Source organism: Streptomyces sp. ATexAB-D23, assembly GCF_000373645.1.
In the GTDB taxonomy this organism is placed as follows: domain Bacteria; phylum Actinomycetota; class Actinomycetes; order Streptomycetales; family Streptomycetaceae; genus Streptomyces; species Streptomyces castrisilvae.
Map to the genome: position 1 here is coordinate 1 of NZ_KB892025.1, position 57233 is coordinate 57233.

The following is a 57233-nucleotide window of genomic DNA, read 5'->3' on the forward strand; positions in this document are numbered from 1 at the left end:
CGCGTACCGCGCCGCGTACCGCGCCGCGTACCGCGCCGCGTACCGCGCCGCGTACCGCGCCGCGTACCGCGCCGCGTACCGCGCCGCGTACCGCGTCCCGGTCCCGCGCGCCCGGCCGGCGGCTCCCTGCCGGCGCCTCCCGGGCCGTGCCGCCCGGTGGCCGCCCCGCCTACGCCGACTCCCGCACCACCAGCGACGGCTCGAAGATCACGGACGTCGCCGCCCCCTCCGGCTTCGACAGCCGCTCGATCAGGAGCCGGGCCATCTCGGCGGCCATCGCCTCCACCGGCTGGCGGACCGTGGTCAGCGGCGGGCGGCAGGCGGAGGCGGCGCTGCTGTCGTCGAAGCCGATCACCGCGACGTCCTCCGGCACCCGCTTGCCGCGCTCCCGCAGGACATGGCAGGCGCCCGTCGCCATCAGGTCGTTGGCCGCGAAGACGCCGTCCAGGTCCGGGTGCTCGGTCAGCAGCCGCTCCATCGCGGCCTCACCGCTCTCCTGGGTGAACCGCCCCTCGGCGATCGCGATGTACGGGTGGCCGTTGCGCGCCATCGTGTCGCGGAAGCCGGCCAGCCGCTCCTGCACCGCGGGTACGTCGAGCGGGCCGGTGATGGTCGCGATACGGCGGCAGCCCCGGGCGAGCAGATGCTCGGCGGCGAGCCTCGCCCCGTCCTGGTGGGCGACGTCGACATAGCTGATCCGGGCGGCGCGGGCGGGGCGGGCGTAGAGCACGGCCGGCAGCCCCGCGTCCGTGAGCATCCCCGGCAGCGGGTCCTCCGCGTGCGTCGAGACGACCAGGGCGCCGTCCGCGCTGCCCTGCCGCAGGAACGACACCACGTCCTCCCGGGCCCGTGACGTCTCGGCGAACATCAGTACCGGGTGCATACCGCGCGGACGCAGGTAGTTGACGACCCCGGTCACCACCCGGCCGAAGAAGGGGTCGGCGAAGACCTGTCCCGTGAAGGACGCCCCGCTGCCCGCCTCGGCCCCGTCCGCATCGGCCGGTGGCGCGGTCTCCTCCGCTTCCGGTTCCGGTTCCGGTTCGACGCCCGCGCCCGAGACCACCAGCGCGATGGCGTCGGTGCGCCGGGTCACCAGGGAGCGGGCCGCGCGGTTGGGGGCGTAGCCGGTGAGGGCGACGGCCCGGCGCACCGCCTCCTGGATCACCGGGTCGACATTCCGTACGCCGTTGATCACCCGGGAGACGGTGGCGCGGGACACGCCGGCCGCCTTCGCCACGTCCTCAAGGGTGGGTGTTCCGGCCGGTCGCAGATCATCCGTCATGAGCGCATTTATAGCATCAGCGGAGAGCGCTCTCCATTGTGCTCCGAACCGTTATCGGATCCTTTCCCGGCCGAGTCCGGACCCGCCTGTGCCGTGAGCCCGGCGGTGAGCGGCAGATCGCCCGCCGAACCCCCGCCGAGCAGCGTGAACCCGCCCGGCTCCGTCTCCCAGCCGCCCCGCCGGGGCGCCCAGTGGGCCAGCGCGCGCCCGCTCACCCGGACCACCGCGACCGCGCTCTGCCCGGGGTCCGCCTCGACCGCCGCGTACCCGATGAGCCGGCGCACCGGCCGTTCGACCGCCGAGTCGGTGCGGGCCAGATAGATCTGAACCACCTCCCGGCCGCGCCGCCGCCCGGAGTTGCGCACCCGCACCCGCACGTCGAAGGGTTCCCCGGCCCGCACCGACGCGGGGGCCGTCAGCTCCTCGTACGTCCAGCCGGTGTACCCGAGACCGTGGCCGAACCAGTACGCCGGCTCCGCCCCGGACCGCAGCCAGGCGCGGTAGCCGATGTGCGGGCCCTCCTCGTAGCGCAGCCGCCCGTCGGCGCCGGGCGCGGTTCCGAGCACCGGTACGTCGTGCTGGGCGGCGGCCCAGGTCGTCGGCAGTCGGCCGCCCGGCTCGGTCCGGCCGAACAGGACGTCCGCCAGCCCGTCCCCGGCCTCCTGGCCCGGGAACCAGGCGAGCAGCAGCGCGGGCACCCGGCTGTGCCAGGGCAGGGCGACCGGGCCGCCCGTGTTGACCACGACGACGGTGCGCGGGTTGGCCCGCGCCACCGCCCGCACCAGCGCGTCCTGACCCTCCGGCAGGTCCAGGCTCTCGCGGTCGTGCCCCTCCGACTCGCTCTGTTCCGTCGTGCCCACGACCACCACCGCGACGTCGGCCGCCCGCGCGGCGGACACCGCGTCGGCGAGCGCGGCGGCCGCGTCACCGGCGGGCGGGGCGGCCGCGAGGACCGTCGCGACACCCGACCCCGGGATGAGCGAGCGCCGCGCCACCACCTCCACCTCCCGCCCGGCGGTCAGCTCGGCCCGGCCGGTGTGCAGGGGCGGGGCGACGTGCACCCGGGTCGGGTCGTCGCTGTCCAGCGGGTATGTGCCGGACAGCACCTCCACGCCGTCCACGGACAGCGCGATGTTCCCCCAGCCGCCCACCGCCCAGGTCCACACCCCGCTCTCGGCCGGCCGGAACAGGGCCCGGATCTCGACCAGCGCCGCGTCACCCGCCGGCACCGAGGGCTCCACGATCCGCCCGGACAGCCGGTGCTCGGCGTGCAGCTCGGCCCCCTGCCCGTCGAGCAGCCGCACGAGCACCCCCGGTTCGCCGCTGCGCGGGTCGCGCGTCCGGTCGCGGCCGAGCGGCTCCGGCCGGTCCGACGGCGGCAGACCCGGCCGGTAGGTCACATCGGCCACCCCGTCCAGCGCCCTTTCGATTCCGGCGAGCGGGCTCACCACCTGCTCCGGGAACACCTCCGCGCTGCCCCCGCCCTGGATGCGTACCGCCGTGGCGTGCGGCCCGATGACGGCGACCGAGCCCAGCCCCGCCGGATCCAGCGGCAGCACCCCGCCCTCGTTGCGCAGCAGCACCGCACCGGCCGAAACGGCGCGTCGCAGCAGCGCCCGCCGCGCGTCCTGCGCCAGCACGGGCCGCCGCACCGGCCGGGCCGGGCCCAGCGCACCCACCCGCCCCGCCAGCCTCAGCAGCCTTCGCACCTTGTCGTCGACCGCGTCGGCGGACACCAGGCCCTGGTCCAGCGCGGCGAGCAGACCGGCCGCCCAGGGGCTGTCCGGGCCCGGCATCGCCAGGTCCTGGCCGGAGCGCGCGGCGTCCAAGAGGGTGCGCACGCCTCCCCAGTCGGAGACCACGAGCCCGTCGAACCCCCAGTCGTCCTTGAGGGGGTGCTCCAGGAGCGGGGAGGCGGACATCGTGACGCCGCCTACCTTGTTGTACGCGGACATGACCGCCCAGACCCCGGCCGCGACCGCCTCCTCGAATGGGGCGAGGTAGACCTCGTGCAGCGTCCGCTCGTCCATGTGGACGTCGACGTGCAGGCGGTCCGTCTCGGCGTCGTTGCCGACGAAGTGCTTGGCGGTGGCCGCGACCCCGCCCGACTGGATGCCCCTGATGAGGGCCGCACCGGTCCGCCCGGTGAGCAGCGGGTCCTCGGAGAAGCACTCGAAGTGCCGGCCGCCCAGCGGTGAGCGGTGCAGATTCAGGGTGGGGGCCAGGAGCACGTCGACGCCCTTGCGTCTCGCCTCCGAGGCGAGCAGGGCGCCGAGATCGGTCAGCAGCCGCTCGTCCCAGGAGGCGGCGAGCGCGGTGGGGGAGGGGAGGACGAGCGAGGTCTCCCGTTCGTCCCAGGCCTCGCCGCGCACACCGGCCGGCCCGTCCGAGAGGGTGAGCGGCCGCAGCCCGACAGCCCCTTCGCCGTACGTACGCCAGGTGCTCGCCCCCGTCAGCAGACGGACCTTCTGGGCCGCGTCGAGCTTGTCGAGCAGCGGATCGGTCTCTTCGTCCGTCATGGCGGCCATGCTCCTTCGTGCACAGCGCCCCCATATGCTGGAGAGCGCTCTCCCGGGCTGTGGTGCCCAGCGTTGCTGGCCGACGCCGACCGTGTCAATGGGGGCAGGGGCGGGCCGCGGCGGACTCCGGGGCACGCGCCGCCGCGACCACGGCCCCGCGCGCCCAGTGGTACGGCGGCGGCTGTCGGAAGGAGGTGTCCGCCTCTCACACGGCTTTCAGCTCGCCGAGACGCCGACCGTGCCGCGCGGTGTGCAGCCCGCGGACTCCTCCCGGAGTTCAGGCTCGGATGCGCGGGGAGCGGGCAACTCGACGGCGACGCGCGCCTGCTCGCGGTCACCGCCCGGGTCACTGGGAAGGCCGTCGGCGCTTCCGAACGCTCCCTGGGCATCGCCTCGCCGCTCACCTTCGCCGTGCGCTGACCGAGCGCGCCCCGCACGCCCCGCGCACGCCCTCCGGGGCGGTGGCCGGAACGTACGGTGGCCTTGTCATCACCCGCTGTTTGCACATAAGTTGACCGCTTGCGACATGTCCTACAGCCAGTGGGGGAGCCAAGTCATGGCCGTGAACGGACGGCACCGCAGATATCAGCCGAGCCGCATCAACCGCGTTTCGCTCACGGTCACGGCAGGAGGTGCGGGGCTCGCGCTCCCGCTCATCGCGGCCGCGTCGGCCGGCGCGGCGTCGGCGGACGTGTGGGACAAGGTCGCCGCGTGCGAGTCCACGGGCAACTGGCACATAAATTCCGGCAACGGCTACTTCGGCGGGCTCCAGTTCACCCGCTCCACCTGGGCGGCGTACGGCGGAACGGTCTACGCGGCACGCGCCGACCTGGCCACCCGGGAACAGCAGATCGCCATCGCGGAGAAGGTCCTGGAGGGCCAGGGGCCGGGGGCCTGGCCGGTCTGCTCCGGGAAGGCCGGTCTGACCCAGGGCGGCGACTCGCCCGACGTCAGCCCGCAGAGCGAGCGCACGGCGCGGGTCACGACGCCGAAGAAGCCGGACAGCGCCTCCTCGCCCCCGCGCAAGGCGCAGACGAAGCCGGCCGCGGCGACGCCGACGCACGTGCCGGGCAAGCGGGACTCGTACACCGTGACGCCGGGCGACTCGCTCTCCGGGATCGCCGTCGAACGGCACCTCGAAGGCGGCTGGCAGCGCCTCTACGCGGCGAACCGCAAGGTCGTCGGTGACAACCCGGACCTGATCTTCCCGGGCCAGCGCCTGAGCCTGGACCTGGCCGGGACCCCGAGGACGGCCACGAAGGCAGAGCCGAGGACGGCCACGAAGGCCGAACCCGAGGCCGCGGCGAGGACAACCCCGAAGGCCGCCCCGAAGACGGCCCCGAAATCAGCCCCGACGACGGCCCCGAAGCCGCAGCAGAAGACGCAGCAGGCCAGGCCGCAGCCGAAGAAGACCGAGACGCCGAAGACCCAGGCGCACAAGACCGAGACCCACAAGACCCAGGCGCGGAAGCACACCTCGCTCACCGCTCCGGTCGCGGCCCGCACCGGCACGCCGTACCACCAGGCCGGTTCCTGGTCCAGCGGCTACCACACAGGGGTCGACTTCCCCGTGCCCACCGGCACCTCGGTGAAGTCGGTGGCGGCCGGCACCGTCGTGTCGGCGGGCTGGGCGGGGCCGTACGGCTACCAGGTCGTCATCCGCCACAGCGACGGCAAGTACAGCCAGTACGCGCACCTGTCCTCGTTACTGGTGCGCGGCGGGCAGCACGTCGGCGGTGGCCAGCGGATCGCCCGCTCCGGCGCCACCGGCAACGTCACCGGACCGCACCTGCACTTCGAGGTCCGTACCGGCCCCGACTACGGCTCCGACATCGACCCGCTGGCCTACCTCAGGGCGGGCGGCGTCAAGGTCTGAACGCCCTTGCGGTCACCGGCCTCCGGGCCGGCGGCCCCTGCGGGCGGCCCGGTCCTGTGCCCGCCGCCGGCAGGCGGGGCGAACTCCACCCGGCTGCCCAGCCGGTCCAGCGGCATCCGCACGGGCAGCGGAAGCGCCGGGGGAGCCGTCACCGGCCGCGGACCCGCGGGTTCGGGAAGGGAGGCGGCGGCCGGCACCGGCAGGGTGCCCGCCGGAGCCGCTGAACCGGCGGCGGGCCCGTCGAAATCCCCGGCCTCCCCACTCACGGCCGAAGGCACGCCGACGGCGGGCGCGGTGGCGGCCGAGAGCCCTCCCGGGCCCTGCGGCGCCGGCTCCAGGCGCTCCACGCCCATGCGCTCCCTGGTCAGCATGATCAGCCCGCCGGCCGCGACCACCCCGCAGGCCAGGGCGAGCACCGTGCCCGTGGCGCCGTGCCGGAACTGCTCGCCGAACAGCGTGATGCCGACCGCCGCGGCCACCACCGGGTTCACCACGGTCACCGTGGCCAGCGGAGCCGTGAGCCCCGCACCCCGGTAGGCCGCCTGGCACAGCAGCAGACCGGCGCCGGCGAGCGCCGCGATCACCAGCAGGGTCGGCAGCCCCGACCCCACGGAACCGGCCGTCCACTCCATGGCCACCGTCTTCGTGTACACCGACGCGATACCGAACGCGACGCCCGCCGCCCCCGCCAGCACCACACTGCGCATCACCGGCCGGCGCATCGCCCGGGAGAGCAGAACGAGCGCCGCCACCGCGCCGAAGGTCACGACGGCCAGCATCAACTGCTGCGGACGGCCCAGGGAGTGCGCGTCGGAACTGCCGGTCAGCGCGAGCAGTCCGGCGAGCCCCACCGTCGCCATGACCGCGCCGCGCCAGGCAGTGGCCCCGGCCCTGCGCCCCACGAACAGGGCCGCCATCGGCAGCGCGAAGACGATCGTCAACGCTCCCAGCGGCTGGACGAGGCTGAGCGGGCCGTACGCCAGCGCCACCACGTGCAGGACCGCGCCCACGCCGTTCAGCGTGACCGCCACCCACCAGACACGGTCGCGCAGCGGTGCGAGAGAACGGCCGTCGGAGGCGGTGGCCACGCGCTCCTGGACGATCGCCCCGGCCGCGTAGGCGACCGCGGAGACCAGTGACAGCAGCACGGACAGCGCGAGGGAACTCATGTACACCACGATCCCCTTTTTCAGCCGCCGCGTCGTCGTCCCTGAGGCGGCGATCCGGCGTACTGCTTTGGTAGTACGGGAACAGTCAGGGTGTCCTCCTCTTGACGGTAGTCCTCCTCGCGGCGCACGTCAGAACGATCAACCCGGCTCCACCCGTGGTGGCACGCGCGGTCGCGCACCGTACCTTCACGTCATCGGCCGGAAGGGGACGGTCGGACCCCTTGACGCGGATCACGGCGGACTCGAAGAATGAGCGCGCTCTGACAACGTTGTCCTAAGGAGTAACCCCATGCATCGGACCCCACGGCCGAGACTGCGCGGCCCGGCGGCCGCACTCGCCGCCGCCGCACTCCTGGGCGGTGTCCTCCTCCCCGGGGCCACGGCCGAGGCCGCCCCGAGGAGCGACGGCCGGCTGACCGACCTGGTCAACCCGTTCATCGGCACCCAGAACGAGGGCAACACCTATCCCGGCGCCTCCGTGCCCTTCGGCATGGTGCAGCTCTCCCCGGACACCGGCCACAACACCGGCTACGACTACGGGGAGGACCACATCCGCGGCTTCTCCTCCGTCCACCTCTCCGGCGTCGGCTGCGGGCTGGGCGGCGACCTGCCGACGCTGCCCACCACCGGGGACGTCACCGAGACCGACTACGCGAAGTACGCGGCGGAGTTCAGCCACGACGACGAGAAGGCGAGCCCCGGCTACTACAAGGTCGGGCTGGGCACCGGCATCGAGGCCGAGCTGACCGCCACCCCGCGCACCGGGGTGCAGCGCTACACCTTCCCGGCCACCGACAAGGCCAACGTGCTGCTCAACGCGGGCCAGTCGCTGCACCGGACGGTCTCCTCCGAGGTGGAGATCCTGGACAGCCGTACCGTGCGGACCGCCATCACCGGCAGCGGCTTCTGCCAGGACACCAAGCAGTACACCCTCTACACGGTCACCCGCTTCGACCGGCCGTTCACCACCTCCGGCACCTGGAACGGCGGCACCGTCACCGAGGGCTCGAAGAAGTCCACGGCCGCCGACGCCCGCAACGGCGCCTGGCTGCGGTTCGACACCACCGAGGACCGCACGGTCGAGGCCACCACCGCCCTGAGCTACGTCGACGCCAAGGGCGCCGCGCTCAACCTCCGTGCCGAGGGCGGCCGCAGCTTCGACCGCGTCCAGCGGGCCGCGCAGCGCACCTGGGAGGACCGGCTCGAAGGTGTGAAGGCCAAGGGCGGCAGCGACGAACTGCGCCGCACCTTCTACTCCTCCCTCTACCGGTCCTTCCTCGCGCCCAACGTGGGCAGCGACGTGGACGGCCGCTACACCGGCTGGGACCAGGAGAAGCACCGGGCGAAGGGCTTCACCTACTACCAGAACTGGTCGCTCTGGGACACCTACCGCACCCAGGCCCAACTGCTCTCGCTACTCGCCCCGCGCGAGTCCCGCGACATGGCGATATCCGTCCTGCGCATCGACGCGGAGAGCGGCTGGCTGCCGAAGTGGGGCTACGGCACGGTCGAGACGAACATCATGACGGGTGACCCGGTCACCCCCTTCCTCACCAACGCCTACCAGCAGGGACTGCTGAAGGGGTACGAGGAGGAGGCGTACCGGGCGCTGAAGAAGAACGCGGACGGGGTGCCGCCCGCCGACTCCGCGCCGGTCGGCCGGGAGGCCAACGTCCAGTACCTGGCGGACGGCTTCGCTCCGTACATCAAGGACCGTGAGCACGCCAAGCCGGGCGACTCGGACTTCGACCACGGCGCCTCCGCCACCCTGGAATACGCCCTGGCCGACGGCATGCTCGCCGAGATGGCGCGCGACCTCGGCCACGACGCCGACGCCGCGCGCTACGAGGCCCGCGCCCAGAACTACCGGAAGATCTTCGACCCCTCGACGGGCTTCTTCCGCGCCCGCGACACCTCCGGCGCGTTCACCGGCCCCGCCGACCCGGCCGAGAGCGAGGGCTTCCACGAGGGCACGTCCTGGCAGTACCAGTGGATGGTCCCGCAGGACATCCCCGGCATGGTCGGCCTGATCGGCGGGAAGGGCGCCGCGAACGAGCGGCTCGACTCGTTCTTCGCGTACGACCGGCTCCTCGCCGATCCGGCGAAGACGGCCCGAGAGGTATGGGTGAACGGCCCGTACGCGTACTACAACGCCGACAAGTACAACCCGCAGAACGAGCCCGACCTCATCGCCCCGTACACCTACCTGTCCACCGGTCAGCCGTGGAAGACGACCGATGTGGTGCACGCGGCCCTGACGCTCTTCACCAACGGCCCGACGGGCATGACGGGCAACGACGACCTGGGCACGATGTCGGCCTGGATGGTGCTGTCGTCCATCGGGGTCTTCCCGGTCCAGCCCGGCACCGACACCTGGGGCCTGTCCACGCCCGCGTTCGAGCGCGTCGACATCAGGCTCGACCGCCGCTTCTACCCGCGCGGCGCGCTGACCGTCAGCGCCCCCGGTACCTCCGGCACCGACCGCTACATCCAGTCCGCCCGGCTCGACGGCGCACCCCGGGCGCGTACGTACCTGACCACGGACGACATCCGCTCGGCCCGCTTGCTCTCCTTCACGGTGGGCGCCGAGCCGTCGGCGTGGGGAACCTCACCCGAGGACGCCCCGCCCGCCCTGGGCTGAGCCGGCGGCGGCACGGCCGAGCGCCCTTCCTCCCGTCCGGACGGGAAGAAGGGCGTTCGGTATTCGTGGTTCGGACAGCCCTCAGCCGGGAAGGCCCGGGTCGATCGCCTCGGCGACGCTCGGGAAGACCGGGAGCGCGGAGTCGAGTCCCAGTACGCCGATCAGCCGCTCCATGAAGACGGAGGGCGCGGCCAGTCGCAGCCTGGGGCCGAGCGCGGTCTGCCCCTGAAGGAGCACGTTCACCGTGGTGGAGTCGGCGAAACTCACATCCGAGAGGTCGACGACGACCGGCCCGGTGCCCTCCAGCGACGCGTTCTCCAGCGCCGCGCCGAGAGGCGCGACGTTGTCGATGTCGAGGTCGCCGGTTACCGCGAGCACCAGCGCCCCCCGTTCGTGACGTGGGACGATCTGCATGGTGCGGCCGGCGCTGGGGGGTGGAAGCACGTTCACCTCGTGATGCACTGGACGGTGGGGAAACACCGGATCAGGCGGACGGTCCGATTCTGCCCCGTGCCTGCTCGCGGCGGGAATGCTCAACGATAAAAGTAACAGTTGCCATTTGACAACATTCTTCATCGGACAACAATCTGTACCGAACGATCAACGAGTCGCCCGTCCCGGGAGCGCCTCAGAAACGCGGAAGCAGGGCTGCATGAAGCTAGGCGCTGTCCGCGACGTCGTCGCGAAGCCGCGCGGCCGGACTCCGGTCGCCGGTGAGCCGCTGCGATGCCGCCGAGCGGAATGCGGTGAGCCCCACGGCCAGAGCCGCCACCTCGGAGGGCTGCATTCTTTCCAGTACGGCGGTGAGCTCCCGGGTACGGATCGCCCGGTACTCCTCCAAGAGCTCCCGGCCCCTGCGGGTCAGGCGCAGCTCGACCTCCCGGCGGCTCGTCGGGCTCGGGTCCCGCTGGACCAGGCCCATGGCCTCCATCCGGTCGCAGAGCCGGCTCACCGAGGGTGCCCGCGAGCCCAGCGCCTCACCGAGCGAGCGGAGGTTGCTCCCCTCCTGCTGCTCGATGACGAGCAGCGCGCGAAGCTGGGAGGGGGAGACGACGCCGAGCGCGGCAGCCTCCTGGCCCCGGCCCCACAACACCTCCAGAAGCTCGGACGCGGCACAGACGTCCTCGGACACCTGTTCAGGGCGGTGAGGAAGTCCGGTGCGGTGGGGCATTCTTCCACTCTGTCACCCGTAACGTGCTCCTGTCAGCCTGGCTCCGTCCCCGCCACCCACCGAAGAATGGGCGAAACAGCGTGAATGCCCACACGGAGATCGAACGAGCGCTACGCGCGGCGGCACCGTACGCCCTGGTCGGGACGGTGCGCGACTTCCTCGCGGACAAATACGGCGCACGCTCGGTGCAGCTGCTGCTGGCGGACTACGGAATGACCGTGCTCAACCCGGTCGACCCCTCGGACGGCCTCGGCCAGCCGCTCTCGGTGCACAACAGCCCCCAGGGCCGCGCCTTCGGCAGCCAGCGCCCGCACGAGGGACGGACCGGGCCCGACGACGCGGCCGACCACTACTTTCCGGTCACCGTCCGGGGTGAGCGCCTCGGCATCCTCACCGTCCGGCTGCCGTCCGCCCGCTCCACCCCGCACGTCATGGACGATCTCACGCATGTGGCCGAACTTCTGGGGCACGAGCTGGTCGTCGCCGAGCGGGAGACCGACCACTATCAGCGGGCCCGCCGCACCACGCGCCTGACCCTCGCCGCCGAAATGCAGTGGCAGCTGCTTCCCGCCCGGTCGTTCACCGCCCCGGAGTACGCCATAGGGGCCCAGCTCGAACCCGCCTACGCCATCCACGGCGACAACTTCGACTGGGCGGCGGAGGGCGACCAGCTCAGCGTGGCCGTGACCAACGGCCTGGGCGAGGGCATCCGCGCCTCCCTGCTCACCAACCTCGCCGTGAACGCGCTGCGCAACGCCAGGAGAGCCGGGATCGGCATCGCGGACCAGGCGGCCCTCGCCGACCAGGCCATCTACGACCAGCACCGCGGCGCCGCCCACGTGTCCACCCTGCTGCTCCGCTTCGACCTGGCCACCGGGGCGGTCGACGCCGTGGACGCGGGCTCCCCGCAGCTGTGGCGGCTGCGCGGCCGCACGGTGACGCGGGTGGCCCTGGACGCCCAGCTGCCGCTGGGGATGTTCGAGGAGTCGCAGTACGTCGTCCAGCACCTCCAGGCCCGCCCCGGGGACCGGCTGCTGCTCGTCAGCGACGGGGTCTACGACGCGGTGTCACCGCTCGGCGAGAAGTACGCGGAACGCGGTCTGGCCAGGGCGGTCCTCGCCACCCGGCTGCTGCCGGCCGCCGCGGTGCCGGGGGCGGTGCTGCGGGAACTCGCGGAGCACCGCTCGTCGGACACGCTCGACGACGCGCTGGTCATGTGCATCGACTGGTTCGGCCGGCAGGACGCCCGGGGCTGAGCCCGCGACGGGCGCCGCGGGCCCGCTCAGCTGCTGAGCGTGAACTCGGCCCGGATGCGCTTGCCGACCGGCACCCGCTCGGCGGTGACCCGGTCGCACAGGGCCACCACGATCTCCATTCCATGACCGCCCAGGCGGCTCGGATCGGGGGCGTAGAACACCGGCAGCGCGCTGCTGCTGTCGTACACCGTGATACTGATCCGCTCCGCGGTGCCCTCCAGCTCCAGCAGGTACGGGCCGTGGCTGTAGCGCTCGGCGTTGGTGACCAGCTCGCTCACCGCCAGCATCAGGTCATTGCGGGTGTGGGTGCCGAGCACCGCCATCCACTCGGACACCAGCCTGACCAGGAAACGGTCGGCCAGTGCCCGTGCCTGGGAAATGCACCCCGGCTCGCCGTCGAACACTTCGGCGCTGTGCAATGCCTCCGTGGGCGGACAGCTCCGGGGGGAGTCGTCCGGCCGGGAGATCGCCTGTTCGTTCATGTGCTCCAGCCAGGGCGCAGCGGGGAGGTCGAAGACCTCTTTCTGCTGATCGTGTACCCGCGTCGGGAGATCCCACTCCCAAGCATCTTCAGCGAATATTACGCGCGGCCGGGAAGCCGCACCACGGTGAGGAAGAACTCGTCGATCTGGCGCACGGCCGCCATGAACTGGTCGAGGTCGACCGGCTTGGTGACGTAGGCGTTGGCGTGCAGTTTGTAGCTGCGCAGGATGTCCTCCTCGGCGGAGGACGTGGTCAGCACGACGACCGGGATGAGGGAGAGCACGGGGTCCTGCTTGATCTGCTCCAGGACCTGGCGGCCGTCGTACTTGGGGAGGTTGAGGTCGAGCAGGATCAGATCGGGGCGGGGTGCCTCGGCGTGCGCGCCCCGGCGGTAGAGGAAATCGAGCGCCTCCTCGCCGTCCCGCGCCACGTGGAGCGTGTTGCGGATCTTGTTGTCCTGGAACGCCTCGCGCGTCATCAGCTCGTCGCCGGGGTCGTCCTCGACGAGAAGGATCTCGATGGGCAGTACGGAGGTGTTCACGCGGTCTCTCCGGAGATCTCGGCTGGGAGGGTCGGGCCGGCCGGCTCCGCGGGGGCGTCGGCCGGCAGGAGGAAGTGGATACGGGCGCCCCGGCGGGACTCCGGATCGAGCCAGATCCGGCCGCCGTGGAACTCGATGATCTTGCGGCACAGGGCGAGGCCGATGCCCGTGCCCTCGTACTCGTCGCGGGGGTGCAGCCGCTGGAAGATGACGAAGACCTTCTCCGCGAACTCGGGCGCGATGCCGATGCCGTTGTCCGTCATGGTGAGGTGCCAGTCGTCGCCCTCCCGCTCGCAGCCGACCGTGATCACGCACGGCTCGTCCGGGCGGCGGAACTTCACGGCGTTCCCGACCAGGTTCTGCCAGATCATCGTGAGCGTCGTGGGGTCCCCGGTGACCGAGGGGAGGGGGGCGGCACGGACGACCGTGGTCCCCGACTCCTCGATCACCAGCGCCAGATTGGCCAGCGCCCGGTCCAGCGTCCCGTCCAGGTCGACAGGGTTCCACCGGTCGTGGACGCGCCCGACCCGGGAGAACGTGAGCAGGTCGTTGATGAGTACCTGCATGCGCTTGGCGCCGTCGACGGCGAAGTCGATGTACTGCTTGCCCCGGCCGTCCAGCTCCGTGCCGTACCGTTTCTCCAGCAGCTGGCAGAACGACGCCACCTTGCGCAGCGGCTCCTGGAGGTCGTGCGAGGCGACGTAGGCGAACTGCTCCAGTTCGGAGTTGGACCTGCGCAGCTCCACCGTCTGCTGTGCGAGCAGTTCCTCCCGCTCCTGCGCGGCGTCGACCTCCGCCACCAGCCGGCTGCGCATGTCCTCGACCGCCGCGGCCACCGCCCGTACGTCGGACGGCCCGCGCACCTCGATGCGGCGCCGGCGGAAGCTGCCCGAGCGGACTCTCCCGGACGCCTCGGCCAGTGCGTTCAACGGGCGCCCCACCATGCGTTGCAGCAGCACGCTGAGCGAGATCACGCACACCACGAAGCCGATCACCAGGGCGATCAGCACCCGGTCGCGGGTGTGGCGGGCGTCGTCCAGCTGGGCGCGTGCCCGGTCCCGGGCGGCATCGAGATGCGCCTGCTGGGTGCCGTAGAGCTGTCGCAGCCGGTCGAAGGCGGCCTTGCTCTCCGTGGTCCGCTCCGAGGAGCGGCCCCCGGGTCCGTCGCGGCGGACGACGGCGATCAGCGGGTCGGCGTGCACCCTGCGCCACTCCGCGGAGGCCGCGGCGATCCGGTCCAGGTCGCGGTTGTACGGCGCGCTGTCACCCATCGCGGCGCGCACCCGGGCCAGCCGGTTTTGTTCGGCCTCCTTGCCCGCGGCGAACGGCTCCAGGAACGAGGCGTCACCGGTCAGCGCGTAGCCGCGTACGCCCGTCTCCTGGTCGAGCAGCGCGTTCTGCAGCTGGAAGGAGGCGGAGCGGGCCGGCTGGATACGGTCCACCAGCTCGGTGGTCCGGTCGGAGATCCGGGACAGGACCAGCCCCCCGGCCACCAGACAGCCGCAGACGACGAGTACGAAACAGCCCAGGATCAGGTGGACCCAGTTCTGGACGGACAGACGCGCCCGGAATCCGGCCGCTTTCGCGGTGGTGTCGGGTATGTCACCGCTCATGGGTGGTGCTCCAGCCGAGGTGCAGGACGGCCACGTCGTCGGCGAGCCCCCCGTGCGGCGCCGCCGCCTGAGCGGCGCCCGCGACGAGTGCGTCGACGAACGGGCGGGCGGCGAGGCGGGCCTGGTCCCGGGCCATGCCGAGGAGTCCTTCCTCGCCCAGCCGGGTGTCCGGACCGTTGCGCCCCTCGAAGAGGCCGTCGGTGAACAGGACGAGCGCGGCGCCGGGCGTGAGTTCCATGTCGTTGACCGGCCACTGGCCGTGCCCGGGAAGCAGCCCGAGCGCCATTCCGCCCTCGGGCTCCACCCACTCGACGTCCCCGCCCTGCCGCAGCAGCAGCCCCGGATGGCCGGCCCGGACGACGCGGACCCGGTCCCCGCCGGGCGGAAAGACCAGCGAGGTGACGGTCGCGAAGACATGGGGATCGGAACGCTCGGCGACCAGGATCGACTCCAGCAGCCCGAGCTGTTCCAGCGGATCGGTTCCGCACAGCACGGCCGTGCGCCAGGCCACGCGCAGGCACACCCCGAGCGCCGCCTCCGCCGCACCGTGCCCCGACACATCGCCGATGACCGCCCGGACCGTGCCGTCGGCCGTCTGCACCACGTCGTAGAAGTCACCGCTGAGCAGACCGTGGGCGCGGCCCGGCTCGTAGCGGGCGACGGCCTGGAAGCTGTCGTCGTTCAGCAGCGGTATGGGCAGCAGGCCGCGTTCTAGGCGCGCGTTCTCCTGCGCCATCAGCTGGTTGGCCCGCAGAGCGGAGGCCGCCCGCTCGACCTGCTTGCGCTGGAGGGCGTAGCGGATCGCGCGCGACAGCGCCTGCGGATCGAGCCTGCCCTTCACGAGGTAGTCCTGCGCCCCGGTCGCCACGGCCTTCAGACCCGCGTCCGCCTCCGCGAGACCGGTCAGGACCACGATCGCGGCGTCCTGGGACGTCTCGACGATCTGTGTGACGGCCCGCAGCCCGTGGACGTCGGGCAGATGCAGGTCGAGCAGGACACAGACGGGCGCCCGGTGCGAGCGCAGATACGCCAGCGCCTCGGACAGCGTCTTGCACCAGGTCAGCGCCGAGTCCAGCTCACCGTCGGCGAGCATCTCCTCGACGAGCAGCGCGTCACCCGCGTCGTCCTCGACGAGCAGGATGGAACCGTTGACGTCCCAGACGGAGCCCCGGCCGTCGGCCTCGTGGGCCGTCTGGACCGGAAGGGAGGCAGGGACGGGAGGCCGAGCGGGGGCGCTCATGCGCATCTCAGCCACGCTTCACCCTCTCGTTGCCACCTGGCGGGCCGCCCGCCGGTGTGCCCCGCAGCATATGTGAACGACGCCCTCCGCTCTGCCGTCGGGCGTCGTCCGCTGCGTCTTCGGCCACAGCCTGCCGGTGCGTGGCCGATTCGAGAGGGTGGGGGGAGCGGGGGCGGGTGTCCTCACCCGCCCCGGTGCCCGTTTCAGGCTTCGACGGACATCCCCGCCCGCAGCCGCTTGACGATGCGGGCGAGCAGCCGGGACACATGCATCTGGGAGACGCCCAGTTCCGCCCCGATCTGGGACTGCGTCATCTCCTCGCCGAAGCGCATCTGGACGATGCGGCGCTCGCGGGCGTCGAGCTTCTCCAGCAGCGGCGCCAGGGTGTGGAGGTTCTCCACGGTCTCCATGCCGGGGTCGGCCTCACCGATCACATCGGCGTACGACCGCTGCTCGTTGCCGGAGTCGGTCTCGGCGCTGGGGGTGTCCAGGGAGCCGGCCGAGTATCCGTTGGCCGCGACCAGGCCCTCGATGATCTCCTCCTCGGGCAGGTCGAGGTGGGCGGAGAGCTCGGCGACCGTCGGATCGCGGTCCAGCCGCGACGACAGCTCCTCCTTCGCCTTCGCCAGATCGACCCGCAGCTCCTGGAGCCGGCGCGGCACGTGCACCGCCCAGGTGGTGTCGCGGAAGAAGCGCTTGATCTCCCCGACGATGTAGGGGACCGCGAAGGTGGCGAACTCCACCTCGCGCGTGAGGTCGAAGCGGTCGATGGCCTTGATCAGACCGATCGTCCCCACCTGGATGATGTCCTCGACATCGTCGCCACCGCGGTTGCGGAAGCGCGACGCGGCGTACCGCACGAGCGAGAGATTCATCTCGATGAGGGTGTTGCGCGCGTACTGGTACTCGTGCGTGCCCTCCTCCAGCGTCTGAAGCCGGTCCAGGAACATCTTCGACAGGGCGCGGGCGTCCTTCGGAGCGACCTTCCCGGTGTCCTCGATCCACGGCAGCTCCGCAGTCCCCGCGCCCTGCGGCGTCCCGTCCTGCTCAACAAGCGTGCGTGTGTCGCCGAAGACTTCGCCGGTCCGCTCCGTCGTGGTCGCCATGGTGTGTGACCCCTCCTTGTCGCCAAGTGCTTCGCACACCGCCTGCCCCGAATCGGCGAGGGCATGCGCGGCCGGGCCGGAACTTTCTCCGGCGCCCCCTCCACCCGGCCCGCCCACCCGAATGGAGCAGCCCGGGAACCATGGCAGACTTGACCGGGGCGTTCGGCCCGCAGTAAGGCCAGCGGCACGAGTACAGAGGAACGGCAATGACGGTGACAGAGGACGGCCCCGAGCTCGTGGCCGGAACCGAGGAATTCGGTCCCGGTATCGACCCGGAGCGGCTGGCCGTCTGCCTGAGCGTGCTCGACGAACTCGACACCATCGAGGTCGACCACCCGGACGCCATCGCGGTGCGCCGCGCCACGGCGGGGATCTACCGGACCGTGAAGCAGCGCCGCCGCCAGGAGCGCCGGGCCGCCAAGACCGCGCACGACAAGGCGGTGACCGAGGCCACGGCCACCGGTTCGGCCGAGCGCATCGACGACGAGACCCAGGGCGTCCTGCCGTCCTCCTCCGCCTCCGCGGAGATCGCCGGGATCCTCCAGCGGCCCCGGTCCTGCTACGTGTGCAAGACGCGGTACGTCGAGGTCGACGCGTTCTACCACCAGCTCTGCCAGGACTGCGCCGCCGAGAACCGCGCCCGCCGCGACGCTCGCACCGACCTGACGGGGCGCCGGGCGCTGCTGACCGGCGGCCGCGCCAAGATCGGCATGTACATCGCGCTGCGGCTGCTCCGCGACGGCGCCCACACCACGATCACCACGCGCTTCCCCAACGACGCGATCCGGCGCTTCAAGGCGATGGAGGACAGCGACGAGTGGATCCACCGTCTGAAGATCGTGGGCATCGACCTGCGCGACCCCGCCCAGGTAGTCGCCCTCGCCGAGTCGGTGGCGGCCGAGGGCCCGCTCGACATCCTGATCAACAACGCGGCGCAGACGGTCCGCCGCTCGGCGCAGGCATACAGCGAGCTGCTCGGCGCCGAGTCCGCGCCGCTGCCCGCCGGTGAACTGCCGGCCGCCGAGGTGATCGGCACCTTCGGCAGCGGCAGTGTCGACCGGGTCGCCGCACTGCCCGCCGCCCGCAAGGAGCAGCTGAGCGCGCAGGACGTCACGGATCTGGCCCTGGTCACGGGCTCCGCCTCACCGGCCCGGATCGCCGCCGGCACCGCGATCGACGCGGGCGGGCTCGTCCCGGACCTGCACGACACCAACAGCTGGATCCAGACAGTCGACGAGGTCGAGCCCATCGAGCTGCTGGAAGTCCAGCTCTGCAACTCCACCGCGCCGTTCATCCTGATCAGCCGGCTCCGTCCGGCCATGGCGGCGACGGCGGCCAAGCGCTCCTACGTGGTCAACGTCTCCGCGATGGAAGGCGTGTTCGGCCGCGGTTACAAGGGCGCCGGCCACCCGCACACCAACATGGCCAAGGCCGCGCTGAACATGCTGACCCGCACCAGCGCCCAGGAGATGTTCGAGAAGGACGGCATCCTGATGACCGCCGTCGACACCGGCTGGATCACCGACGAGCGCCCGCACCCGGACAAGATGCGGCTGGCGGAGGAGGGCTTCCACGCCCCGCTCGACCTGGTCGACGGTGCCGCCCGCGTCTACGACCCGATCGTGCGCGGCGAGGCGGGCGAGGCCCTGTACGGCTGCTTCCTCAAGGACTACGCCCCCGCCAACTGGTAGCAGGACCGGGGCGCGGTACCCGCGCCCCGTGAAGACCCGGCCGGAACGCATTCCTGGCCGGGTCTTTTCCGTATGCGATGGCTGAAAGTGACCCATGGCATACATTCCATCGAGCGTGGACGCGCTCATTTGGTTACTCTGATGTGAACGGATGTCATCGAGGAGTCCACAAACCTTCCTCGACCGTCCTGGGACAGGCTTGTCAACCAAGTCGCCGTCCCGCCCCGTACCCGGCGCCACCGCGACCGATCTGTTTCTGCCCCTGCCCCGTATGGGCGGCTGATTCCCGGCAATGAGATCCGGAGCGTCGGCGACGCCCGGGGCTACGCGACACAAAGGAGTGCGCGGTGACGACACCGGAAATGACGAAGCACGAGGAACCGCCGGCCGAACGGCCCGGAAAGCCGGGCTCCGGTAGCGAGAAGCTCCGGAACATCGAGGTCTGGGCCAGGTCCGCGCCGATCCGGCTGGCCGGTTACGAGGAAGACCTCGCCGAGCCGCACATCCTGCAAGGCATCGACTGAGTGCTTTCCACGGGCCCCGGCCCCGCCCCGAGTGGGCGGGCCGGGGCCCGTTCTCATGCGGCGGCGCGCACGTGCGGCGGTGTGCTCAGAACACCGCGCGCGCCAGCGCCGCACCGCCGAAGGAGAGCCCGACGCCGGCGCCGACGGTGAGCAGGAGATAGCCCGCCGCCAGGCCGAGCCGGCGGGCCGAATTCAGGGTCAGCAGTTCGTAGGAGAACGTCGACCAGGTCGACAGGGCCCCGCAGAAGCCGGTGGCCAGCAGCAGGTTCAGCCGGGTGCTCAGATCGCCGTTCATCGCCGCCTCCGCGATGAAGCCGAGGAACAGGGCGGCCCCCGCGTTGGCCGCGAAGGTGCCCCACGGGAAGACGCTGTGCAGGCGGAACTTCGCGTCCACCCCGAGGAGATAGCGCAACGGCGCGCCCACCAGTCCGCCGGCCAGGACGAGCAGCCAGTCGGTCATGACGCCTCACCCTGCGGACCGTAGGAGCGGCCGTACGAGAAGTGCGCGGCGAACGCCCCGGCCGTCACGGCAGCCAGCGCCGCGGCCACGGTCAGCACCAGGCAGCCGACGGCGTAGCCCGGCTGATGGTTCTCGAACAGCTGCCGCACGTTGTCCGTGTAGTGCGAGAACGAGGTGAACCCGCCGAGCACGCCCGTGCCCAGCAGTGGGCTGATCAGCCGGGGTGCCCCGGGGAAGCGCAGCTTCAGGGTGACCATGAGGACTCCCATCAGGAAACACCCCACCGTGTTGACCAGCAGGATCGTCCAGGGGAATGCCGATGTGCCGTTCGGCCAGAGGCGCTCGGCGCCGAAGCGGGCCGCGGCTCCGGCGGCACCGCCGATCGCGACGGCGACCACGACTGGAAGCTGGACCCCGGGATGGTGGTCGGGGTGACTGCGACGGTGCAGCTGCATTCTGATCGACATGCGGCGAACCTACGTATTCGATGCGCCGGCAGAGGCGGAGCGCGCTGGTAGGGGAACGGCGCCACCCGCTTGGGCCACCGTCACTGTCTCTCGGAGTGCCTGAAACGTCGCTCTGTGTATTCATGGTGAAGGGTGAATGCGATCCGCATTCCAGAAGGTCCTCATCTCGCTGAGTCGTTGGAGTCAGCCTTGTCTCTTGCCGAGCCGGAAATTGTGCGGCGGCTGGAAAAGCGCCAACCGTTCGCCTACCTCCTGGCGAGTGTGCGGGGCGTTGGTCAGGTGGATCTCCAGCCCGCGCTGCTCACGGGCGTGGCGATCCTTGCCGCGCTGTGGGCGGCGGGCTGGGAAACGGGCCTGTTCGCCACACTCGGCACGCTGATCGCCACCGCGACCGCGTACGCACTCGCCGTTGACCGGACGAGCATTGCCCTGGGGCTTCAGGGGTATTCGGGATGCCTCACCGGCATCGCACTCGTCTCCTCGCTGGGCAACCACGTCGCGACCTACGTGCTGACGGTGGTCGGCGCCATCATGTGCACCCTTCTGATGGCGACTCTGGGAACCTTCCTCACCCCCTACGGACTCACACCGCTGACCGCGCCCTTCTGCCTGGTCTCCGGTGTGATGGTGGTGGGTGCTCCGGCCTTCGACCGCGTCTGGCACGGCGCCCCGTCCGCCGTTTCCAGTACGACGAGGGGCGACACCGGGCTGTCCTGGAACGACCTGTGGCACGCGTTCTTCAACAACGTCTCGCAGATCTTCCTGGTCGAGTCCTGGTACGTCGGACTGATCATGCTCGTGGGACTGGCCCTGGCCGGCCTCCGCGTCGTCCTGTACGCGGCGGCGGGCAGCGTGGTCGGAGTCTTCGCCGCCTGGGCCCTGGGCGCCCCCACGGCGTTGATCGCCAGCGGGATCTACGGATACAACGCCGTCCTCGTCGCCATCGCCATCGGCGCCGTCTTCATGGCCAACACGGTCTGGACCGGGGTCTACGCCCTGTTCGGCGCGGCGGCGACCACCGGTCTCACCGCGTCGCTGACGTCATTCTTCAAACCGTTCGGCGGTCACACCTTCACGTGGCCGTTCATCCTCACCACCTGGGTGCTGATGGCGGCCGTTCCCCTGCTGCCACGCCTGCGCCGCAGCGACTGACAAGGCCCGGCCACCGTCCCTCCCGCTCTCCCACCGCACCATCCCGAGGAAGGTACCCACGATGAACCTCGCCCCTCGCGAGATCGACAAACTGCTGGTCTACGTCGTGGCCGACCTGGCCCGCAAGCGCCAGGGCCGCGGCCTCAAGCTCAACTACAGCGAGTCGGTCGCGCTGATCACCGAGGCGATCCTCGAAGCCGCCCGCGACGGCAAGAGCGTCGCGGACTGCATGGAACTGGGCCGCCACGTCGTGGGCGAGGGCGACACCATGCCCGGCGTACGGGAGATGCTCGGCCTGCTCCAGGTCGAGGCGTCCTTCGTGGACGGCACCAAGCTCGTCTCCTGCCACGACCCCATCGGTGGCTGACCGATGACCGTGAGCGGGGCCGTCATCGCCGTGTGCGGCCACGAGGCCGACTACGGACGTGCGCTCGACGGGCGGCTCGGCCCGCACGTCAGCGTGGTCCCCAACGGGCGCGAACTGTTCCGGGCCGTGTCCGCACACCGCCGCCGGGGCGAGGACAGTGTGGTCGTCCCCATGACGCTGGGCCGCGAACCCGGCCTCGTCGCCGACACCGCCCGCACGCTGCGCGCGCTCCCCACGGCCGGACCCGGCGTCGCACTGCTCGCCGAGCCCTTCGGCACCACACAGCACCTCGTCGCCCATCTCCGCGCAGCGGCCGGACGGGCGCCCGCAAGCTCCGCGCTCCTCGTCACCGCCCCCTCCGGCGACCCCTTCGAGGACGCCGAGCTGTACCGCGTCGCCGCGCTCGTACGCCGCTACGGCCGCCACGATCTGGTCGAGGTCGCTTTCGGCGGCGGCGATCCGGACCCGGCCGAAGGCGTGCGGCGCTGCGCCCTGCTCGGCGCGGAGCGCGTGGCGCTGCTGCCGGCCTCGTTCGCACCCGTGGACGCGGGCGGCGCCCCGCCCGTGCCCGCCGAGAGCACGGGACCCCTCATGCCGGCCTCCGCGCTGCGCCGGGTGCTCGACGAGCGGGTGGCCGACGCCCGGCGGCGCTGGGCCGAGCACGGCGACGACGGCGTCGCGACCGGGCTCGTGGCCGCCGACCACCACGGCCACGCCCATACCCACCCACCGGGCGAGGGCCATGACCACGGTCACGGTCACGGCCACCCGCACGGACACACGCACGGCCACGCCCACGACCACGGCCCCGACACCGGGCACCGGCACCACCACCCGTCCGCCGTTGGAGCGGACCGAGTCATCAGGAGCATCGCATGACGTTCCGTCAGAACTATCTGTACGGCAAGGACCCCGTCGAACTCAACGCGGGTCGCCGCACGCTGAAGGTCACCGTGAGCAACACCGGGGACCGGGCCGTGCAGGTCGGGTCGCACTACCACTTCTTCGAGGTCAACTCGGCGCTCTCCTTCGACCGCGAGGCGACGCTCGGCATGCACCTCAACATCGCCGCGGGCACCTCCGTACGGTTCGAGCCCGGCGGCTCGCGCGAGGTCGAGCTCTGCGCGTACGCCGGAACCGGCCGGCTCACCGGCTTCAGCGGGCTGCTCAACGGCAGCCTCGCCTCCCACCCCGCCCGCGTCGAAGCCGTCCGCAAGGCGATCGAACGCGGCTTTCAGGGCGCGCAGTCCGCGCCCGCCGCCAAGAGCGCCAAGGACGGCTCCAAGGGAGAGTCCAAGAGCGCGGGCAAGGGTGGATCCAAGGATTCCAAGGCCGCCAAGGACAAGAAGAAGGGTTCGCGCTGATGCCCATCCTGCCGCGCAAGCAGTACACCGACATGTTCGGCCCGACGGTCGGGGACCGCTTCTACCTCGCCGACACCAACCTCGTCGTCGAGGTCGAGAAGGACTACAGCGAGGGCCTGTACGGCGACGAGGTCGTCTACGGCGGCGGCAAGACCATGCGGGACGGCATGGCATCCGACCCCCAGGCCACCGCGGCCCAGGGCGCACTCGACACCGTCATCACCAACGTGGTCGTCATCGACCCGATGGTGGGCGTCGTCAAGTGCGACATCGGCATCAAGGACGGTTTCATCGTCGGCATCGGCAAGTCCGGCAACCCGCAGACGCAGAACAACGTCGACCCGGACCTGGTCATCGGCCCCGGTACGGAGGCCATCGCCGGCGAGCACCTGATCGCCACCGCGGGCGCCATCGACAGCCACGTCCACCTGATCGCCCCGCAGCAGGCCGAACAGGCGCTGACCAACGGCATCACCACGCTCATCGGCGGCGGCACCGGCCCGACGGACGGCTCCAACGGCACGACCTGTACCCCCGGGCCGTACAACATCGGCCTGCTGCTCCAGGCGGCGGAGACCCTTCCGGTCAACCTCGGCATCATGGGCAAGGGCAACGGCAGCCTGCCGGGGGCGCTGGAGGAGCAGGTCGTCGCGGGTGCCTGCGCGCTCAAGGTGCACGAGGACTGGGGCTCCACCCCGGCCGTCATCGACAACGCGCTCAACGTCGCGGACGAGCACGACGTCCAGGTGGCGATCCACACCGACAGCCTGAACGAGGGCGGGTTCTTCGAGGACACCCGCTCGGCGATCGACGGCCGGGCCATCCACACCTTCCACAGCGAGGGCGCGGGCGGCGGCCACGCCCCCGACATCCTGCGGGTCACCGGCGAGCCGAACGTCCTGCCGTCCTCCACCAACCCGACGCTGCCGTACACCAAGAACTCGGTGGACGAACTCCTCGACATGGTGATGGTCTGCCACCACCTCAGCCATGACATCCCCGAGGACGTGTCCTTCGCCGACAGCCGGGTCAGGGCCGAGACGATCGCCGCCGAATCCGTGCTGCACGACCTCGGCGTGATCAGCATGTTCTCCTCCGACTCCCAGGCCATGGGCCGGATCGGGGAGTCCGTGACCCGGGCCTTCCAGACCGCGCACCACTGCAAGGACAAGCTCGGTGTGCTGGAGGGCGACTCGGAGCGCAACGACAACCAGCGGGTGCTGCGCTACCTCGCCAAGGTCACCATCAACCCCGCCATCGCCACGGGCATCTCCGACTACGTGGGCTCGATCGAGAAGGGCAAGCTCGCCGACATCGTGCTGTGGCCCATCCACTCGTTCGCCGCCAAGCCGAAGATGATCATCAAGGGCGGCCTCGTCTCCTGGGCCCAGATGGGCGACCCCAACGCCTCGCTGCCGACCCCGCAGCCGGTCACCTACCGGCCCATGTTCGGGCAGTACGGCAAGGCGCTCCAGGCCACCCACGCCACGTTCATGTCGCAGGCGGGCATCGCCGCCGGCGTACCGGAGGCGCTCGGCCTGGAACGCAAGGTTCTGCCCGTGCGCCGCACCCGCACCATCGGCAAGCACAACATGGTCCGCAACGACGTCCTGCCGGACGTCCAGGTCGACCCGGAGACGTTCAAGGTGACGCTGAACGGCAAGGTCGCCACCATCGACCCGGCCGAGACGCTGCCCCTCAACCACCTCTACTTCCTGGTCTAGGGCCGATGTACCGCAAGGAGGGCGACATCGCGGGCGAACCCGGCCCGGCGCGGACCGCGGCCGCCGTGGGCCTGGGACCGCTGCTGGTCAGCCTCCAGCTCACCGACTCCGCGTTCCCGAGCGGCTTCTACACGCTCTCGCACAGCCTGGAGGGCTTCGCCCAGGCGGGCGCCGTGGACGCCGCGAGCCTGCCGCCGCTGCTCCAGGACCTGCTGCTGCACGGCGTCGGCCCCGCCGACGCCACCGCACTCGCCCTCGCGCACCGGGCGACCGCGGCGGGCGACCCGGAGACCGTCGTCAGGATCGACGAGCACCTGTTCGCCACGAAGCTGGGCCGGGAGATGCGCCAGGCCGCCACCCGGACCGGGCGCCAGCTCCTGGACCTCGGCCAGGAGGTCTTCGGCCGCCCGGAGATCGGCGACTACTTCGGCCGGGTCGTACGCCGCGAGGCCCCCGGCACCCAGGCGGTGGCGGCCGGGGTCGTCTACGCGGCGACCGGCGTCCCGGTCCGCCAGGCCGTCGCCGCCGACCTGTTCGCGTTCTGTGTCAGCTTCGCGGGCGCCGCCCTGCGGCTGCGGCTGACCGACCACCGCACGGCGCAGACCCTGATCAGAGGAGCGGCGCCGGTCATCGAGACGACCGTCGACGCGGCACTGCGCAGGGAACTCGACGACGTCGGCGCCACCGTCTTCGCGTCGGACGTCATGTCGGGCCGTCACGAACGCGCCGAGGCCCGGCTCTTCGCCAGCTGAACACCCACACACCCCCGCCACACCAGGGAGCACCATGGACGACAACGTACTGCGGGTCGGCATCGGCGGACCCGTCGGTTCCGGCAAGACCGCGCTCATCGAGGCGCTGGTACCCGTACTGATCGAACGAGGCCACCGCCCCGCCGTCATCACCAACGACATCTACACCCAGGAGGACGCCCAGCACGTCCGCCGCACGCTGGCCGGCGTCCTCGAACCCGAGCGCGTCGTCGGCGTCGAGACGGGCGCCTGCCCGCACACCGCCGTGCGCGACGACCCCACGATGAACCTGGCGGCCGGCGCCGAGATGCTGGAACGCTTCCCGGACGTCGACACCCTGCTGTACGAGTCCGGCGGCGACAACCTCACCCTGACGTTCAGCCCGGCCCTGGTCGACCTGTTCCTCTTCGTGCTGGACACCGCCGAGGGCGAGAAGATGCCCCGCAAGCGCGGCCCCGGCATCACCGAATCCGACCTCCTCGTCATCAACAAGATCGACATCGCGAAGTACGTGCGCACGGACATCGGCATCATGGAGTCCGACGCCCACCGGGTCAGGGGAGAGGGCCCCGTCGTCCTCACCGACTGCCTGACCGGCATCGGCGTCGACGAGATCGCCGGCTACCTCGAATCGCGCCGCAAGGTGCTGATCTGACATGCCGCTCGCCCCGCAGCGGCCGACGGCCGGCCGGCTCGCCGAGGAGTACTACACCGCGGTCCGCGTGCCCCCGGACGTCGCGGCCCTGGCCTCCGTCCCGGACACGCTGGCCCCCGGATCGCCGGCCAAGGTCGGCATCCTCGACCTCGCCTTCGCCGTGCGGGGCGAGCGCACCGAACTCGTCGGGCGCTACCAGAAGACACCCCTGCAGATCATGCGGCCGCTGTGGATCGACCCCGCGCTGCCCGGCATGAGCTACGTCTACCTGATGGCGACCGGCGGCGGCATCGCCCAGGCCGACCGCTACCGGATGGACTTCCACTGCGGCCCGGACACCCAGGTCCACCTGACCACCCAGGCCGCCACCAAGGTCTTCAAGATGGAGCACGACTACGCGAGCCAGCGCGTGCACCTGACGGCAGAGGCCGGCAGCTACGTCGAGTACCTGCCCGACCCACTGATCCCGTTCGAGGACGCGCGCTTCTACCAGCGCACCGAGGTCACCGTCGCACCCGGCGCCACGGTCCTCGTCGGCGACACCCTCACCGCCGGCCGGCTCGCCCGGGGCGAACGCCATGTCTACCGGACACTCGCGACGGACCTGCGCATCAGCAGGCCCGACGGCACCCTCCTCGCCGTCGACACCCTGCGCCTGGCCCCCGGCACGGCCGGTCAGGGCGTCCTCGGGCCCGGGGTGTTCGCGGGGCACGACCACGTCGCCTCGCTCTTCGTCGTCACCGACCGCGTGCCGGCCTCCGGCCTGGCCGACACCCTGCACGAGGCGCTCGCCCCCCTCGGCGTCCTGTACGGGGTCAGCGTGCTGCCCCGGGACTGCGGCGCCTGGGTGCGGCTCATCGACGACAGCCCGATCCGGGTCGCCGAGGCGCACCGGGCCGCCTGGCATGCCGTACGCCGGCAGCTCACCGGCCATCCGGCGCCGGACCTGCGCAAACCGTAGACCTCCCGCCCACCACCCCCACACGAGGGACCGCCGATGATCACCGCTCCCGCGCCCATGCCGGCCGCGTACGACTCCGGGGACACCGCCTGGCTGCTCGCCGCCACCGCCATGGTCCTGCTCATGACGCCCGGCCTGGCGTTCTTCTACGGCGGCATGGTGCGCACCCGGCACGTGCTCATGATGATCAAGATGAGCTTCGCCGCGCTCGCCTTCGGCACGCTGCTCTGGTGGGTCATCGGATACACCCTGGCGTTCGGGCCCGATGTGGGAGGGGCCGGGCTCATCGGGAACCTCGACCACGTGTTCATGAAGGGCATCCAGCTGAACACGCTGAGCGGCGCCATCCCCACGTACATCTACAGCACCTTCCAGATGGGCTTCGCCATCATCACCGTGGCGCTGATCAGCGGTTCGATCGCCGACCGCGCCACGATGCGGGGCTGGCTCGTCTTCGTCGTGCTGTGGCTGCTGATCGTCTACATCCCCGCCGCGCACTGGGTGTTCGACAAGGACGGCTGGATCGTGAAGCACCTCGGCGCCCTGGACTTCGCCGGCGGCCTGCCGGTGGAGCTCAACTCAGGGGTCGCCGGACTCGCCGTCGCCCTCGTGCTACGGGCACCGCGCGACTTCGCCCGCCGCGAGGAGCGCCCCAACAACATCCCGCTCGTGGTCGTCGGCGTCGGGCTGCTGTGGTTCGGCTGGTTCGGCTTCAACTCGGGCTCCGCGCTGACCGACCAGGGCACGGCCGCCGCCGCGTTCATCAACACCCAGCTCGGGGCCGCGGGTGCCATGGTGACCTGGCCGCTGGTCGAGAAGTGGCGCACCGGGCGGGTCACCACCATGGGCGTCGTCTCGTCCGCCGTCGCGGGCATGGTCGCCATCACCCCGGCGTGCGGTGAGATCAACACGCTCGGCGCGGTGATCACCGGTCTCGTCGTCGGCGCGGTGTGCGCCTTCGCGATCACGCTGAAGTTCCGGTTCGGCGTGGACGACACGCTCGACGTGGTCGGGGTGCACGGAGTCGGCGGGCTGGTCGGCCTGATCATGGTCGGCCTCTTCGCCACCGCGCGCGTCAGCGGCAAGGAGGGCCTCTTCTACGGCGGCGGCTGGGGCCTGCTCGGCAAGCAGCTCGTCGCGATCGTCTCGATGATCGCCTTCTCGTTCATCCTCACCTGGATCATCGCCAAGGTGGTCGACCTGACCGTCGGCTTCCGGGCCAAGGAGGAGTACGGGAACGTTCCTGGCGCGGAGGCGGAGCGGGCCTACGACTTCCAGACCGCCGAGCGCCTCGGCGCGCTGGTCTCCGGCAAGCGGGTGGCGAGCGACGACGAGCTGGTCAAGCAGATCAGCCGCCTGTTGCGCGCCCGCGAGGACCGCTGACGAGCCCCACTACCTCCTGGTCGGGCGCAGGAAGTCGCGGACGAAGGTGCGGTGCCACCAGCAGCCGGTGGCCCGCAGCTCGCGCCACGTGGTGAACCGGTAGCGGAAGACCCTGGCCCGCACCTGGGCCGGCGGGGCGCCGGGGAACGGGTTGTGCCGGAGCAGCCGCAGCGTGTCCCGGTCGTTCTCCAGCAGCCGCTCCACGAACGGGCCGAACCAGGCACGGGCGTACGCGGGCGACAGAGCCGCGAACCACATCAGCCAGTCCAGCCGCAGATGGTACGGGGCGAACTGGCGCGGCAGTCTGCGCGGGTCGCCCGGCTTGCCCCAAAAGCCGTACTCCTTCCACACCGTGCCCGGGTGCACCACCGCGTCGTCGGTGCCCTCGACCACCACCTCCAGCCGGACCCGGCTGACGCTGCCGAACGCGCCGTACGTGTTGACCAGGTGCAACGGGTCGAAGGACCGGTTCATCACCTGACGGCGGGAGACCAGATTGCGGGCCGGGTGGTAGCTGAGGGCGAGGATCAGCACGGTCACCGCGATCACCACGACCTCGTACCAGAGGGGCGCACCCCGCTGGGCGGGCGGCTCGGTCAGCGGCGACCAGTCGATGACCGGCAGGGCGAGCGTGATGGTCAGCCAGTTCAGCCAGGCGAAGTTCCCCGAGAGCACCAGCCACAACTGCGTGACGATCATCAGCCCGGCCGCCACGCTCGCCACCGGCTGCGGGGTGAGGAGCAGGAACGGGACGAGCAGCTGGGTCACATGGTTGGCCGCCGCCTCCGCCCGGTGCACGGGCCGGGGGAGACGGTGGAAGAACCAGCTCAGGGGCCCCGGCATCGGCTGGGTCTCGTGATGGAAGTACAGGCACGTCAGATTCCGCCAGCAGGCGTCGCCGCGCCACTTGATGAGCCCGGCGCCGAACTCCAGCCGGAACAGCACCCACCGCAGCAGCCACAGCACGAGCACCGGTGGCGCCGTGTCCGCGTTGCCCAGGAAGACGGCGAGGAAGCCCGTTTCCAGGAGCAGCGACTCCCAGCCGAAGCCGTACCAGACGCCGCCGACCTGCACGATCGACAGATACAGCAGCCACGGCAGGGCCCAGAGCGCCATCGCGGCACCCAGCGGCACCCGGTTGTCCACGCCCACGATCAGCGCGACGGCGACCGCGCAGCCGGTCCAGGCGACCACGGCGAAGAAGCGGTCGGAGTAGTGGAGGCGGAAGAGGCCGGGCGCGCCGCGCCAGTCGGTGCGCCGCAGGACCTCCGGGGCGGGCAGCATGCCACGTTCACCGATCAGCGCCCGGAACTGGAGCGCCGCGCTGAGGAACGCGGCCAGATAGACGACGGCGAGGGCCTTCTGAAAGACCAGCCGGCCGAGCCAGTACCCGTCTGCTGTGAACCACTCCATCGCTACCAGTATCGGGCCGCCACCCCCCGCGCGCCGTACAGGCTCCGGGCGCCGTCCGTTTGCGGCGGGCCGGGAAGTGCGGCAGACATGAGGGGAGCGACCGGGAGACCGGTGACCAGGCAGGAGACCTCTTCGTGCACTCACGCATACGTCTGCGACGCACCGCGCCCGCCCTTCTCTCCGCCGGCCTCCTCCTCGCCGCGGGCTGCGCACAGGAGACCTCACGGCCCGCGAGCACGACCGCCGAGGACGTCCTGCTCCAGGCAGCCGCCGACACCGGCCCGTCCCCGTTCACCGGCTCCTCGGCCGCCGCGCCCGTTGCGGCGCCGGGCACGCACCCCGACAGCCGCTCCCCGGCACCGCCCGGCGGCGGGAAGCCGCTCACCCGCACCGGATCGACGCCCGGCCTCTACGGCGGAACGCGCGCCGTCCCGTCCTGCGACGTCGAGACCCAGATCCGCATGCTCGCCGCGGACCCGGCCAGGGAAGCGGCCTTCGCGCGCACCGTGTCCGTCGGCCCCGCCCGGGTCCCCGCCTTCCTGCGCGCCCTGACCCCCGTCCTGCTGCGCGCCGACACCCTGGTCACCGGCCATGGTTACCGCGCGGGCTCGGTCACCGCGTTCCGGTCCGTGCTCCAGGCGGGCACCGCGGTCATGGTCGACGGCCGCGGCCTCCCGCGCGTCCGCTGCGCGTGCGGCAACCCCCTGGACCCGCCGGGCGGGGCGGCGGCGGGCGCCGCGGCCGGCAAGGGGGAGCGCTGGGCGGGGTTCGATCCGGCGCGAACGGTGGTGATCGAGCCCGCCGCCCGGCCCGTGACCGAGCTGGTGATCGTCGATGTGGAGCACCGGACGTGGATCGCGCGGCCCTCGGGCGACGGGGGTGCCGGGGACCGGGCCCCCGCGGTGCCGCCGCCCTACGGCCCCGGCACGGACATCACGGGCACGCTCCCCGAACTGCCGCCCACCGGTACGAAGGAACCCCGGCCGCCGAAGAGGTCCGAGCGGCCCGAGGAGCCGGCGGAGCCGACGCCGTCCCGCTCCCGGCCGCCCGGCGACTGCCCGCCGTCCGCCGGGCCGACGCCGCCCGGCGAGCCGGCGGGCGCCGCCGGCGTACCCGCCAGATCGCCGGGGGAGACGAACTGCCCCACGCCCACCGGGGCTCCCACCGAGCCCCAGCCGGATGAGCCCCGGTCCGATGAGCCCGAGCCGGACGAGCCGCCGCGCGATCCCGTGCCGTCCATGACCGGCGAGCCGCAGACGTCCATCCAGCTGCCCCGGCACGAGCGGCCGGTGGACGGCGGCGCGGCGCGGCGGCGGTGAGGGCGGCGGGCTCACTCCTCGGTGGGCAGCCAGTTCCCGTGGAGGCCCAGCGGGACCCGCACCGGGATGCGCACCCGGGCCACCGGGCCCGCCGTCGGGTCCTCGGAGGGGATGACGAGCAGCCAGCTGCTCGCGTCGGTCCGGTCGGTGGCGTACGTCATCCAGTAGCCGCCCGCCCCGGGGCCGGTGCCCGGGACGGGGGCGAAGACCGGCTCGCCCACCGACAGGTTCCCGGCCCGCCACGCGAGATGCCGGCCCGAGGGATCGCCGCCGTCGTACCAGCGCAGTTCGTCGAACTCGCCCGGCAACAGGTCCGGGTTGCCCGAATCCGCGGCCACGGCCAACTGGCGGTGGCGCCGGCCGATCAGCCGGTCGTCGGTGCGGGGGAGCTCCATCCTGGCGTCGTCCAGCACGGTGCGGCGCATGGTGCCCGCCTCGGGGTCGATGACCGCGCGCACCAGGCCCGCGTGGTTGGGCCGGCCGCCTTCGTCGGGTGCGCCCATGGCCAGGCGCGTCCACTGCACGTAGTCGAGCACCACGTTCCCGCCGTCGGGCTCGGTGTCGAAGGCGTTGACCGTGTGCCACAGCCAGAAGGCGTCGTCGGACGCCCAGCGCACCGGGCCGCCGTCGCGGGGGACCAGAGCGACCCGGGTGCCGCGCTCGGGCCGCCAGTCGATCATGGAGCCGCCGTGCATGGCCGCGTCGATGTCGAAGAACACGGGCGCCAGCACGATCACCAGGAAGCGCGGTGTCAGCGCCATGTCGTGGATCATCATCGGTTCGTCCACCCCGTCGATCGTGGTCGGGCCGCGCACCACGTCACCGGTGCGGCCGATCGCGGACCAGGTGAGGTGAGGCGGCTCCAGGCCGTAGCAGAAGACGAGCATCTCGCCGGTGACCGGGTCGGTCTTCGGATGCGCGGTGATCCCGGCCGGCAGCGCCCCGCCGAACGTCTCCTTCCCCGCGGTCTCCAGCTCCGGTGTCATCAGGAACGGGCAGTCGGACTCGGCGAGGGCCAGCAGCCGTCCCGCGTGGCGCACCACGTTGATGTCGGGCATGTCGCGAAAGGTGCCGGCCAGCTCCGGTCCGACGTCGGGTTCCCGGGGCAGGATCATCGACTCGATCCCGCCCCACAGCGCCCGCCCGGCCCGTTCCTCGGCGATCACGGCCGGGGTCCGCACGAACCGGTTGCGGTAGCGGGCCCGGCCGCCGGAGATCCACACCCCGTGCAGCATGCCGTCCCCGTCGATGGGGTAGAGGTACGAACCGATCGGGGTGAAGCGGGGGTTGGGGCCGTTGCGCAGGAAGACCCCGTCCAGTTCGTCCGGCAGCGAGCCCGTCACCCGGAGGTCCGCCTCGTCGACCTCCTCGGTGACCGGGGCGAAGCGGCCGGAGAGATGGACGACGCGGCTCGGGTCGAAGGGGTGTGCGGCATGTGCGGCCATGGCGGGCCTCCCTCGCCGGGGGCTGTACGCGCCCGGCTGCGGCCGGGCTGACCCTCAATTGAATCCCCGGCCCCGACGCGTCGCAACGCGGAACGGGCGCCGTCCGCGCGGGATGCGGCGGCCCGGCCACGGGCCCACCATGGAAGACGCGGCAGGTCGCCGCGCGGGCCGCACCCCCGGAGGTGTCCGGTGAATCAAGCCCGTCCGGGACGGCGGACCGGGAATCTGTTCTTCGCGTTCGCCCCGTGGATCCTCTTCATCGTCATCGCCTCTCCCAGCACCTGGGAGTACGCCGCGCTGGCCGCCCTGGTGGCCGCCGTGGTCCTCAACCTCCCGGACATGCGCCGGGGTTCCTTCAAGGTCCTGGAAGTCACCGGGATCGTCTTCTTCGCGGTCCTCAGCGTCCTGGCACTGTTCCTGGACCGGCACGACATGTACTGGGTGGAGAGATACGCCCAGGTCCTGTCCAGCGGCGTGATCGCGGTGGTGGCGCTCGGCTCGCTGGCCTTCGTCCCGTTCACGGAGCAGTACGCCCGCCAGTCCACGCCCCGCGAGGTGTGGGGCTCGCCCGTCTTCCGCCATGTCAACAGGGTGCTGACGCTGCTCTGGGGCGCGGTCTTCGCCGTCACGGCCCTGCTGGGTCTCCTGGCACTGCACACCTCGTCCGGCGCCGACTGGTACAACTGGATCATCCCCGTCGTCCTGCTGGTCCTCGCCGTCCGGTTCACCGAGCGCTACCCGGACCACGTGCGCGAGCGGGCCCGTGACGCACACGCCTCCCCATGAGCCCAGCGGCCCCACTTTGGTCCAGACCTATTGACGGAAGGTCTGGACCACTTTACGTTGGGCGGCGTTCACGATCCGGTTGCGTGTTGTCAGGGGCATGCCAAACCAGGAAGAGGTAGCGCCATGTTCGGTCGCACATCACGTCTGCTGGGGGTCGGCCTCGCGGCGGCGTGCATCGTACCGATGCTCGTCGCGGCCAAGCCGGGCACCGTGGCGCAGGAGGACACCTGCGCGGTCAAGTCGAAGCCCGCGGGCAAGGTGCTCCAGGGGTACTGGGAGAACTGGGACGGCGCGTCCAACGGGGTGCACCCGCCGCTGGGCTGGATCCCGGTCACCGACAGCCGCATCACGGAGCACGGCTACAACGTGATCAACGCGGCCTTCCCGGTCATCCTCTCGGACGGCACCGTCCAGTGGGAGGACGGGATGGACTCGACCGTCAAGGTCCCGACCCCGGCCGAGATGTGCGAGGCGAAGGCGTCCGGGCTCACCACCCTGATGTCGATCGGCGGTGCCACCGCGGGCATCGACCTCAGCTCCAGCGCCGTCGCCGACCGCTTCGTCGACACGGTGGTGCCGATCCTGAAGAAGTACAACTTCGACGGCATCGACATCGACATCGAGACCGGTCTCAGCGGCACGGGCGACATCAACCAGTTGTCCCCCTCGCAGTCCAACCTGATCCGCATCATCGACGGTGTGCTCGCGCGGATGCCGTCCAACTTCGGCCTGACGATGGCGCCCGAGACGGCGTACGTCACGGGCGGCAGCGTCGTCTACGGCTCGATCTGGGGCGCCTACCTGCCCATCGTGAAGAAGTACGCGGACAACGGCCGGCTCTGGTGGCTGAACATGCAGTACTACAACGGCAGCATGTACGGCTGCTCCGGCGACTCCTACTCCGCCGGCACCGTGGAGGGCTTCACCGCGCAGACGGACTGTCTGGACAAGGGACTCGTCATCCAGGGCACCACGATCAGGGTCCCCTACGACAAGCAGGTCCCCGGACTGCCCGCCCAGGCGGGCGCCGGCGGCGGCTACATGGCGCCCGGCCTCGTCTCGCAGGCCTGGAACCACTACGGCGACAGCCTCAAGGGGCTGATGACCTGGTCGCTGAACTGGGACGGTTCCAAGAACTGGACCTTCGGCGACAACGTGAAGGCGCTCCAGGGACGCTGACGCCCGCCCCGCCTGCGGCGAGGGCCCCGCACGACCCGGACCGGGTCGTGCGGGGCCCTCGCCGTACGTGTCAGCTGCCGGCCTCCGAGGCGTCCAGCATGGCCTCGCGCTCCACGACCTTGATCCGCTCGCGGTCCTGCTCCGCGCCCAGGGCCCGCTCGTGCGCGTCCAGGCGGTACCAGCCCTCGCGGGTGGTGTAGCGGATGCCGCGCGCCTGGAGGAAGTCGGTGACCGCGTCCGGCTCGGGCTGCGCCGGGGCGGGCAGCCGGCCCGCGGCGTGGTCCTCCAGCAGGCAGGCGACCGTCTCGTTGGCATCGCCCTTGGTGTGGCCGATCAGGCCGATCGGTCCCCGCTTGATCCAGCCGGTGACGTACACCGACTCCATCGGCTCCCCGCCCGCCAGCACCCGGCCCGCGGCGTGCGGCACGGTGCCGGACGCGACGTCGAAGGGCAGCTTCGGCAGCTCCTGCGAGTAGTAGCCCACCGCCCGGTAGACGCTCCGCACGTCCCAGTCGTGGAAGGTGCCGGTGCCCCGCACATTGCCGGTGCCGTCCAGCTCGGTGCGCTCGGTGCGCAGGCCGACGACGCGGCCGTCCTCGCCGAGGATTTCCACCGGGGACTCGAAGAAGTGCAGGAACAGCTTGTGCGGACGGTCGCCGACATCGCGGATCGCCCAGTTCTCCAGCGTGGAGGCGACCATGTTGGCCTGCTTGTTCCCGCGCCGGGTCTCGATCGAACCCGCGTCGTAGTCGATGTCCTCGGGGTTGACGATGACCTCGATGTTCGGCGAGTGGTCCAGCTCCCGCAGCTCCATCGGGCTGAACTTGGCCTGCGCCGGGCCGCGCCGCCCGAAGACGTGCACCTCCAGGGCCTTGTTCGCCTTGAGGCCGTCGTAGACGTTGGCGGGGATCTCCGTGGGCAGCAGCTCGTCGGCCGTCTTGGCCAGGATGCGGGCCACGTCCAGGGCGACGTTGCCGACGCCCAGCACGGCGACCTTCTCGGCCTCCAGCGGCCAGGTGCGCGGCACGTCCGGGTGACCGTCGTACCAGGAGACGAAGTCGGCGGCCCCGTAGGAACCGTCCAGTTCGTTGCCCGGGATGTCCAGGGCGCGGTCCGCGTCGGCGCCGGTCGAGAAGATCACCGCGTCGTAGAAGGTCCGCAGCTCGTCGAGGCCCAGGTCGTTCGGGTAGTCGACGTTGCCGAAGAGCCGCAGCTGCGGCTTGTCCAGCACCTGGTGCAGCGCCTGCACGATGCCCTTGATGCGCGGGTGGTCGGGGGCCACGCCGTAGCGGATCAGGCCGAAGGGCGCGGGCATCCGCTCGAACAGGTCGATGGAGACGCCCGGGTCGGCGGCGGCGTCGGATTTGAGCAGCGCGTCCGCTGCGTAGATGCCGGCGGGACCGGCTCCGACGATGGCGACGCGGACGGGGCGTGTCATGGCGAGCTGTTCCTTCGAACGGATGAGCAGAAGCGGGGCCGGGTTGGTAAGGCAAGGCTTAGTCGACCCCCGCCGGACACGTTAGCCGCTGCTTCGGCCCGGTTTCGGGGCGGGTGCCGTGTTACCAGGCGGTATCCGGCCTCCGTCCCGGTCGGCCGATGCTGCAATTCCGTGGAAACCGGCCCTTCCGGACCTTCCGTAAATGTGTTCCATTGCACATTCACCAGGTGGACGGCTCGGTCGAAGATTCGGACAAATGGTGGCAGAGTGACGCACATGGATGATCGGGTCGCGGGTGCCCTGTCACTCCCGGACGACTGGCCCGCCCACCCGGATCTCAGCCTCGCCCTGAACCGAATGGGCAGCTTCGACTGGGATCTCGACAGTGGCCTCATGCACATGGACCGCTATGCCCTCGACGTGTTCGACCTGAGGGACGACGAGTACGACAACCGGCCGGAGTCGCTCGGGCGGCGGGTGCCGCCGGACGAGGCGGTCCGGCTGGACTCCATGGTGTCGCAGGCGCTCAAGAGCGGCCGGAGCAACTACGGCGCCTACTTCCGCGTGCAGCGGCGCGACGGGACGCTGCGCTGGACGCACACCCAGGGCTTCGTGCGGCGCGACGGCACCGGACGGCCGCGCCGGATCATCGGCATCGTCAGGGACGCCACCCAGGAGCTCGCCGAATCCACCGCCCGCCGCGAACTGGACGAGGGGCTGCGTCACCGGACCAGCCTCGTGGACGCCACCACGGCGGCGCTGGCCCACGCCCGTACGGTCAAGGACGTCATCGAGGTCCTGAAGAACTCCGAGGGGCTCGCCCTGCTCGGCGCGACCAGCCTGGTCATGGGGCTGATCGAGGCCGGCCGCATCCACCTGGTGGCCGACGGGCCCGAGGGTTCGTTCGTCCCGGGGACGCGCTACACCCGCACGGACGAGCAGTACCCGATGAGCGAGGTCGTCCGCACGCTCGGCCCCCGATTCATCGAGTCGGCCGACGACTTCGCCGCCGCCTACCCCGGCCTGTGGCCCCACATCAGCCACCTCGGCATCACCTCTGCCGCCTATCTGCCGCTGATCGCCCAGGCCCGCCCCATCGGCGCGCTCGGCCTGCTCTACAGCGACAAGGACGGCTTCAGCGCCGACGAACGCAACCTCCTGCTCGCCCTCGGCAGCTCCATCGCCCAGAGCCTCCAGCGCGCCATGCTCTACGAACAGGAGCACGACCTCGCCGAGGGGCTCCAGCAGGCCATGCTGCCGCGCCGGATTCCCGATGTGCCGGGCGCCCAGATCGCCGTGCGCTACCGCTCGGCCCGGCTGGGCCGGGACATCGGCGGCGACTGGTACGACGTCATCCCGCTGCCCGGTGGCCGGGTCGGCGCCGTCATCGGCGACGTCCAGGGCCATGACACGCACGCGGCCGCCGTGATGGGGCAGCTGCGCATCGTGCTGCGGGCGTACGCCGCCGAGGGGCACAGCCCCGCCACGGTCATGGCGCGGGCCTCCGTCTTCCTGCACGAACTCGACACCGACCGCTTCGCGACCTGCACCTACGCCGAGACCGACCTGACCACCGGGGTGGTCCAGCTGGTCCGGGCCGGCCATGTGGACCCGCTGCTGCGCGACACCGACGGCAGCTGCCGCAGGGTGCCGTCGGAGGGCGGGCTGCCGCTGGGGCTCTCCGCCGAGTTCGGGCGGCTCGAATACCCGGTCGGCACGGTCGAGCTGGACCCGGGGCAGACCATGGTGCTGTTCACCGACGGCCTGGTGGAGCTGCCCGGCTCCGATCTGGACGAGGGTACGCAGCGGCTCACCGAACTGATCAGGAGCGGCCCGCGGGACCTCCAACAGCTGGCCGACCGGCTCTGCACATCGGTGGACGAGCACGGCGGCGAGGACGACGTGGCGATCCTGCTCCTGCGCCGGAAGGCCGTACAGGCCCCGCAGCCGGGCGGGCGGCTCCAGCAGCACGTCGCACAGAACGACCCGGAGGCGCTCAGCTCGGCCCGCCACATGATCCGCGCGGCGGTGCGGGCCTGGGGGGCGAAGGACCGGGCCGACGAGATCGAGCTGGCCGCCGACGAGCTGATCACCAACGCCCTGATGCACACCGACGGCGGCGCGATCGTCACCATCCGGGTGCTCACGGGCCCCGAGCGGCGGCTGCGGGTCGACGTCGAGGACCGGTCGAGCGCGCTGCCGCGCCGCCGGGACGCCGGTGAGTCGGGGGTCTCCGGGCGCGGACTGATGCTGGTCGACCAGCTGGCGGACGCCTGGGGAGTCGAGTCGCGGGGGACCGGCAAGTGCGTCTGGTGCGAGTTCGTCATTCCGCCACGCGGCTGACCGGACCCGCGCGTCGCCCGAACGGAGCACGATTTGAGCGGAACAGAGATGTAACGCAAAGTAACATGACCGTACTTGACCGTAATGTACCGCGAGGGATTGACTGGTCGTGGTCGGTCTCCGTCTTCGATGACATGAGGACCCGTTGGGCACTGAGCTGCTGGCACCCCTCGACCTGGCTTTCTGGCACCTTGAGTCCGCCGCCCACCCCATGCACCTCGGCGCGCTCGCCGTGTTCTCCCCGCCCCCGGGCGGCGCCCCCGGCCCCGACGCGCTCCTCGGGCTGCTCGGCGCCAGGGCCTCGGCGATTCCCCGGCTGCGCATGCGGGTGCGCGACGTGCTGCTGCCCGTCGGCGGCGCGGCCTGGTTCGCCGACAAGGACTTCGATGTGGACCGCCATCTCACCCGGGTGCGGCTGCCCGCGGAGGAGGCGGCTCCCCGCGACGGGGGCTTCATGGCCGCGGCTACCCGGCTGGCGGGCGAGCTGATGGAGCGGCCGCTGCGGCGGGGGCTGCCGCCCTGGGAGATGTACCTCATCGACGGCCCCGCCGACGGCCCCTTCGCCGTACTCGTCAAGCTCCACCACGCCCTGGCCGACGGCATGCGGGCGGTCGCCATCGGGGCCGGGATCTTCGACGAGATCGCCTCGGCCACCGCCCGCCCCCGGTCCGCCGCCCCGTCCGCCCGGCCGCGGCCCGTGCCGCCCCGCTCCTGGATGCCGGGCCCGCGCCAGGTCGCCGGGCTCGCCCTGGGCCGGATCGAGGACCTCGGCCGGGCCTTCGGCGTCGGGGCGTCACTGGTACGGGCGGGCCGCCTCGACCCGCGCGGCGCACCGGCGCTCAGGGCGGGCTCCAGCGGGACCCGGCGGCTGGCCACGGCCGACCTCGGCCTCGAAACCGTGCGGCGCATCCGCCGGGTCTCCGGCGGTACGGGCAACGACGTTCTGCTCACGGTCGTGGCGGGCGGGCTGCGCCGCTGGATGCTGGAGCGCGGCGAGTCCCTGCCCGGTGACGATCCGCGCGCCCTGGTCCCCGTCTCCCGCCGCAGGCCCGGCGGTGCGGCCGCCGCGACCGGCAACCGCCTCTCCGCCTACCTCCTCGGCCTCCCCGTCTCCGAGGGTGATCCCCGGGAGCGGCTGCGGGCGGTGCGCGAGGCGATGGACCGCAACAAGGCGGCCGGACCGCTGCGGGGAGCCGGAGCGGTCGCCGTACTGGCCGATCAGCTTCCCTCGCTGGCCCACCGTTTCGGCGCCCCGCTCGCCGGGAACGCGGCCCGGATGCTCTTCGACGTCCTGGTCACCAGCGTGCCTCTGCCGCGCTCGCGGCTCTCGCTGGCCGGCTGCCCCCTGAGCGCCCTCTACCCGATGGCCCCACTGGCCCGGGGGCAGTCCATGGCCGTCGCGCTGACCACGTACGGCTCGCGCGTGCACATCGGTCTGGTCGCCGACGGCAAGGCGCTCCCGGATCTGGAGCGGCTGGCGCGGTGCGTCGAACAGGAGGCGGCCGTACTCCTCTCGGTGGTGGGGGAGAGGCAGTGATCGCGGCCATAGGTCGGACAGATCACCGCCCTGTCGCGGTATTTGATCGTTGCAGGGGTGTTGACGCGCCCAAGTGATCCGATGAATATTCGCTGTGTGGCAGCGATCATCGGGCAGGGCGGCGAGGGAATGCAGCGCAACAGGCTGGGAAACAGCACGGTCGAAGTCACCGCGCTCTCCTTCGGCGCGGCCGCCATCGGCAACCTCTTCAGCGCGGTGGAGCCGGAGCGTGCCGCGGCGGCCGTCGACGCCGCCTGGGACGCGGGCATCCGCTACTTCGACACCGCGCCGCACTACGGGCTCGGCCTCTCCGAACGGCGTCTGGGCGAAGCCCTGCGACGCCGCCCGCGCGACGCCTACGCCCTCTCCACCAAGGTCGGCCGCGTGCTCGACCCGCTGCCCGCCGGGGAAGCCGCCCCCGAAGGGCTCTCCGAGGGCTTCGCCGTACGCGCCACGCACCGCCGCCGCTGGGACTTCAGCGCCGCCGGGGTCCGCCGCAGCATCGAGGACAGCCTCGAACGCCTCGGCCTCGACCGCATCGACGTCGCCTACCTCCACGACCCCGACGACCACCCGGAAGCCGCCTTCCACGAGGCGTACCCGGAACTGGAGCGGCTGCGCGCGGAAGGGGTCGTCGGGGCGATCGGCGCCGGCATGAACCAGACCGCGATGCTCACCCGCTTCGTCCTGGACACTGATGTCGACGTGGTCCTCTGCGCGGGCCGCCACACCCTCCTCGACCAGTCCGCGCTCACCGACCTGCTCCCCGCCGCCGCCGCACGCGGCCGCAGCGTCGTCGTCGGCGGGGTGTTCAACTCCGGTCTCCTCGCCGACCCCCGCCCCGGCGCGACCTACGACTACACCACCGCCCCGCTCGACCTGCTGGACCGGGCCCTGCACCTGAAGAGCGTCACCGAGGCGCACGGCGTGCCCCTGCGCGCCGCCGCCCTGCACTACCCGCTCACCCACCCGGCCGTCGCCGGGGTGCTCGTCGGCACCCGCTCCCCGGACGAGGTGCGCGACGCCGCCGCACAGCTGAACCGGGAGATCCCCGACGAACTCTGGGACGACCTGCGCGACCAGGGCCTGCTGCCCGGGAACGGACACTGACATGCGTATAGCCCTGCACACCGAGGTCCGCGCCGACCGCGTCGCCGCGTACGAGGCCGCGCACCGCGAGGTGCCGCCCGAGCTGACCCGCGCGATCCGGGCCGCGGGCGCCGGCTCCTGGACGATCTGGCGCAGCGGCACCGACCTGTTCCACCTCATCGAGTGCGACGACTACGCCCGCCTCCTCGCTGAACTGGAGCACCTGCCCGTCAACGTCGCCTGGCAGGCCAGGATGGACGGGCTCCTGGACGTCGCGCACGACTACTCCGCCGACGGCGCCGAAGCGGGCCTCCCCGTCGTCTGGGAGCTGTGAGATGACCGCCCGTCCGCGCGTCGTCGACGCCCACCACCATGTGTGGGACCTCGCGGTACGCGACCAGGACTGGATCACGGGCGAGGACCTCGCGCCCCTGCGCCGCGACTTCACCCTCGCCGACCTGGAGCCGGAGGCCCGGACGGCGGGGGTCTGCGCGACGGTGCTGGTCCAGACCGTCACGGTGGCCGATGAGACCCCCGAATTCCTGGCGCTCGCCGACGGCAGCGACCTGGTGGCCGGTGTCGTCGGCTGGAGCGACCTCACCGCCCCGGACATCGCCGACACCCTGGCCGCCCTGCGCGAACTCCCGGGCGGCGACCGGCTCGTCGGCCTGCGCCACCAGGTCCAGGGCGAACCCGACCCCGACTGGCTGCTGCGGCCCGACGTGCTGCGCGGGCTGGCCGCCGTGGCCGACGCCGGGCTCGTCTACGACCTGGTGGTCCTCCCGCACCAGCTGCCCGCCGCCACCCGGGCGGCCGCCCTGCTGCCCGGACTCGTCCTCGTCCTCGACCACGCGGGCAAACCGCCCGTCGCCGCGGGCCGCACCCACCCCTGGGCCGACGACCTCGGGGCGTTCGCCGCGCTCCCCAACACCGTCTGCAAACTCTCCGGACTCGTCACCGAGGCCGACTGGCGCACCTGGAGCGCGGCGGACCTGCGCCCGTACGCCCGGACCGTCATCGACGCCTTCGGCCCCGACCGCCTCATGTTCGGCTCCGACTGGCCGGTGTGCCGGCTCGCCGCGACCTACGCCGAGGTCCTGGACACCGCCCGCACCCTGATCGGGGAACTGGGCGACCATGAGCGCGACGCCGTGCTCGCCACCACCGCCGAGCGGGTGTACGGCCTCCGATAGGCGCCCGGGGCGCGGCTGCGGCAGGCTGGAACCATGCCCGAACTGCCGGAAGTCGAAGCCCTGCGGCTCTTCCTCGACGACCATCTCGTCGGCAGGGAGATCGACCGCGTCCTCCCGCTCGCCATCAGCGTCCTGAAGACGTACGACCCGCCCCTCACCGCGCTGCACGGCGGCACGGTCACGGACGTGACGCGGCACGGCAAGTTCCTCGACATCGGCGTCGGCCCGCTGCATCTGATCACCCACCTCGCCCGTGCCGGCTGGCTCCGCTGGAAGGAAGGCTTCCCCGAGACCCCGCCCCGCCCCGGCAAGGGCCCGCTCGCCCTGCGCACCGTCCTGACCGGCGGCGACGGCTTCGACCTGACCGAGGCCGGCACCACCAAACGCCTCGCCGTCCACCTCGTGCGCGACCCCGCCGATGTGCCCGGAATCGCCCGGCTCGGGCCCGACCCGCTCGTGCCCTCCTTCGACCGGGACGCGTTCGCCGCACTGCTCGAAGGGGAACGCCGCCAGATCAAGGGCGCCCTGCGCGACCAGTCGCTCATCGCCGGCATCGGCAACGCCTACAGCGACGAGATCCTGCACGTCGCGAAGATGTCGCCGTTCAAGCTCACCGCCCGCCTCACCGACGAGGAGATCACCCGGCTGTACACGGCCCTGCGCACCACACTGGAGGATGCCGTCGCCCGCTCCGGCGGGGTGGAGGCCGGCCGTCTCAAGGCCGAGAAGAAGAGCGCGATGCGCGTCCACGGGCGCACCGGCCGGCCCTGCCCGGTCTGCGGGGACACCATCCGCGAGGTGTCCTTCAGCGACTCCTCGCTCCAGTACTGCCCGACCTGCCAGACCGGCGGGAAACCCCTCGCGGACCGCCGCCTGTCCAGACTGCTCAAGTAGCACCGCCCATACGTCGGGAGCAGGCCCTACACTCCCGCCCATGCTCCGCGTACTCGCCGTCGACGACGAAGAACCCGCACTGGAGGAACTCCTCTACCTCCTGCGCGCCGACCCCCGCATCCGCAGCGCCGAAGGAGCCACCGGCGCCACCGAGGCGCTGCGCCGCATCGGCGCCGCCGTCGACGCCGGGCCCGACGACCCGTCCGCCATCGACGTCGTCTTCCTCGACATCCACATGGCGGGCCTGACCGGACTCGACGTCGCCCAGCTGCTGGCCGGCTTCGCCGCGCCCCCGCGCATCGTCTTCGTCACCGCCCACGAGGGCTTCGCCGTCCACGCCTTCGACCTCAAGGCCGTCGACTACGTACTCAAGCCCGTCCGCCGCGAACGGCTCGCCGAGGCCGTGCGGCGCGTGGCCGAACAGGTCGGCGACCGTACCGCGCCCGTCCACGACACCGCCCACGACCAGATCCCCGTCGAACTGGGCGGCGTCATCCGCTTCGTGCCCATCGACGACATCGCCTACGCCGAGGCCCAGGGCGACTACGCCCGGCTGCACACCGACACCGGCAGCCACCTCGTGCGCGTCCCCCTGACCACCCTGGAGGAGCGCTGGCGCGCCCGCGGCTTCGTCCGCATCCACCGCCGCCACCTCGTGGCGCTCGACAGGATCGACGAACTGCGCCTGGACGCCGGCAGCATGAGCGTGCGCATCGGCACCGCGGAGCTGGCCGTCAGCCGCCGCCACACCCGCGCGCTGCGCGATCTGCTGATGCGCCGCACCGGCCGCTGACCAGCGCCGACCGGGCCCGAAACCCCTTCCCAGCGGGGCCGGGTGCCGCCTACACTCCGGCCCCATGTCCGCAGAGCCCACACCCCGGCGCGAAGTGGTGACGGGGGAGCCCCGGCGGGTCCGCCCGCTGCCGCGCTACCGCACCCAGTCGGAGATCGACGAGCAGACCGCACTCGGCGGCGCGTACGTGCGCTCGCTGATGCGCGGGCAGCTGCGGGCCGGGCTCACCGCCTTCGCCGTGCTCGCCGCCGTCGTCGGCACCCTGCCCCTCGTCTTCGAGGCCCTGCACAGCTCCGCCGTCGTCTGGGCCGTCCTCGGCTTCGCCGCCTACCCACCGCTCACCCTGCTCGCCTGGTGGTACGTGCGCCGGGCCGAACGCAACGAGAGCGACTTCGCCCGGCTCGTGGAAGGCCGCCCCGCCCCGTGAGCCGCACGTACGCGGTGACGGCCGTCGCCGTCGTCGTCCTGGCCACCGTCCTCGTCGGCGGATTCGGGCTGCGGATCTCCCGCACCACCTCCGACTTCTACGTCGCCTCGCGCACCGTGCGCCCCCGGCTCAACGCCGCCGCCATCAGCGGCGAATACCTCTCCGCCGCCTCCTTCCTCGGCATCGCCGGGCTCGTCCTCGTCCACGGGCCCGACATGCTGTGGTACCCGGTCGGCTACACCGCCGGCTACCTGGTGCTGCTGGTCTTCGTCGCGGCCCCGCTGCGCCGCTCGGGGGCGTACACCCTCCCCGACTTCGCCGAAGGACGCCTTGAGTCCCTGCACGTACGCAGACTCGTCAGCGTGCTCGTCGTCGGCGCCGGCTGGCTCTACCTCGTCCCCCAGCTCCAGGGCGCCGGCCTCACCCTCAAGATCCTCACCGGGGCGCCCGGCTGGCTCGGCGACGTGCTGGTGGCCTCCGTGGTCGTCCTCGCCGTCGCCGCCGGAGGCATGCGCTCGATCACCTTCGTGCAGGTCTTCCAGTACTGGCTGAAGCTGACCGCACTCCTCGTCCCGGCGATCTTCCTGGTCCTGGCCTGGCAGGGTGACGGGCAGCCCCGCATCACCTTCGACGAGCACCTCTCCGCCTTCCGCGCCGACCACCCGCTGTACGCCACCTACGGCCTCATCGTCGCCACCTTCCTCGGCACCATGGGCCTGCCGCACGTCGTCGTCCGCTTCTACACCAGCCCCAACGGCCGCGACGCCCGCCGCACCACCGTCGCCGTCCTCGCACTGATCGGCGTCTTCTACCTCCTGCCGCCCGTCTACGGCGCGCTCGGCCGGCTGTACGCCCCCGAGCTCATCCACGGCGGCGACGCCGACGCCGCCGTGCTGCTGCTGCCGGGCCGGGTCATCGGCGGCCTCGGCGGCGACCTGCTCGGCGCGCTCGTCGCCGGCGGCGCCTTCGCCGCGTTCCTGTCCACCGCGTCCGGACTGACCATGGCCGTCGCCGGGGTCATCACCCAGGACGTGCTGCCCTCGCGCGGGGTACGGCACTTCCGGCTGTCCACCGTCCTCGCCATCTCCGTCCCGCTGGCCGGCTCGCTGATGGTCAGCCGGGTCCCCGTCGCCGACTCCGTGGGCATGGCCTTCGCCGTCTCCGCGTCCTCCTTCTGCCCACTGCTGGTCCTCGGCATCTGGTGGCGCCGGCTCACCCCGCCGGGAGCCGTCGCCGGCCTGCTGCTGGGCGGTGGCTCCGCGCTGCTGTCCGTCGCCATCACGGTCAGCGGCGCGGTGCGCCCGCCCGGCTGGCCGCACGCCCTGCTCGCCTGGCCCGCGGTCTGGTCCGTGCCCGTCGGGTTCCTCGCCATGATCCTGGTCTCGCTCGCCACCCCGGGCCGCATACCCCCCGGCACCAACGCCGCCATGACCCGCTTCCACCTGCCCGAGGCGCTCACCACCGGGAGGCACCGGTGACCGGGGCCGGATACGCCGTCATCGTCCTGCTCGCCCTGCTCCTGTTCGGCGGCGGCCTCCTGATCGGCCGGCGCACCGCCAGACCCGTGCGCACCAGCGACGTGGGCACACCCGTGGAGCACGCCACCTTCGAGACGCTGCACACCGCCTCCCTGGCCGCACCCCCGCTGCGCGCCGGGCTCACCGAGGACAGCGCCCGCAGGTCCGCCCGCAGGCTGCGCTCCCTGCTGGGCACCGACGCCCTGTGCCTCACCGACCGCGACCGGGTCCTGGTCTGGCACGGCGAGGGCGACCACCACGGGCGGCACGTCATGGAACAGGTCGCGGGCGTCCTGGAGACCGGCCGCGACACCGCCTTCCGCAGCGACTGCGAGGACCTGGACTGCCCGCTGAAGTGGGCCGTCGCCGTGCCCCTCACCGTCGACCACCGAGTGCTCGGCACCCTCGTCGCCTACGCCCCGCGCGAGTCCGCCGTCCTGGCCAGGGCGGCCGGCGAGGTCGCCCGCTGGGTGTGCGTCCAGCTGGAACTCGCCGAACTCGACCGCTCGCGCACCCAGCTCATCGAGGCGGAGATCAGGGCCCTGCGCGCGCAGATCTCCCCGCACTTCATCTTCAACTCCCTGGCCGCCATCGCCTCCTTCGTCCGCACCGACCCGGAACAGGCCCGCGAACTGCTCCTGGAATTCGCAGACTTCACCCGCTACTCGTTCCGCAGCCATGGTGACTTCACCACCCTCGCCGACGAACTTCACTCCATCGACCAGTACCTCGCCCTGGTCCGGGCCCGCTTCGGCGAACGGCTCTCCGTCACCCTCCAGGTCGCCCCCGAGGTACTGCCCGTCGCCCTGCCCTTCCTCTGCCTCCAGCCGCTCGTCGAGAACGCCGTCAAACACGGCCTCGAAGGCGCCGTCACCTCCAGCCGCATCACCATCAGCGCCCTGGACGCCGGCTCCGAGGCCGAGGTCGTCATCGAGGACGACGGCACCGGCATGGACCCCCAGCGGCTGCGCCACATCCTGCGCGGCGAGGGCGGCAGATCCACCGGCATCGGCCTGCTCAACGTGGACGAACGGCTGCGCCAGGTGTACGGGGACGACTACGGCCTCGTCATCGAGACGGGCATCGGCGCCGGGATGCGGATCACCGTACGGCTGCCGAAGTACCGCGCGGGCGTGCACGGTTCCTGACCGCCCGCCACTCCGGCCGGCCTCTCAGTACAGGTGGACCGCCAGATGCCCCAGCGGCAGGCCCAGCTGCCACGCCGGGGTCCACACCTGGGCGGCGTCCTCGGCGACCGGGTCCGCGCCGTCGTCCTCCTCCCAGGGCAGCGGGCCGATGGCCTCCAGGTCGGCGGCCAGCAGCTCGGTCTCCTCCAGCCACCGCCAGGCCGCCCGCGCAAGCGCCAGATCGGCGTCCGAGCATCCGGGCGCGTGAGCACCGAGCCGGTCGCACACCCACCGGCGCCACGGCGGCCCGTACGCGGTGAGCAGGCGCAGCTCGTCCACCCGGGCCGCGGGCAGGGCCTCGGCCACCGCGCTGTCCAGGAGGAAGATGGTCAGCGCGAGCGCGTCGCGCCCTGCCCGGTACTCCAGCGTCGCCGGCTCCATCAGGTCACCGGTCAGCAGCAGCTCGTCGGCGAGGTACTCGGCGTACATCCAGGCCATCGGGACCGGCAGTTCGCCCCCGCCGGACCCCTCATGACGTTCCGGGCGCATCCCGAATCGCCTCATTTCCTTTTCTCGGCACCGGGTGCGGGGACCGTGCGGCCGCGGGCCCCCGGCCGGTTCCCCACGCAGCATTGAACCGGGGGAGCGCGGCCCGCGTGGCCAGAAGGGCAGGATCCGCCGGACCCGATCCGTCACAGACATGAGGTTGCGATGACCGCCGACCCCGGGGAGGGACCGCACATGAGGCAGTTGCTCGGCGCCTACGTCCTGGACGCGCTGCCCGCCGCCGAGGCCCGCACGGTCGCCCGTCACCTGAGCCGCTGCGACCGTTGCGCCGCCGACTACGCGGCGGTCGCGGAGGCGGCGCAGCTGCTGGCACTGGTGCGGGAGGAGGATCTGCTGGAGTAACCGGGCAGATTACGGGAAAGCAGCCGCAGCGCGTAGTACGAACGGGACTTGACCGTGCCCGCCGGTATCCCGAGCACCTGGGCCGTCTCGCCCACGCTCAGCCCGCGGAAGTAGATCTGCACGAGCACCGACCGGTGCTCCGGGCTCAGGGCGCGTACGGCTTCGCGCACGTCGAGCGCGGCGACCGCGGACTCTGCGGTGTCGGTCCCCGCCGGGGCGCACTCCAGGACCACGTCACTGACCTCGGCGGGCCGGGCCAGCCGCGAGCGGCGGGCGTCGATCGCCAGCCGGCGCCCGACGGTGAACAGCCAGGGCCGCATCGACTCGTACGGCCCGTCGAAGGCCTCCGGGTGCTGCCAGGCCCGCACCAGCGTCTCCTGGAGGAGGTCCTCGGCCCGCTGCCGGTCGCCGAAGGTCAGGCCGAGCAGAAAGTGGAACAGGGCGGGTCCGTGTTCACGCTGGAGCTCCGCGAGGGCCCGCTCATCGGTCGTCGTCGTCGTGGTCATGGTGAACGCCCTTTCCGCCAAGGCCCTGCCGCCTCGCTGCTGACTGGCGTATACGAACGCATTCAGGCCACGAGGGACAGGACAAACACCGCCCCGTGCGACGAGCGGTCGCACAGAGCGGCGAATGGTGCGGTGAGCGGTCGGGCGGCTGCCGGACGGGGTGTTACGGGACCACGGTGACCGGCCAGCGGCCCGCCTTCACCAGACGGACGGCGACCGAGCCGATGAAGCGGTGGCCCGCCGACTCCGAGGCGCCCACCACGACGGCGTCCGCCTTGAGTTCGTCGGCGGCCGTCACCAGACCGTTGTACGGGTCACCGCGGAAGGTGTGGAACTCCCAGCGCACGTCCCATATGTCCTTCAGCCGCTCCGTCGCCGCGCGGATCTCGCTCACCAGCCCCTCGGCGACCTCCCCCGTCGCGTCACCGACCGGAGCCCCGAGCGCGGCGCCCGCGGGCAGCACCGGCTGGACGTACACCAGGGCGAGCTTGGCCCCCTGGCGGCGGGCGAGCCCGGCGGCGTAGGCCGCGGCACGCATCGAGGACTCCGAACCGTCGAGGCCCGCGACGATCACCTTGGGACCGTCTGTGCCACGTTCGAACTGGTGGGGCTGCTGAGCTGTCACGGCAGTGAGGCTATCGGCTCGCCCCCGCGCCCCCGCCCCGGCCTCCCGGAGGCCACGCCCCCGCAGCCACGTGCGCGGACGTACTCCCTCCATCCGGGTGCAAAACCCCCGGCAGGCGGTGTCGCTGAAGCCCGCGGCCGAGCAGACGTGCGAGCAGTGGGGCATGAAGAGTGATCACAGGCTGCCCCTGCGCAGAACGCTCCTGCGGCTGGCCGCCGGCCTGGGCGCCGCCACCGCCGTGCGCCTCGTCGCCGCGGACCCCGTCGGCTCACCGCCACGGCCCGCGCCGAAGGCCGCGGGGGCGGCGGGACCGCAGCCCGCCGCCCTCAGGACCGGACCGCTCGCCTATAAACTGCGCCCCATGACGGGACACACGCCGCCCCGCTACCGCCCGGCGGCGCCGCCGGTGCGCACCCGGCCGTTCGAGAAGCTGACCGACATCGGCCACGCGATGGTGCTGACCTTCGACGACGGTCCCGATCCGCTCTACACCCCGCACATCCTGGACACGCTGCGCGAGCACGACGTCCGGGCGATGTTCTTCCTGTGCGGCGAGATGGCGAACGACAACCGGGACCTCGTCCGCCGGATCGCCGACGAGGGGCACACCGTGGGCAACCACTCGTGGACGCACCCCCTGGTCACCAAGCTCTCCCGGGCGGGCATCACCGACGAGCTGGGCCGCACCAGCGACGTGATCGAGAAGGTCACCGGCGCCGCGCCGCTCTGGTACCGGGCGCCCTACGGTGCCTGGAACCGCAACTCCTTCGAGATCGGCGCCGCGATGGGCATGGAGCCGATGGCCTGGACCGTGGACACCCTCGACTGGACCGTACCCGGCACCGACAGCATCGTGCGCCGGGTGACGCAGGGGGCGGGCCCCGGCGTTGTGGTGCTCTCCCACGACGCGGGCGGCAACCGCTCGCAGAGCGTGGCGGCGCTGGGCCGGTATCTGCCCGAGCTGCTGGCCGACGGATACCGGCTCACTGTGCCGCACCGCCGCTGACAGCTCGTTCGGCGCAGTCGGCGGATCGGGGGTTCAGCGGGTCTCCACCAGACGGGCGAAGACCACGACGTTGCCGTCGTAGCCGTTGGCCTTGGTGTATCCGCCGCCGCAGGTGATGACCCGCAGCTCCGCCTGTCCGGTGTCGCCGTAGACGCGGGCGCCGGGGAAGTCGTTCTTGTCGTAGACCTCGACGCCGTAGACCTCGAAGACCGCCACGCGGTCGTCGCTGCGCTCGATCTCGACGCGGTCGCCCTTCTTCAGCGAGCCGAGGCCGTAGAAGACGGCGGGCCCCGCCTTGTTGTCGACGTGGCCGACGACGACGGAGGTGCCGAGCTGCCCGGGGGCGATGCCGTTCTGGTACCAGCCCGCCAGGTTGGGGTCCTCCGGCGGCGGCGTCTCGATCCAGCCGTCCGGATCGAGGTTCACATCGATGACCGGCGCGTCGACCTGGATGGCCGGGATGGCCACGCGGGCGACGGGCGCGTACGCCAGGGGCTTGACCGACGGGCCCGCCACCGGGGCCGCGGGGGCGCTCTTCTGCTGGCCGACGGAGGCGGCGGCGACCGGCTGCGGGGGGCCGGGGGAGAGGTCGGCACCGTTGCGCATCAGTGCCAGACCGGTGAGCATCGCCAGGGCGAGCGCGCCCCAGGGCGAGTATCTGATCCGTTCGGGTCGCCAGTTGTCCCGGCCCATGGTCATCCCTTCGTCGCGACGAGCAGAACGCTAGGCGCGGTGCGGCCGGGCGGCGATCAGAGAAGGGCGAACGGGTGGCGGCGACGCACCCGGATGCTTATCGGAGTAGCGCGCGGATAAAAGTTCTGACGGTCTGTGACCTGCGCATCCATCAGTTTCCGGCGTGCGTGCCCGGCGTGTCGGATCGCTGGTGTGGAGTAGTGCCGACATGCGGTGGATCAAGGATCTGGTGAGGGTTCGTCATGGGAGGCGTTCTCGTCGATCCATCCCGGGCGCACAGAGCCCCGGGGCGCTTCCCGGTGGAGGTTCGAACGATGCGTGCTACACGCGCTCTCGTTGTCGCCGCGACCGCCGTCGCCGCTCTCGGGCTCGGTGCCCCGATGGCGGCCGCCGGTGGAGATGTCGGGAACAACCAGAACAACGGCAACAACCAGAACGACTGGAACGACCAGGGCGGCTGGAACAACGGCAACAACAACGGCAATGGGAACGGGAACAACAACGGCAACAACAACGGGAACGGAAACGGGAACAACAACGGCAACAACAACGGGCGCAACAACGGCCCGAACAACGTGACCGTCGACCCCGAGCGCGTGCACCAGGGCGCGGCCATGCAGGTCAGCGCCGAGGGCTGCGGCCGGGGCGGCAGCGTCTCGTCCAACGCGTTCCGGACCACGCGGCTCTCCGCCGGCCGGGTCGGCCACGCCCGGGTCCGCATCCTCAACGACGCGACGCCCGGCTCGTACAACCTGACCGTGCGGTGCGACGGCACCGACCGGACGGCCGGCCACCGCTTCACCGTGCTCGACAGCCGTGGCGCGCAGGGCGGCCTCGGCGGCTCGATGGCCGCGACCCCGGCCGAGATGGGTGTCGGAGCGGGCCTGGTCGCCTCGGCCGCGCTCGGCGGCGGCATGTACCTCATGCGCCGTCGCAGGACGGGCCATGGGGCGGTCTGACCGCGAGGACGTCCCCGCCGGACCGATAACCGAAGTCGCCCCGAGTCCTGTGACAGGACCCGGGGCGACTCTCGTTCCCCATCGCTCGCACCCGTCAGTGCGAGCGGCTCTCCCTGCGCCGTCGCACGAAGAACACGACACCGGCCCCGGCGGCCACGGCCAGCGCGGTGCCGGCGACGATCTCACCGGAGTTCACGCTGTCGATGCTGCCGCCGAGCCCGCCCTGCACTCCGGCCGGTGAGGCCGAGGCAGCCGCGGTGCTGGTCGAGCTCGTGGTGGGCGTGCTCGTGGCCGCGCTGACCGTGAGGTTCACCTTGGCCGTGGAACTGGGCGAGGTGTTGCAGATGAACGTCACCTCGTAGGCGGCGCCCGGCTTGGCGTCCCAGTCGACGGTGGCCGACGCGCTGCCGTTCACCGGGATGGTGACGGTGTCGAACACCCCCGAGGAGGCCGTGGCCGTGGTCGAGCAGCCCCTGGCCGCCAGGGTGACCTTGCCGCCCGGCGCGACCACCGACGGTGTGACGGTGTATCCGTTCCCGCCGCCCGACGGCCCGCCCGCCGTCGCGGCGTACGCGCCGACGGCCGGGGCGGTCAGGGCGAGCGCCGCGGCACCGAGCAGAGCGAGCGGGGCGACACGTATTGCGCGCATGGTGAATCCTCCGGGTCCCCGAGGAGCAGCTGCGGAACGGATTTCCACAAAGTGTCAGAAATGCACCTCGAACGCGGCCCACGCTAGAAGTGGTGCATTTCGCCCGCGATCGGGGTCCGGCGAATGGGGCACCGCTGTCCCCCGGGCGGCGGACCCGCCCGGAGGGAACTCCGCTACCCGCCGGCGGCCCCGGGGAACAGATCGACGAAGGGTGCGGTGGTGGCCGAGAAGCCCCGCCCGAAGGGCGAGTCGAAGTCCCAGATCAGGAAGAGGAGGAACGCGATCAGCACGCTGAAGAGGCCCGCCAGCAGGAGCTCACGGAACGTCCGGCGGATCTGGAGCGTGAAGATCAGTCCCACGGTCACCAGGGCCCCGATGATCAGACCGAACCACACGACACCCGGCATCGTGGCGCCGGCGCTCTGGCCCCGGGAGCTGCGGGCGTCGTCGGCGGCGGCCACCTGGTCGACCAGCGGCTGGTAGGCCTCTCCCTCGTGGTCGGTCTTCGGCCGGTAGTCCGTCACGTCGGCGCGGACCCGGTCCAGCAGTTCGGTGCCGCGGTCGCTGAGCTTCCCCTGCTCGGTCATGGTGCGCCACTCGTCGTGCAGCACATAGCTGACGTAGGCGTCCACGTCGGCCCGGATGCGGGTGCGCACCTCCTGCGGATAGACGGACGAGCGCGCGCTGACCTCGTGCAGGGCCTGTGCCTCCTGGCGTACGTATTCCTGTGCCGCGCTGCGGCCTTCCCAGACACCGGCGATGGCGAGACCCAGCACGATCGCGTAGACCACGCCGATCATCATCGTCATGTACTCGATGACATCGGGGGTCTGGGACGGGTCGTCGTCCTCGGGAAGCCGGCGGTTGTTGAGGAGGGCGATGGTCAGGACGACGGCGGTGGCCGCGACCAGGGCGATGGTGAGGACGAGCCATTCCGACATGAGCGTCTCCGGGGGTCATCGGGAGCGAGGCCGCAGCACGGCGACGGCGAACACCGCGGGGGCTGTGATCATCAAGGTGAGCGTGACCAGGGAGGTGTGGCGCTCCGGTGCCTTGCGTACCGGGCGGCGGTAGGAGGGGAGTGCCACGGGGGCGGGGGACGGCGGTCGCACGGACGGTGAGGGGGACGGCGAGCGCGAAGGGGAGGGCCGGGGCGCGGGTGGGGGCGGGGGCGGCGGCGGAGGGGGTGCCGGTTCGGGTTCCGGCTCGGGCGGCGGAGGCGGAGGTGGAGGTGGAGGTGGCGGCGGAGACGGCACCGGGGGCGGTGGCGGGGGAGGTGGGGCCGGTTTCGGTGTGGGCGTCGGAGTGGGCTCGGGCTCCGGCCCGGCGAAGCAGTTGCCGTCACCGCTGATGGCCACGGCCGTGCCGCCGCCGTCGTCCCCGATGGACGCGTACGCGCAGCTGTCGGCGATCGCCGGGGCGGGGGCGGTCAGCAGCCAGATGAGTGCGACCGCCGCTGTCAGCCGCCAGAAGAGTGATCCGTACACGACGGGGAGCATGTTCCGGGCCGTGCGACGGCACGCCGGACGGCTTCCGGATTCGCCTGATGGAGGGGACCTGGGGCGTTGGGGGTTTGCGGCCCGGGAAGTGCTCTCGGAGGCGTCGGCCGAAGGATCGGGCGGTGCCGGGCCCTTGGCCGCAGCGAATTGGGAGGGGGCGCGGTGCCATCTCTCTCTGGAAATGGCCGATTGTCGACCCTGCCTCCGGCAATGGCCGCAAAGGAGACGTCACCGGTCGCGAGCATTCGCCGCCGCCGAACGGCCGGGAGGGGCGGGGGCGGAAGGTGACCGGTCGCCGCAACCCCCGTGCCCGCTTTCCGGACATCGGGCCTGGAGACACCAACGGCCAAGCGGGTGGCGGCACATGGGGCCGGGGCTCGACCGAGTCCGATTTCGCCGTAGCGTCGAAGTAGTCCGGGAGTGAACTATTTGGCCCTTCCCGTTCGTCGAATGTAACTGGCAGCGACGGACCGGTTGCACATGCCACGGGAGTGTGACCAATAACGGACGGCTAATTTCCGTTTCGGCTCGCTCTCTTGGCGGTCGATCAGTAACCTCTGGTCAACACTGACCATGGACATGGCCGGATCGCCGTGGCGACTTGTTGGAGACATCGATGGAGCGTCCCGCCTGGGCACCGCAAGGCATTGACATTTCGGTGCCGAGCGTGTCCCGAATGTATGACTTCTATCTGGGCGGCTCGCACAATTTCGAGGTGGACCGGGAAGCGGCCCGCAAGGCCATGGAGTTCATGCCGGGACTTCCCAAGGCCATGCAGGCGAACCGGGCCTTTATGCGCCGCGCGGTGCGCTACGCGCTGGGCGAGGGCATCGACCAGTTCCTCGACATCGGTTCCGGGATACCCACCTTCGGCAATGTCCACGAGGTCGCCCAGGGGATCGACCCCGCGGCCAAGGTCGCCTATGTCGACCACGACCCGGTCGCCGTCGCGCACAGCCAGGCCGTCCTGGAGGGCAATGACGGCGCGGTGATCGCCGCCGCCGACCTGCGCAGGCCGGCCGAGATCCTTGAACACCCCGAAGTCGGCAAACTGCTCGACTTCGACCGCCCGGTGGCGCTGTTGCTCGTGGCCGTCCTCCACTTCATAGAGGACGCCGACGACCCGCGGTCCGCCGTCGCCGCGCTCCGCGACATGCTCGCCCCCGGCAGCCTCCTGGTCGTCACCCACGCCGCCTACGAAGGCATTCCGCTGACACGTGAGGAAGCCGGCGGCACGGTCGGGGTCTACCGGAACATCCGCAATCCGCTCGTCATGCGTACGCGCGAGGAGATCGGCCGCTTCTTCGACGGCTACGAACTGGTCGAGCCCGGCCTCGTCGCGATGCCGGAATGGCGCCCCGACAACTCCACGGCGCCCGAGAACGAGGACCCGTACGCCTTCTCGGGCATCGCGGGAGTGGGACGCAAGGCGTGAGTACTCCCGCCCAGCCGTCCGGAGGACCGGACGCGGAACCCGACGGCCCCGAGGACCGGCTCCGCAGGTTCGCCACCATCTGGAGCCGGGCCATCTTCCCGTCGACGGCCACCTCGCTGACCCGGCCGGAATTCGAGCGGCACCTGCTGCCGCTCGCCCGCACGCTCAGCGACACCCTGCACGCCCGCCCGTTCGACGCGGCCGCGGCGAACCAGGTGGGCGGCGCGCTCGTCGCGGCACACTGCACGGATCCGGACGCCCTCAGCTCCACGCTCGGCGTCGTCGACTCCTACCTGGTGCTGTACTGCGGCAGCAACGGGCCGTCGCCCCTGACCACCGAGGACAGCCGCTCACGCTGCGCGCGCATCCAGCACGCGGTCGCGGCCGGCTTCACCCAGGCCCTGCGCGAGCGGACCCTGGCCGAGCAGGAGGCCATCGCCCGCTCGGCACTCACCGCCCGCACCGACGCCGAACAGGCCCTGCACGCCACCGAGGCACGCTTCCGGGCCGTCTTCAAGGACGCGGCCATCGGTATCGGGATCGCCGACCTCGACGGCAACGTCCTGGAGGTCAACGACACCCTCACCCGGATGTTCGGCGGCCTGGAGAACCACGTCCTCAGCCACCGCGTCAACGAGTGGGTCCACCCCGAGGACTCCCCGCACGTGTGGAGGTTCTACAACGAGCTGGTACGCGGGGAGCGCGAGCACTACCGGGTTGAGAAGCCGTACTACCGCAACGACGGCACCGTCCTGTGGACCAACCTGACGGTGTCTCTGCTGCGCGACTCCGAGGGCCGGCCCGAATACCAGCTGGCCCTGCTGGAGGACACCACCGAGCGCAGGCTGCTCAACCTGCGGCTGCGCTACGAGGCCACCCACGACGCGCTCACCGGGCTGCCCAACAGGACCCTCTTCTTCGAGCGCTTGGAGAAAGCGCTCTCAGCGGGTGACGGCAGCCGCTTCGGCCTCTGCTACCTCGACCTGGACGGCTTCAAGGCGATCAACGACAGCCTCGGCCACGCCGCCGGCGACCGGCTGCTGGTCGAGGTCGCGGACCGGCTCCAGAGCTGCGCCACGGCCCCGGGCGAGATGGTGGCCAGGCTCGGCGGCGACGAGTTCGTGGCGCTGACGACGAACTTCGACTCACCGGCCGAGGTCGACGAACTCGCCTGCCGGATCCTCGGCGTGCTCGCCACCCCGATCCGGCTCGACGGGCGCGAACTGACCGTCCGCGGGTCGATCGGCGTCGTCGAGGGACCCGCGGGCGAACGCAGCGCCGCGGAAGTGCTGCGCAGCGCCGACATCACCATGTACCGGGCCAAGTCGGCCGGCGGCAACCGCTTCGAGCTGGCCGACTCCGAGGCCGATGCCCGCGCCATCACCCGGCACGGCCTGACGACGGCCCTGCCGGCCGCCCTGGAACGCGGCGAGTTCTTCATCGAGTACCAGCCGCTGGTGCACCTCGGCGACGGTACGGTGCACGGCGCGGAGGCGCTGGTGCGGTGGTGCCACCCGCAGCACGGGGTGCTGGGGCCCGACCGGTTCATCGCGCTCGCCGAGCACACCGGGCTGATCGTGCCGCTCGGCCGCTGGGTACTGGAGGAGTCGGTCCGGCAGGCCAACTTCTGGCAGGAGCGGCGCACCGACGGCGGTCCGCTGCGCATCAACGTCAACCTCTCACCGGCCCAGCTGCACCACCCGCAGCTGGTCGCGGAGACCATCGACGTCCTGGAACGCTCGGGCCTGGAAGCGGGCGCGCTCTGCCTGGAGGTCACCGAGTCGGCGCTCATCGGCGCCGACGAGGACCTGCTGAAGCCGCTGCGCCAGCTGGCCGAGATGGGCGTCGACATCGCGCTCGACGACTTCGGCACCGGATACTCCAACCTCGCGAACCTGCGGCGGCTTCCGGTGAGTGTGCTGAAGCTGGACCGCTCCTTCACCCAGGGCATGCAGCACCACCCGGCGGACCCGGTGGACCTGAAGATCGTCGAGGGGATCGTGTCGCTCGCGCACAGCCTCGACCTGGCCGTCACGGTGGAGGGCGTCGAGACCG

The 57233-nt window shown here is 71.8% G+C and carries 53 protein-coding genes (1 of these 53 running past the window's edge); 32 read left to right on the plus strand and 21 right to left on the minus strand.

The features are described 5' to 3' along the window. Positions 1–169: 169 nt before the first annotated feature. Entirely contained in the window at positions 170–1282 is a 1113-nt protein-coding gene (locus tag B082_RS0122990) for a LacI family DNA-binding transcriptional regulator (protein WP_026250094.1), read from the minus strand. Between the two features lie 8 nt (positions 1283–1290). Then, a complete protein-coding gene (locus B082_RS0122995; RefSeq protein ID WP_018554151.1) occupies positions 1291–3810 on the minus strand; it encodes a beta-glucosidase in 2520 nt (839 codons plus the stop codon). Between the two features lie 547 nt (positions 3811–4357). Between B082_RS0122995 and B082_RS0123000 the strand changes: the two genes are divergently transcribed. Continuing rightward, positions 4358–5677 (plus strand): transglycosylase family protein, encoded by a 1320-nt coding sequence (locus B082_RS0123000; protein ID WP_018554152.1) that lies wholly within the window; start codon positions 4358–4360, stop codon positions 5675–5677. On the opposite strand, the gene B082_RS0123005 is transcribed toward B082_RS0123000, so the two are convergent. Continuing rightward, complete coding sequence (locus tag B082_RS0123005; protein ID WP_018554153.1) at positions 5647–6855, minus strand: DMT family transporter; 1209 nt, start codon at positions 6853–6855, stop codon at positions 5647–5649. The two genes, B082_RS0123000 and B082_RS0123005, sit on opposite strands and share 31 nt — an antisense overlap. Before the next feature lie 280 nt (positions 6856–7135). Between B082_RS0123005 and B082_RS0123010 the strand changes: the two genes are divergently transcribed. Then, on the plus strand, positions 7136–9487 hold the full coding sequence (locus B082_RS0123010) for a GH92 family glycosyl hydrolase (protein ID WP_018554154.1): 2352 nt from the start codon (positions 7136–7138) through the stop codon (positions 9485–9487). A gap of 81 nt (positions 9488–9568) precedes the next feature. Here B082_RS0123010 and B082_RS0123015 read toward each other — a convergent pair whose 3' ends face one another. Together B082_RS0123015 and B082_RS0123020 are read right to left on the minus strand one after the other, a co-directional pair. Further along, on the minus strand, positions 9569–9901 hold the full coding sequence (locus B082_RS0123015; protein WP_018554155.1) for an STAS domain-containing protein: 333 nt from the start codon (positions 9899–9901) through the stop codon (positions 9569–9571). A 244-nt stretch (positions 9902–10145) separates the two neighbouring features. Beyond that, positions 10146–10658, minus strand: a complete 513-nt coding sequence (locus B082_RS0123020; RefSeq protein ID WP_026250096.1) for a MarR family transcriptional regulator — start codon at positions 10656–10658, stop codon at positions 10146–10148. An 80-nt stretch (positions 10659–10738) separates the two neighbouring features. Between B082_RS0123020 and B082_RS0123025 the strand changes: the two genes are divergently transcribed. Continuing rightward, a complete protein-coding gene (locus tag B082_RS0123025; protein ID WP_018554157.1) occupies positions 10739–11914 on the plus strand; it encodes a PP2C family protein-serine/threonine phosphatase in 1176 nt (391 codons plus the stop codon). 26 nt (positions 11915–11940) lie between these two features. On the opposite strand, the gene B082_RS0123030 is transcribed toward B082_RS0123025, so the two are convergent. The 5 genes from B082_RS0123030 to B082_RS0123050 all read right to left on the minus strand — a co-directional run bounded on the left by B082_RS0123030 (position 11941) and on the right by B082_RS0123050 (position 16897). Then, positions 11941–12396: an ATP-binding protein gene (locus B082_RS0123030; protein ID WP_018554158.1), complete on the minus strand. Its 456-nt coding sequence runs from the start codon at positions 12394–12396 to the stop codon at positions 11941–11943. A gap of 98 nt (positions 12397–12494) precedes the next feature. Continuing rightward, positions 12495–12938 (minus strand): response regulator, encoded by a 444-nt coding sequence (locus B082_RS0123035; protein ID WP_018554159.1) that lies wholly within the window; start codon positions 12936–12938, stop codon positions 12495–12497. Continuing rightward, complete coding sequence (locus B082_RS0123040; RefSeq protein ID WP_018554160.1) at positions 12935–14551, minus strand: sensor histidine kinase; 1617 nt, start codon at positions 14549–14551, stop codon at positions 12935–12937. Before B082_RS0123040 ends, B082_RS0123035 begins: the two co-directional genes overlap by 4 nt. Beyond that, positions 14541–15797 carry a PP2C family protein-serine/threonine phosphatase gene (locus B082_RS0123045; protein WP_018554161.1) on the minus strand — a complete coding sequence of 419 codons (1257 nt, stop codon included), beginning with the start codon at positions 15795–15797 and terminating at the stop codon, positions 14541–14543. The genes B082_RS0123040 and B082_RS0123045 overlap by 11 nt, the downstream gene beginning before the upstream one ends. A 197-nt stretch (positions 15798–15994) precedes the next feature. Next, positions 15995–16897: an RNA polymerase sigma factor SigF gene (locus tag B082_RS0123050; RefSeq protein WP_018554162.1), complete on the minus strand. Its 903-nt coding sequence runs from the start codon at positions 16895–16897 to the stop codon at positions 15995–15997. A 206-nt stretch (positions 16898–17103) separates the two neighbouring features. Here B082_RS0123050 and B082_RS0123055 point away from each other — a divergent pair, with 206 nt between their 5' ends. Together B082_RS0123055 and B082_RS39260 are read left to right on the plus strand one after the other, a co-directional pair. After that, a complete protein-coding gene (locus B082_RS0123055) occupies positions 17104–18588 on the plus strand; it encodes an SDR family NAD(P)-dependent oxidoreductase (protein ID WP_018554163.1) in 1485 nt (494 codons plus the stop codon). 347 nt (positions 18589–18935) lie between these two features. After that, a complete protein-coding gene (locus tag B082_RS39260) occupies positions 18936–19112 on the plus strand; it encodes a hypothetical protein (protein ID WP_158688894.1) in 177 nt (58 codons plus the stop codon). An 85-nt stretch (positions 19113–19197) separates the two neighbouring features. Here the strand turns inward: B082_RS39260 and B082_RS0123065 are convergent, their stop codons facing one another. Both B082_RS0123065 and B082_RS0123070 read right to left on the minus strand, forming a co-directional pair. Further along, positions 19198–19572, minus strand: a complete 375-nt coding sequence (locus tag B082_RS0123065; RefSeq protein ID WP_018554165.1) for a fluoride efflux transporter FluC — start codon at positions 19570–19572, stop codon at positions 19198–19200. Continuing rightward, entirely contained in the window at positions 19569–20039 is a 471-nt protein-coding gene (locus B082_RS0123070; RefSeq protein WP_026250097.1) for a fluoride efflux transporter FluC, read from the minus strand. The genes B082_RS0123065 and B082_RS0123070 overlap by 4 nt, the downstream gene beginning before the upstream one ends. 189 nt (positions 20040–20228) lie before the next feature. On the opposite strand from B082_RS0123070, the gene B082_RS0123075 reads away from it, so the two are divergent. The 9 genes from B082_RS0123075 (at position 20229) to B082_RS0123115 (ending at position 28397) form a co-directional block, all read left to right on the plus strand. Then, positions 20229–21191, plus strand: a complete 963-nt coding sequence (locus B082_RS0123075) for an urea transporter (RefSeq protein WP_026250098.1) — start codon at positions 20229–20231, stop codon at positions 21189–21191. 61 nt (positions 21192–21252) lie between these two features. Beyond that, entirely contained in the window at positions 21253–21558 is a 306-nt protein-coding gene (locus tag B082_RS0123080) for an urease subunit gamma (RefSeq protein WP_018554168.1), read from the plus strand. A 3-nt stretch (positions 21559–21561) separates the two neighbouring features. Continuing rightward, a complete protein-coding gene (locus B082_RS0123085) occupies positions 21562–22437 on the plus strand; it encodes a sirohydrochlorin chelatase (RefSeq protein ID WP_018554169.1) in 876 nt (291 codons plus the stop codon). Then, positions 22434–22922 (plus strand): urease subunit beta, encoded by a 489-nt coding sequence (locus tag B082_RS0123090; RefSeq protein WP_018554170.1) that lies wholly within the window; start codon positions 22434–22436, stop codon positions 22920–22922. Before B082_RS0123085 ends, B082_RS0123090 begins: the two co-directional genes overlap by 4 nt. Then, on the plus strand, positions 22922–24646 hold the full coding sequence (gene ureC / locus B082_RS0123095; protein WP_018554171.1) for an urease subunit alpha: 1725 nt from the start codon (positions 22922–22924) through the stop codon (positions 24644–24646). Before B082_RS0123090 ends, ureC begins: the two co-directional genes overlap by 1 nt. 5 nt (positions 24647–24651) lie before the next feature. After that, the gene (locus B082_RS0123100; protein WP_018554172.1) at positions 24652–25398 is read left to right on the plus strand and encodes an urease accessory protein UreF; all 747 of its coding nucleotides are present in this window, start codon (positions 24652–24654) and stop codon (positions 25396–25398) included. Positions 25399–25432: 34 nt separating this feature from the next. Beyond that, positions 25433–26053 carry an urease accessory protein UreG gene (gene ureG, locus B082_RS0123105; protein ID WP_018554173.1) on the plus strand — a complete coding sequence of 207 codons (621 nt, stop codon included), beginning with the start codon at positions 25433–25435 and terminating at the stop codon, positions 26051–26053. A gap of 1 nt (position 26054) precedes the next feature. Then, complete coding sequence (locus B082_RS0123110; RefSeq protein WP_018554174.1) at positions 26055–27014, plus strand: urease accessory protein UreD; 960 nt, start codon at positions 26055–26057, stop codon at positions 27012–27014. A gap of 36 nt (positions 27015–27050) precedes the next feature. Further along, positions 27051–28397 (plus strand): ammonium transporter, encoded by a 1347-nt coding sequence (locus tag B082_RS0123115; RefSeq protein WP_018554175.1) that lies wholly within the window; start codon positions 27051–27053, stop codon positions 28395–28397. Between the two features lie 9 nt (positions 28398–28406). Here B082_RS0123115 and B082_RS0123120 read toward each other — a convergent pair whose 3' ends face one another. Further along, positions 28407–29810 carry a lipase maturation factor family protein gene (locus tag B082_RS0123120; RefSeq protein WP_018554176.1) on the minus strand — a complete coding sequence of 468 codons (1404 nt, stop codon included), beginning with the start codon at positions 29808–29810 and terminating at the stop codon, positions 28407–28409. A gap of 134 nt (positions 29811–29944) precedes the next feature. Here B082_RS0123120 and B082_RS0123125 point away from each other — a divergent pair, with 134 nt between their 5' ends. Continuing rightward, positions 29945–31129, plus strand: coding sequence for a DUF6777 domain-containing protein (locus B082_RS0123125; RefSeq protein ID WP_018554177.1), 1185 nt, complete (start codon positions 29945–29947; stop codon positions 31127–31129). A gap of 11 nt (positions 31130–31140) precedes the next feature. Here B082_RS0123125 and B082_RS0123130 read toward each other — a convergent pair whose 3' ends face one another. Then, complete coding sequence (locus B082_RS0123130) at positions 31141–32574, minus strand: carotenoid oxygenase family protein (RefSeq protein WP_018554178.1); 1434 nt, start codon at positions 32572–32574, stop codon at positions 31141–31143. A 189-nt stretch (positions 32575–32763) separates the two neighbouring features. On the opposite strand from B082_RS0123130, the gene B082_RS0123135 reads away from it, so the two are divergent. Then, positions 32764–33360: a hypothetical protein gene (locus B082_RS0123135; RefSeq protein WP_018554179.1), complete on the plus strand. Its 597-nt coding sequence runs from the start codon at positions 32764–32766 to the stop codon at positions 33358–33360. Positions 33361–33483: 123 nt separating this feature from the next. Beyond that, complete coding sequence (locus tag B082_RS0123140) at positions 33484–34539, plus strand: chitinase (RefSeq protein ID WP_018554180.1); 1056 nt, start codon at positions 33484–33486, stop codon at positions 34537–34539. Between the two features lie 70 nt (positions 34540–34609). Here the strand turns inward: B082_RS0123140 and B082_RS0123145 are convergent, their stop codons facing one another. After that, the gene (locus tag B082_RS0123145) at positions 34610–35977 is read right to left on the minus strand and encodes an FAD-dependent oxidoreductase (protein ID WP_018554181.1); all 1368 of its coding nucleotides are present in this window, start codon (positions 35975–35977) and stop codon (positions 34610–34612) included. Between the two features lie 276 nt (positions 35978–36253). On the opposite strand from B082_RS0123145, the gene B082_RS0123150 reads away from it, so the two are divergent. The 10 genes from B082_RS0123150 to B082_RS0123195 all read left to right on the plus strand — a co-directional run bounded on the left by B082_RS0123150 (position 36254) and on the right by B082_RS0123195 (position 46918). Further along, on the plus strand, positions 36254–38320 hold the full coding sequence (locus B082_RS0123150; protein WP_018554182.1) for a SpoIIE family protein phosphatase: 2067 nt from the start codon (positions 36254–36256) through the stop codon (positions 38318–38320). Positions 38321–38465: 145 nt separating this feature from the next. Next, on the plus strand, positions 38466–39857 hold the full coding sequence (locus B082_RS0123155) for a wax ester/triacylglycerol synthase family O-acyltransferase (protein WP_018554183.1): 1392 nt from the start codon (positions 38466–38468) through the stop codon (positions 39855–39857). A 129-nt stretch (positions 39858–39986) separates the two neighbouring features. Continuing rightward, positions 39987–40967, plus strand: coding sequence for an aldo/keto reductase (locus tag B082_RS0123160; RefSeq protein WP_026250099.1), 981 nt, complete (start codon positions 39987–39989; stop codon positions 40965–40967). 1 nt (position 40968) lies between these two features. After that, entirely contained in the window at positions 40969–41280 is a 312-nt protein-coding gene (locus B082_RS0123165) for an L-rhamnose mutarotase (protein WP_018554185.1), read from the plus strand. A gap of 1 nt (position 41281) precedes the next feature. Beyond that, a complete protein-coding gene (locus B082_RS0123170) occupies positions 41282–42139 on the plus strand; it encodes an amidohydrolase family protein (RefSeq protein WP_018554186.1) in 858 nt (285 codons plus the stop codon). Between the two features lie 33 nt (positions 42140–42172). Continuing rightward, positions 42173–43033 carry an Fpg/Nei family DNA glycosylase gene (locus B082_RS0123175; protein WP_018554187.1) on the plus strand — a complete coding sequence of 287 codons (861 nt, stop codon included), beginning with the start codon at positions 42173–42175 and terminating at the stop codon, positions 43031–43033. A 40-nt stretch (positions 43034–43073) separates the two neighbouring features. Beyond that, positions 43074–43826 carry a LytR/AlgR family response regulator transcription factor gene (locus tag B082_RS0123180; RefSeq protein WP_018554188.1) on the plus strand — a complete coding sequence of 251 codons (753 nt, stop codon included), beginning with the start codon at positions 43074–43076 and terminating at the stop codon, positions 43824–43826. Positions 43827–43890: 64 nt separating this feature from the next. Further along, positions 43891–44253, plus strand: coding sequence for a hypothetical protein (locus tag B082_RS0123185; protein WP_037710719.1), 363 nt, complete (start codon positions 43891–43893; stop codon positions 44251–44253). Further along, the gene (locus B082_RS0123190; RefSeq protein ID WP_018554190.1) at positions 44250–45731 is read left to right on the plus strand and encodes a cation acetate symporter; all 1482 of its coding nucleotides are present in this window, start codon (positions 44250–44252) and stop codon (positions 45729–45731) included. The genes B082_RS0123185 and B082_RS0123190 overlap by 4 nt, the downstream gene beginning before the upstream one ends. Beyond that, a complete protein-coding gene (locus B082_RS0123195) occupies positions 45728–46918 on the plus strand; it encodes a sensor histidine kinase (protein ID WP_018554191.1) in 1191 nt (396 codons plus the stop codon). The genes B082_RS0123190 and B082_RS0123195 overlap by 4 nt, the downstream gene beginning before the upstream one ends. A gap of 24 nt (positions 46919–46942) precedes the next feature. Here B082_RS0123195 and B082_RS0123200 read toward each other — a convergent pair whose 3' ends face one another. After that, on the minus strand, positions 46943–47446 hold the full coding sequence (locus B082_RS0123200; protein WP_018554192.1) for a hypothetical protein: 504 nt from the start codon (positions 47444–47446) through the stop codon (positions 46943–46945). Positions 47447–47608: 162 nt separating this feature from the next. On the opposite strand from B082_RS0123200, the gene B082_RS0123205 reads away from it, so the two are divergent. After that, positions 47609–47806 (plus strand): zf-HC2 domain-containing protein, encoded by a 198-nt coding sequence (locus tag B082_RS0123205; protein WP_018554193.1) that lies wholly within the window; start codon positions 47609–47611, stop codon positions 47804–47806. Here B082_RS0123205 and B082_RS0123210 read toward each other — a convergent pair. Further along, positions 47740–48312: a sigma-70 family RNA polymerase sigma factor gene (locus B082_RS0123210; protein ID WP_018554194.1), complete on the minus strand. Its 573-nt coding sequence runs from the start codon at positions 48310–48312 to the stop codon at positions 47740–47742. The genes B082_RS0123205 and B082_RS0123210 overlap by 67 nt on opposite strands. 163 nt (positions 48313–48475) lie before the next feature. Continuing rightward, positions 48476–48937: a universal stress protein gene (locus tag B082_RS0123215; protein ID WP_026250101.1), complete on the minus strand. Its 462-nt coding sequence runs from the start codon at positions 48935–48937 to the stop codon at positions 48476–48478. A gap of 163 nt (positions 48938–49100) precedes the next feature. Here B082_RS0123215 and B082_RS0123220 point away from each other — a divergent pair, with 163 nt between their 5' ends. Beyond that, positions 49101–49943: a polysaccharide deacetylase family protein gene (locus B082_RS0123220; RefSeq protein ID WP_026250102.1), complete on the plus strand. Its 843-nt coding sequence runs from the start codon at positions 49101–49103 to the stop codon at positions 49941–49943. A gap of 33 nt (positions 49944–49976) precedes the next feature. Here B082_RS0123220 and B082_RS0123225 read toward each other — a convergent pair whose 3' ends face one another. After that, complete coding sequence (locus B082_RS0123225; RefSeq protein ID WP_026250103.1) at positions 49977–50636, minus strand: class F sortase; 660 nt, start codon at positions 50634–50636, stop codon at positions 49977–49979. Positions 50637–50950: 314 nt separating this feature from the next. On the opposite strand from B082_RS0123225, the gene B082_RS0123230 reads away from it, so the two are divergent. After that, positions 50951–51595, plus strand: coding sequence for a hypothetical protein (locus B082_RS0123230; protein ID WP_018554198.1), 645 nt, complete (start codon positions 50951–50953; stop codon positions 51593–51595). Positions 51596–51689: 94 nt separating this feature from the next. Here B082_RS0123230 and B082_RS0123235 read toward each other — a convergent pair whose 3' ends face one another. After that, positions 51690–52244 carry a hypothetical protein gene (locus tag B082_RS0123235; protein ID WP_018554199.1) on the minus strand — a complete coding sequence of 185 codons (555 nt, stop codon included), beginning with the start codon at positions 52242–52244 and terminating at the stop codon, positions 51690–51692. Positions 52245–52417: 173 nt separating this feature from the next. After that, a complete protein-coding gene (locus tag B082_RS0123240) occupies positions 52418–53185 on the minus strand; it encodes a DUF4239 domain-containing protein (RefSeq protein ID WP_018554200.1) in 768 nt (255 codons plus the stop codon). Positions 53186–54359: 1174 nt separating this feature from the next. On the opposite strand from B082_RS0123240, the gene B082_RS0123245 reads away from it, so the two are divergent. Further along, positions 54360–55178, plus strand: coding sequence for an SAM-dependent methyltransferase (locus B082_RS0123245; RefSeq protein WP_026250104.1), 819 nt, complete (start codon positions 54360–54362; stop codon positions 55176–55178). Beyond that, positions 55175–57233 carry the 5' portion of a putative bifunctional diguanylate cyclase/phosphodiesterase gene (locus B082_RS0123250; RefSeq protein ID WP_018554202.1) on the plus strand. It continues 116 nt past the right edge of the window, so only the first 2059 of its 2175 coding nucleotides appear in the window; it begins with the start codon at positions 55175–55177; its stop codon lies off the right edge, out of view. Before B082_RS0123245 ends, B082_RS0123250 begins: the two co-directional genes overlap by 4 nt.

Coding starts and splice junctions, on each gene's coding strand:
- B082_RS0122990 (WP_026250094.1), bottom strand. CDS start 1,282: ATGACGGATGATCTGCGACCGGCCGGAACACCCACCCTTGAGGACGTG.
- B082_RS0122995 (WP_018554151.1), bottom strand. CDS start 3,810: ATGGCCGCCATGACGGACGAAGAGACCGATCCGCTGCTCGACAAGCTC.
- B082_RS0123000 (WP_018554152.1), top strand. CDS start 4,358: ATGGCCGTGAACGGACGGCACCGCAGATATCAGCCGAGCCGCATCAAC.
- B082_RS0123010 (WP_018554154.1), top strand. CDS start 7,136: ATGCATCGGACCCCACGGCCGAGACTGCGCGGCCCGGCGGCCGCACTC.
- B082_RS0123015 (WP_018554155.1), bottom strand. CDS start 9,901: ATGCAGATCGTCCCACGTCACGAACGGGGGGCGCTGGTGCTCGCGGTA.
- B082_RS0123020 (WP_026250096.1), bottom strand. CDS start 10,658: ATGCCCCACCGCACCGGACTTCCTCACCGCCCTGAACAGGTGTCCGAG.
- B082_RS0123030 (WP_018554158.1), bottom strand. CDS start 12,396: ATGAACGAACAGGCGATCTCCCGGCCGGACGACTCCCCCCGGAGCTGT.
- B082_RS0123040 (WP_018554160.1), bottom strand. CDS start 14,551: ATGAGCGGTGACATACCCGACACCACCGCGAAAGCGGCCGGATTCCGG.
- B082_RS0123045 (WP_018554161.1), bottom strand. CDS start 15,797: ATGCGCATGAGCGCCCCCGCTCGGCCTCCCGTCCCTGCCTCCCTTCCG.
- B082_RS0123050 (WP_018554162.1), bottom strand. CDS start 16,897: ATGGCGACCACGACGGAGCGGACCGGCGAAGTCTTCGGCGACACACGC.
- B082_RS0123055 (WP_018554163.1), top strand. CDS start 17,104: ATGACGGTGACAGAGGACGGCCCCGAGCTCGTGGCCGGAACCGAGGAA.
- B082_RS0123065 (WP_018554165.1), bottom strand. CDS start 19,572: ATGACCGACTGGCTGCTCGTCCTGGCCGGCGGACTGGTGGGCGCGCCG.
- B082_RS0123070 (WP_026250097.1), bottom strand. CDS start 20,039: ATGTCGATCAGAATGCAGCTGCACCGTCGCAGTCACCCCGACCACCAT.
- B082_RS0123080 (WP_018554168.1), top strand. CDS start 21,253: ATGAACCTCGCCCCTCGCGAGATCGACAAACTGCTGGTCTACGTCGTG.
- B082_RS0123085 (WP_018554169.1), top strand. CDS start 21,562: ATGACCGTGAGCGGGGCCGTCATCGCCGTGTGCGGCCACGAGGCCGAC.
- B082_RS0123090 (WP_018554170.1), top strand. CDS start 22,434: ATGACGTTCCGTCAGAACTATCTGTACGGCAAGGACCCCGTCGAACTC.
- ureC (WP_018554171.1), top strand. CDS start 22,922: ATGCCCATCCTGCCGCGCAAGCAGTACACCGACATGTTCGGCCCGACG.
- B082_RS0123100 (WP_018554172.1), top strand. CDS start 24,652: ATGTACCGCAAGGAGGGCGACATCGCGGGCGAACCCGGCCCGGCGCGG.
- ureG (WP_018554173.1), top strand. CDS start 25,433: ATGGACGACAACGTACTGCGGGTCGGCATCGGCGGACCCGTCGGTTCC.
- B082_RS0123110 (WP_018554174.1), top strand. CDS start 26,055: ATGCCGCTCGCCCCGCAGCGGCCGACGGCCGGCCGGCTCGCCGAGGAG.
- B082_RS0123115 (WP_018554175.1), top strand. CDS start 27,051: ATGATCACCGCTCCCGCGCCCATGCCGGCCGCGTACGACTCCGGGGAC.
- B082_RS0123120 (WP_018554176.1), bottom strand. CDS start 29,810: ATGGAGTGGTTCACAGCAGACGGGTACTGGCTCGGCCGGCTGGTCTTT.
- B082_RS0123130 (WP_018554178.1), bottom strand. CDS start 32,574: ATGGCCGCACATGCCGCACACCCCTTCGACCCGAGCCGCGTCGTCCAT.
- B082_RS0123140 (WP_018554180.1), top strand. CDS start 33,484: ATGTTCGGTCGCACATCACGTCTGCTGGGGGTCGGCCTCGCGGCGGCG.
- B082_RS0123145 (WP_018554181.1), bottom strand. CDS start 35,977: ATGACACGCCCCGTCCGCGTCGCCATCGTCGGAGCCGGTCCCGCCGGC.
- B082_RS0123150 (WP_018554182.1), top strand. CDS start 36,254: ATGGATGATCGGGTCGCGGGTGCCCTGTCACTCCCGGACGACTGGCCC.
- B082_RS0123160 (WP_026250099.1), top strand. CDS start 39,987: ATGCAGCGCAACAGGCTGGGAAACAGCACGGTCGAAGTCACCGCGCTC.
- B082_RS0123165 (WP_018554185.1), top strand. CDS start 40,969: ATGCGTATAGCCCTGCACACCGAGGTCCGCGCCGACCGCGTCGCCGCG.
- B082_RS0123170 (WP_018554186.1), top strand. CDS start 41,282: ATGACCGCCCGTCCGCGCGTCGTCGACGCCCACCACCATGTGTGGGAC.
- B082_RS0123175 (WP_018554187.1), top strand. CDS start 42,173: ATGCCCGAACTGCCGGAAGTCGAAGCCCTGCGGCTCTTCCTCGACGAC.
- B082_RS0123180 (WP_018554188.1), top strand. CDS start 43,074: ATGCTCCGCGTACTCGCCGTCGACGACGAAGAACCCGCACTGGAGGAA.
- B082_RS0123185 (WP_037710719.1), top strand. CDS start 43,891: ATGTCCGCAGAGCCCACACCCCGGCGCGAAGTGGTGACGGGGGAGCCC.
- B082_RS0123200 (WP_018554192.1), bottom strand. CDS start 47,446: ATGCGCCCGGAACGTCATGAGGGGTCCGGCGGGGGCGAACTGCCGGTC.
- B082_RS0123205 (WP_018554193.1), top strand. CDS start 47,609: ATGACCGCCGACCCCGGGGAGGGACCGCACATGAGGCAGTTGCTCGGC.
- B082_RS0123210 (WP_018554194.1), bottom strand. CDS start 48,312: ATGACCACGACGACGACGACCGATGAGCGGGCCCTCGCGGAGCTCCAG.
- B082_RS0123220 (WP_026250102.1), top strand. CDS start 49,101: ATGAAGAGTGATCACAGGCTGCCCCTGCGCAGAACGCTCCTGCGGCTG.
- B082_RS0123225 (WP_026250103.1), bottom strand. CDS start 50,636: ATGGGCCGGGACAACTGGCGACCCGAACGGATCAGATACTCGCCCTGG.
- B082_RS0123230 (WP_018554198.1), top strand. CDS start 50,951: ATGCGTGCTACACGCGCTCTCGTTGTCGCCGCGACCGCCGTCGCCGCT.
- B082_RS0123235 (WP_018554199.1), bottom strand. CDS start 52,244: ATGCGCGCAATACGTGTCGCCCCGCTCGCTCTGCTCGGTGCCGCGGCG.
- B082_RS0123240 (WP_018554200.1), bottom strand. CDS start 53,185: ATGTCGGAATGGCTCGTCCTCACCATCGCCCTGGTCGCGGCCACCGCC.
- B082_RS0123245 (WP_026250104.1), top strand. CDS start 54,360: ATGGAGCGTCCCGCCTGGGCACCGCAAGGCATTGACATTTCGGTGCCG.